Origin of the sequence: Acinetobacter nosocomialis (assembly GCF_041021905.1) — a bacterium.
GTDB lineage: Bacteria > Pseudomonadota > Gammaproteobacteria > Pseudomonadales > Moraxellaceae > Acinetobacter > Acinetobacter nosocomialis.
Genome location: NZ_CP157432.1, coordinates 2593757 through 2650975, shown reverse-complemented (window position 1 = coordinate 2650975; position 57219 = coordinate 2593757). Strand labels below are relative to the sequence as shown.

At 35.8% G+C, this 57219-nt stretch carries 59 protein-coding genes and 3 pseudogenes (1 of these 62 running past the window's edge); 45 read left to right on the top strand and 17 right to left on the bottom strand.

Going from position 1 to position 57219, the window contains the following annotated elements; genetic code table 11:
* Nucleotides 1–29 precede the first annotated feature (29 nt).
* The 5 genes from ABLC00_RS12405 (at nt 30) to ABLC00_RS12385 (ending at nt 3753) form a co-directional block, all read left to right on the top strand.
* Complete coding sequence (locus ABLC00_RS12405) at nt 30–509, top strand: contact-dependent growth inhibition system immunity protein (protein ID WP_004886299.1); 480 nt, start codon at nt 30–32, stop codon at nt 507–509.
* A gap of 835 nt (nt 510–1344) precedes the next feature.
* Nucleotides 1345–1740 (top strand): hypothetical protein, encoded by a 396-nt coding sequence (locus ABLC00_RS12400; protein WP_004886303.1) that lies wholly within the window; start codon nt 1345–1347, stop codon nt 1738–1740.
* Nucleotides 1741–1988: 248 nt separating this feature from the next.
* Nucleotides 1989–2375 carry a hypothetical protein gene (locus ABLC00_RS12395; protein WP_348941019.1) on the top strand — a complete coding sequence of 129 codons (387 nt, stop codon included), beginning with the start codon at nt 1989–1991 and terminating at the stop codon, nt 2373–2375.
* A gap of 180 nt (nt 2376–2555) precedes the next feature.
* A complete protein-coding gene (locus tag ABLC00_RS12390) occupies nt 2556–3170 on the top strand; it encodes a hypothetical protein (RefSeq protein WP_033846048.1) in 615 nt (204 codons plus the stop codon).
* Nucleotides 3171–3426: 256 nt separating this feature from the next.
* Nucleotides 3427–3753, top strand: a complete 327-nt coding sequence (locus tag ABLC00_RS12385; protein WP_033846047.1) for a hypothetical protein — start codon at nt 3427–3429, stop codon at nt 3751–3753.
* Nucleotides 3754–3839: 86 nt separating this feature from the next.
* Here ABLC00_RS12385 and ABLC00_RS12380 read toward each other — a convergent pair whose 3' ends face one another.
* On the bottom strand, nt 3840–4382 hold the full coding sequence (locus ABLC00_RS12380; RefSeq protein ID WP_004886307.1) for an RNA 2'-phosphotransferase: 543 nt from the start codon (nt 4380–4382) through the stop codon (nt 3840–3842).
* A 130-nt stretch (nt 4383–4512) separates the two neighbouring features.
* Here ABLC00_RS12380 and ABLC00_RS12375 point away from each other — a divergent pair, with 130 nt between their 5' ends.
* The 7 genes from ABLC00_RS12375 (at nt 4513) to ABLC00_RS12345 (ending at nt 9602) form a co-directional block, all read left to right on the top strand.
* Nucleotides 4513–4845 carry a hypothetical protein gene (locus ABLC00_RS12375; RefSeq protein ID WP_004886308.1) on the top strand — a complete coding sequence of 111 codons (333 nt, stop codon included), beginning with the start codon at nt 4513–4515 and terminating at the stop codon, nt 4843–4845.
* Between the two features lie 519 nt (nt 4846–5364).
* Nucleotides 5365–5739: a hypothetical protein gene (locus ABLC00_RS12370; RefSeq protein ID WP_004886310.1), complete on the top strand. Its 375-nt coding sequence runs from the start codon at nt 5365–5367 to the stop codon at nt 5737–5739.
* Nucleotides 5740–5809: 70 nt separating this feature from the next.
* The gene (locus ABLC00_RS12365) at nt 5810–6184 is read left to right on the top strand and encodes a hypothetical protein (RefSeq protein WP_004886311.1); all 375 of its coding nucleotides are present in this window, start codon (nt 5810–5812) and stop codon (nt 6182–6184) included.
* A gap of 235 nt (nt 6185–6419) precedes the next feature.
* Nucleotides 6420–6824, top strand: coding sequence for a hypothetical protein (locus ABLC00_RS12360; RefSeq protein ID WP_004886312.1), 405 nt, complete (start codon nt 6420–6422; stop codon nt 6822–6824).
* A gap of 295 nt (nt 6825–7119) precedes the next feature.
* Nucleotides 7120–7548, top strand: coding sequence for a hypothetical protein (locus tag ABLC00_RS12355; protein WP_004886313.1), 429 nt, complete (start codon nt 7120–7122; stop codon nt 7546–7548).
* Between the two features lie 325 nt (nt 7549–7873).
* Nucleotides 7874–8257: a hypothetical protein gene (locus ABLC00_RS12350; RefSeq protein WP_004886314.1), complete on the top strand. Its 384-nt coding sequence runs from the start codon at nt 7874–7876 to the stop codon at nt 8255–8257.
* A 784-nt stretch (nt 8258–9041) separates the two neighbouring features.
* A complete protein-coding gene (locus tag ABLC00_RS12345) occupies nt 9042–9602 on the top strand; it encodes a TetR/AcrR family transcriptional regulator (protein WP_004886317.1) in 561 nt (186 codons plus the stop codon).
* A gap of 85 nt (nt 9603–9687) precedes the next feature.
* On the opposite strand, the gene ABLC00_RS12340 is transcribed toward ABLC00_RS12345, so the two are convergent.
* From ABLC00_RS12340 to ABLC00_RS12330, 3 genes are all read right to left on the bottom strand, one after another.
* A protein-coding gene (locus ABLC00_RS12340; RefSeq protein WP_225367773.1) for an IS3 family transposase occupies nt 9688–10820 on the bottom strand; the annotation gives its coding sequence in 2 pieces (ribosomal slippage) (nt 9688–10568 and nt 10568–10820; 1134 coding nt in all).
* Between the two features lie 122 nt (nt 10821–10942).
* Nucleotides 10943–12064, bottom strand: a complete 1122-nt coding sequence (locus tag ABLC00_RS12335) for a hypothetical protein (RefSeq protein ID WP_006580587.1) — start codon at nt 12062–12064, stop codon at nt 10943–10945.
* 245 nt (nt 12065–12309) lie between these two features.
* Entirely contained in the window at nt 12310–13227 is a 918-nt protein-coding gene (locus ABLC00_RS12330) for a LysR family transcriptional regulator (RefSeq protein WP_004886320.1), read from the bottom strand.
* A 97-nt stretch (nt 13228–13324) separates the two neighbouring features.
* On the opposite strand from ABLC00_RS12330, the gene ABLC00_RS12325 reads away from it, so the two are divergent.
* From ABLC00_RS12325 to ABLC00_RS12315, 3 genes and pseudogenes are all read left to right on the top strand, one after another.
* Nucleotides 13325–14707, top strand: a complete 1383-nt coding sequence (locus ABLC00_RS12325) for an aspartate aminotransferase family protein (RefSeq protein ID WP_006580586.1) — start codon at nt 13325–13327, stop codon at nt 14705–14707.
* Nucleotides 14708–14813: 106 nt separating this feature from the next.
* A pseudogene (locus ABLC00_RS12320) lies at nt 14814–16382 on the top strand (CoA-acylating methylmalonate-semialdehyde dehydrogenase).
* A 104-nt stretch (nt 16383–16486) separates the two neighbouring features.
* Nucleotides 16487–17884, top strand: a complete 1398-nt coding sequence (locus ABLC00_RS12315; RefSeq protein WP_004886325.1) for an amino acid permease — start codon at nt 16487–16489, stop codon at nt 17882–17884.
* A 149-nt stretch (nt 17885–18033) separates the two neighbouring features.
* Here ABLC00_RS12315 and ABLC00_RS12310 read toward each other — a convergent pair whose 3' ends face one another.
* Nucleotides 18034–18267 carry a DUF2171 domain-containing protein gene (locus tag ABLC00_RS12310; protein ID WP_004886326.1) on the bottom strand — a complete coding sequence of 78 codons (234 nt, stop codon included), beginning with the start codon at nt 18265–18267 and terminating at the stop codon, nt 18034–18036.
* A gap of 298 nt (nt 18268–18565) precedes the next feature.
* On the opposite strand from ABLC00_RS12310, the gene ABLC00_RS12305 reads away from it, so the two are divergent.
* From ABLC00_RS12305 to ABLC00_RS12280, 6 genes are all read left to right on the top strand, one after another.
* Entirely contained in the window at nt 18566–19540 is a 975-nt protein-coding gene (locus tag ABLC00_RS12305; RefSeq protein WP_099143697.1) for an acyl-CoA dehydrogenase, read from the top strand.
* A complete protein-coding gene (locus ABLC00_RS12300; protein WP_004886329.1) occupies nt 19528–20322 on the top strand; it encodes a PIG-L deacetylase family protein in 795 nt (264 codons plus the stop codon). The genes ABLC00_RS12305 and ABLC00_RS12300 overlap by 13 nt, the downstream gene beginning before the upstream one ends.
* Nucleotides 20297–20896, top strand: a complete 600-nt coding sequence (locus ABLC00_RS12295) for a bifunctional 2-polyprenyl-6-hydroxyphenol methylase/3-demethylubiquinol 3-O-methyltransferase UbiG (protein ID WP_004886331.1) — start codon at nt 20297–20299, stop codon at nt 20894–20896. Before ABLC00_RS12300 ends, ABLC00_RS12295 begins: the two co-directional genes overlap by 26 nt.
* Nucleotides 20893–21537, top strand: coding sequence for a glycosyltransferase family 2 protein (locus ABLC00_RS12290; protein ID WP_002049169.1), 645 nt, complete (start codon nt 20893–20895; stop codon nt 21535–21537). Before ABLC00_RS12295 ends, ABLC00_RS12290 begins: the two co-directional genes overlap by 4 nt.
* Nucleotides 21538–21819: 282 nt before the next feature.
* The gene (locus ABLC00_RS12285) at nt 21820–22182 is read left to right on the top strand and encodes a NirD/YgiW/YdeI family stress tolerance protein (RefSeq protein ID WP_031983540.1); all 363 of its coding nucleotides are present in this window, start codon (nt 21820–21822) and stop codon (nt 22180–22182) included.
* Between the two features lie 162 nt (nt 22183–22344).
* Nucleotides 22345–22815, top strand: coding sequence for an AnBLUF65 family BLUF photoreceptors (locus ABLC00_RS12280; RefSeq protein ID WP_006580584.1), 471 nt, complete (start codon nt 22345–22347; stop codon nt 22813–22815).
* Here the strand turns inward: ABLC00_RS12280 and ABLC00_RS12275 are convergent.
* On the bottom strand, nt 22812–23138 hold the full coding sequence (locus ABLC00_RS12275; RefSeq protein ID WP_004707954.1) for a hypothetical protein: 327 nt from the start codon (nt 23136–23138) through the stop codon (nt 22812–22814). The two genes, ABLC00_RS12280 and ABLC00_RS12275, sit on opposite strands and share 4 nt — an antisense overlap.
* Nucleotides 23139–23851: 713 nt before the next feature.
* On the bottom strand, nt 23852–25003 hold the full coding sequence (locus ABLC00_RS12270) for an alpha/beta fold hydrolase (RefSeq protein WP_006580583.1): 1152 nt from the start codon (nt 25001–25003) through the stop codon (nt 23852–23854).
* A 362-nt stretch (nt 25004–25365) separates the two neighbouring features.
* On the opposite strand from ABLC00_RS12270, the gene gltS reads away from it, so the two are divergent.
* A complete protein-coding gene (gene gltS / locus ABLC00_RS12265) occupies nt 25366–26601 on the top strand; it encodes a sodium/glutamate symporter (RefSeq protein WP_004886339.1) in 1236 nt (411 codons plus the stop codon).
* Nucleotides 26602–26794: 193 nt separating this feature from the next.
* Complete coding sequence (locus ABLC00_RS12260; protein WP_004707961.1) at nt 26795–28630, top strand: monovalent cation:proton antiporter-2 (CPA2) family protein; 1836 nt, start codon at nt 26795–26797, stop codon at nt 28628–28630.
* A 140-nt stretch (nt 28631–28770) separates the two neighbouring features.
* On the opposite strand, the gene ABLC00_RS12255 is transcribed toward ABLC00_RS12260, so the two are convergent.
* From ABLC00_RS12255 to ABLC00_RS12245, 3 genes are all read right to left on the bottom strand, one after another.
* Nucleotides 28771–29604, bottom strand: a complete 834-nt coding sequence (locus ABLC00_RS12255) for an SDR family oxidoreductase (protein WP_004886341.1) — start codon at nt 29602–29604, stop codon at nt 28771–28773.
* A gap of 46 nt (nt 29605–29650) precedes the next feature.
* Nucleotides 29651–30037 (bottom strand): DoxX-like family protein, encoded by a 387-nt coding sequence (locus ABLC00_RS12250; protein ID WP_006580582.1) that lies wholly within the window; start codon nt 30035–30037, stop codon nt 29651–29653.
* A 208-nt stretch (nt 30038–30245) separates the two neighbouring features.
* Nucleotides 30246–30884, bottom strand: coding sequence for a TetR/AcrR family transcriptional regulator (locus ABLC00_RS12245; protein WP_004707965.1), 639 nt, complete (start codon nt 30882–30884; stop codon nt 30246–30248).
* Between the two features lie 582 nt (nt 30885–31466).
* On the opposite strand from ABLC00_RS12245, the gene csuAB reads away from it, so the two are divergent.
* The 6 genes from csuAB to csuE all read left to right on the top strand — a co-directional run bounded on the left by csuAB (nt 31467) and on the right by csuE (nt 37477).
* A complete protein-coding gene (gene csuAB, locus ABLC00_RS12240; protein ID WP_002049140.1) occupies nt 31467–32003 on the top strand; it encodes a Csu fimbrial major subunit CsuAB in 537 nt (178 codons plus the stop codon).
* A 73-nt stretch (nt 32004–32076) separates the two neighbouring features.
* The gene (locus tag ABLC00_RS12235) at nt 32077–32625 is read left to right on the top strand and encodes a spore coat protein U domain-containing protein (RefSeq protein WP_033846042.1); all 549 of its coding nucleotides are present in this window, start codon (nt 32077–32079) and stop codon (nt 32623–32625) included.
* A gap of 4 nt (nt 32626–32629) precedes the next feature.
* Entirely contained in the window at nt 32630–33148 is a 519-nt protein-coding gene (locus ABLC00_RS12230; protein ID WP_033846041.1) for a spore coat U domain-containing protein, read from the top strand.
* The gene (gene csuC, locus ABLC00_RS12225) at nt 33142–33975 is read left to right on the top strand and encodes a Csu fimbrial biogenesis chaperone CsuC (protein ID WP_004886350.1); all 834 of its coding nucleotides are present in this window, start codon (nt 33142–33144) and stop codon (nt 33973–33975) included. Before ABLC00_RS12230 ends, csuC begins: the two co-directional genes overlap by 7 nt.
* Complete coding sequence (gene csuD, locus ABLC00_RS12220; RefSeq protein ID WP_004886352.1) at nt 33972–36461, top strand: Csu fimbrial usher CsuD; 2490 nt, start codon at nt 33972–33974, stop codon at nt 36459–36461. The genes csuC and csuD overlap by 4 nt, the downstream gene beginning before the upstream one ends.
* Nucleotides 36458–37477, top strand: a complete 1020-nt coding sequence (gene csuE / locus ABLC00_RS12215) for a Csu fimbrial tip adhesin CsuE (RefSeq protein ID WP_004886355.1) — start codon at nt 36458–36460, stop codon at nt 37475–37477. The genes csuD and csuE overlap by 4 nt, the downstream gene beginning before the upstream one ends.
* 76 nt (nt 37478–37553) lie before the next feature.
* Here the strand turns inward: csuE and ABLC00_RS12210 are convergent, their stop codons facing one another.
* Entirely contained in the window at nt 37554–37787 is a 234-nt protein-coding gene (locus ABLC00_RS12210) for a hypothetical protein (RefSeq protein WP_002049282.1), read from the bottom strand.
* Between the two features lie 360 nt (nt 37788–38147).
* Between ABLC00_RS12210 and ABLC00_RS12205 the strand changes: the two are divergent.
* A pseudogene (locus ABLC00_RS12205) lies at nt 38148–38570 on the top strand (DUF6670 family protein); the annotation flags it as partial.
* 88 nt (nt 38571–38658) lie between these two features.
* Here ABLC00_RS12205 and ABLC00_RS12200 read toward each other — a convergent pair.
* Entirely contained in the window at nt 38659–39546 is an 888-nt protein-coding gene (locus ABLC00_RS12200; RefSeq protein ID WP_006580578.1) for a LysR family transcriptional regulator, read from the bottom strand.
* A gap of 100 nt (nt 39547–39646) precedes the next feature.
* On the opposite strand from ABLC00_RS12200, the pseudogene ABLC00_RS12195 reads away from it, so the two are divergent.
* Together ABLC00_RS12195 and ABLC00_RS12190 are read left to right on the top strand one after the other, a co-directional pair.
* Nucleotides 39647–39835 (top strand): annotated as a pseudogene (locus tag ABLC00_RS12195) (alpha/beta hydrolase); the annotation flags it as partial.
* 24 nt (nt 39836–39859) lie between these two features.
* Complete coding sequence (locus ABLC00_RS12190) at nt 39860–40774, top strand: alpha/beta hydrolase (RefSeq protein ID WP_017393539.1); 915 nt, start codon at nt 39860–39862, stop codon at nt 40772–40774.
* A 75-nt stretch (nt 40775–40849) separates the two neighbouring features.
* Here ABLC00_RS12190 and ABLC00_RS12185 read toward each other — a convergent pair whose 3' ends face one another.
* Complete coding sequence (locus ABLC00_RS12185; protein ID WP_016804738.1) at nt 40850–41221, bottom strand: nuclear transport factor 2 family protein; 372 nt, start codon at nt 41219–41221, stop codon at nt 40850–40852.
* Between the two features lie 161 nt (nt 41222–41382).
* Nucleotides 41383–42318, bottom strand: coding sequence for a LysR family transcriptional regulator (locus ABLC00_RS12180; RefSeq protein ID WP_004886364.1), 936 nt, complete (start codon nt 42316–42318; stop codon nt 41383–41385).
* A 106-nt stretch (nt 42319–42424) separates the two neighbouring features.
* Between ABLC00_RS12180 and ABLC00_RS12175 the strand changes: the two genes are divergently transcribed.
* On the top strand, nt 42425–43174 hold the full coding sequence (locus ABLC00_RS12175; RefSeq protein WP_017393541.1) for a 3-oxoacyl-ACP reductase family protein: 750 nt from the start codon (nt 42425–42427) through the stop codon (nt 43172–43174).
* 92 nt (nt 43175–43266) lie between these two features.
* On the opposite strand, the gene ABLC00_RS12170 is transcribed toward ABLC00_RS12175, so the two are convergent.
* The gene (locus ABLC00_RS12170; protein ID WP_032041467.1) at nt 43267–44157 is read right to left on the bottom strand and encodes an AraC family transcriptional regulator; all 891 of its coding nucleotides are present in this window, start codon (nt 44155–44157) and stop codon (nt 43267–43269) included.
* A 198-nt stretch (nt 44158–44355) separates the two neighbouring features.
* Here ABLC00_RS12170 and ABLC00_RS12165 point away from each other — a divergent pair, with 198 nt between their 5' ends.
* The 6 genes from ABLC00_RS12165 (at nt 44356) to ABLC00_RS12140 (ending at nt 50548) form a co-directional block, all read left to right on the top strand.
* Nucleotides 44356–45048, top strand: a complete 693-nt coding sequence (locus tag ABLC00_RS12165) for an alpha/beta hydrolase (RefSeq protein WP_002049135.1) — start codon at nt 44356–44358, stop codon at nt 45046–45048.
* 836 nt (nt 45049–45884) lie between these two features.
* Entirely contained in the window at nt 45885–46442 is a 558-nt protein-coding gene (locus ABLC00_RS12160) for a TetR/AcrR family transcriptional regulator (protein WP_017393543.1), read from the top strand.
* 319 nt (nt 46443–46761) lie between these two features.
* The gene (locus ABLC00_RS12155) at nt 46762–47370 is read left to right on the top strand and encodes a paraquat-inducible protein A (protein WP_017393544.1); all 609 of its coding nucleotides are present in this window, start codon (nt 46762–46764) and stop codon (nt 47368–47370) included.
* Nucleotides 47367–48176 carry a paraquat-inducible protein A gene (locus ABLC00_RS12150; protein WP_017393545.1) on the top strand — a complete coding sequence of 270 codons (810 nt, stop codon included), beginning with the start codon at nt 47367–47369 and terminating at the stop codon, nt 48174–48176. The genes ABLC00_RS12155 and ABLC00_RS12150 overlap by 4 nt, the downstream gene beginning before the upstream one ends.
* A gap of 7 nt (nt 48177–48183) precedes the next feature.
* Nucleotides 48184–49851 carry an intermembrane transport protein PqiB gene (locus ABLC00_RS12145; protein WP_002049115.1) on the top strand — a complete coding sequence of 556 codons (1668 nt, stop codon included), beginning with the start codon at nt 48184–48186 and terminating at the stop codon, nt 49849–49851.
* The gene (locus tag ABLC00_RS12140; RefSeq protein ID WP_004707996.1) at nt 49841–50548 is read left to right on the top strand and encodes a membrane integrity-associated transporter subunit PqiC; all 708 of its coding nucleotides are present in this window, start codon (nt 49841–49843) and stop codon (nt 50546–50548) included. Before ABLC00_RS12145 ends, ABLC00_RS12140 begins: the two co-directional genes overlap by 11 nt.
* 56 nt (nt 50549–50604) lie before the next feature.
* Here the strand turns inward: ABLC00_RS12140 and uraH are convergent, their stop codons facing one another.
* Together uraH and ABLC00_RS12130 are read right to left on the bottom strand one after the other, a co-directional pair.
* The gene (uraH, locus tag ABLC00_RS12135; protein ID WP_000167348.1) at nt 50605–51006 is read right to left on the bottom strand and encodes a hydroxyisourate hydrolase; all 402 of its coding nucleotides are present in this window, start codon (nt 51004–51006) and stop codon (nt 50605–50607) included.
* Nucleotides 51007–51019: 13 nt separating this feature from the next.
* Nucleotides 51020–51508, bottom strand: coding sequence for a heme-binding protein (locus ABLC00_RS12130; RefSeq protein ID WP_001033800.1), 489 nt, complete (start codon nt 51506–51508; stop codon nt 51020–51022).
* Between the two features lie 104 nt (nt 51509–51612).
* On the opposite strand from ABLC00_RS12130, the gene ABLC00_RS12125 reads away from it, so the two are divergent.
* The 6 genes from ABLC00_RS12125 to ABLC00_RS12100 all read left to right on the top strand — a co-directional run.
* A complete protein-coding gene (locus ABLC00_RS12125) occupies nt 51613–52284 on the top strand; it encodes a heavy metal response regulator transcription factor (RefSeq protein WP_001221367.1) in 672 nt (223 codons plus the stop codon).
* Nucleotides 52281–53672 carry a heavy metal sensor histidine kinase gene (locus ABLC00_RS12120; protein ID WP_033846038.1) on the top strand — a complete coding sequence of 464 codons (1392 nt, stop codon included), beginning with the start codon at nt 52281–52283 and terminating at the stop codon, nt 53670–53672. The genes ABLC00_RS12125 and ABLC00_RS12120 overlap by 4 nt, the downstream gene beginning before the upstream one ends.
* A 107-nt stretch (nt 53673–53779) precedes the next feature.
* A complete protein-coding gene (locus tag ABLC00_RS12115; protein WP_002049130.1) occupies nt 53780–54346 on the top strand; it encodes a lipocalin family protein in 567 nt (188 codons plus the stop codon).
* Between the two features lie 117 nt (nt 54347–54463).
* Nucleotides 54464–55435: an acyl-CoA desaturase gene (locus ABLC00_RS12110; RefSeq protein WP_033846037.1), complete on the top strand. Its 972-nt coding sequence runs from the start codon at nt 54464–54466 to the stop codon at nt 55433–55435.
* Complete coding sequence (locus tag ABLC00_RS12105; protein ID WP_033846036.1) at nt 55432–56694, top strand: NAD(P)/FAD-dependent oxidoreductase; 1263 nt, start codon at nt 55432–55434, stop codon at nt 56692–56694. The genes ABLC00_RS12110 and ABLC00_RS12105 overlap by 4 nt, the downstream gene beginning before the upstream one ends.
* 22 nt (nt 56695–56716) lie before the next feature.
* Nucleotides 56717–57219, top strand: partial view of a DUF1365 domain-containing protein gene (locus ABLC00_RS12100; RefSeq protein WP_022575458.1) — the 5' portion only. The gene runs 289 nt beyond the window's last position; only the first 503 of its 792 coding nucleotides appear in the window; the start codon lies at nt 56717–56719; its stop codon lies beyond the right edge, outside the window.

Here is a 57219-nt window from a genome sequence, read left to right as displayed (position 1 = left end):
CAAAATCAAGGTAACAAAGGTTAAATGATATGAAACGAGCAGCAATATACTTTAATGACAAATATATTGAAATTATTTCATGGAATTATGGTGGAATGTCTGTATTTAATTTAGACTTTATTCCTTTAGTTTTGAAATTCGATATTGATAATTCGACTTTAGGAAAGTCAATTAAAATAGCATTAGATGCAGGGAAAAAGATTCCACCAGAAAGTGTCAAAGATTTTTTGTTTTCTCCTGAATTAGATATATTTATGAAAGAAAGGACTAAGAAATTAATAGCTGAATTTGGATATAAATCAAAAAAAACATTGTTTAAAAATATGAGAAAAGTAGGTGTAGAGTTCAATGAAAATTATACTATTTCTCCCTCTCATCAAGATGGATTAGATTATAGTTTTTCAGGTTTAAGTAAAGCTGATGAAATTATTCTTCCATGTAATGCAACGGATGAAGAACTAGGACAAGCGGTACGCTTAGCCTATGAGAAGTGTACAAGTATTTATTAATTTATAGATTACTTTAGTTACTATTATTAAGAGATGTGGACAAGCTTTGGGTTGTCCACAAATTTGACGAAACACTTTATAAAGATGCTATTCAAAAACCAATTGAATATGCGAATAGTAAAGGTATCAGAATAGACGTAACTAAGGTGAAATTAAATGAAGAGGTTAGCAGTAAATTTTAATGATCAATATATTGAATTTGAATTGTAGTATTATAGTCCAGTGGAATATTATAATCTTAAGAAGTATGAGATTAATAATAAAATTAATAGAAAATATATTGGACTTCTTTATAATTGAAAATAGATGGCTTAATAAGTTTTTGAATAGTGATGGAATGGAAAGCCTATTAAAATGAAGTTAGGTAAATAGCTGAGTATACATATACATGCTTATAGTGCTTTCACTAAAGAAGAAACAGATAAAATTAATCAGATTATAAAGTTTGAATTTCCTAGTTATTTTAATTATGACTTTATAATTTATGAGGCTGATGATTTAAATGGTTATGAAAAAGAAATAGCTGATGAAGATGTTGGAATTCCAGCTTCATTCAAGGCTGATTTTTTAATTTCTTTAAATAATAAAAGCGCAACTTCTAATATTTTTAAGGTTGCGCTAATTATAAAAGAAAGATTTGGTTCTGAAAATATTATTTTAATGCAAAATGGAGATGTAAGAATATAACTATGTTAATGTGTTTGTTAGAAATAATCTGAGAAGTAATGTAATGGAAATTAATGAAATGAAATAAGAAATGATTTTTATTCTTCAGAAGTTTATTAAATTTAACAATAAATTGGTATATAGAAAGCAGGGGATTATAGGGGGTGTGATGCAATATATGATTGAGTGGTTGAGAACGAATCGAAATGAAATCTTAAAAAAATATCCCGAAGCAGACCCTGAATTATCTTTTTTCATGGACTATTTTGTTACATCTACTGGAAGGTATACATTTATTAGCATCCTTAAAGATGCTATACGAGGTGAGGGTTCTAGCCTCCAAGAAACGTCAAGTTATTTACTTATGAATGATGTAACAGATGAGGGACATGTTATTGATGCAGCGGAATTTTATTTTTACGATGAACTTGATGGCAAAGTGCCATTTAAAGTTTTTGCTTCGGTTTTAGAATTAATAGTATTAGCATATGCTGAGCATAATTCAGAGGAAAAGGAACGAATTATTCATTTAATACCGCGCCTTAAAAAAGTTTGTGATATTTGAATAAATATAGTTGTTAAGCTAAGCATCCATCTGTAAATTTCAGATAGGCGCTTAGCTTGAAAAAAAGAGAGATTAAATTTTTATGTTAATTTTTCATACAAAATATTCCTTTATTCACCATAATATTTAATATAAATAGAGAGAAATACTAGAAAATATCAAATGTACTTCCAATTATTCTAAATGCGCCATCACCAGTTATTCCACCAAAATATAAATCTAAAAATATCAAATAGGAGATTTTTTAAATGAATGAATTAATGAGTGATTGGTTGAGTAATAATTGGAGTGTAATTCTAAAAAGCTATCCGGAAGCAGAACCTTTATTATATTATTTTAATACTGTTGCTTGGGTTAATCCTATTATTGATATTATTAAAAGAGCTATTAGAGGTGAAGGGGCTAATATTCAGGAAACTTCAGCTTATTTACTCATGGATGATGTATTTGATGAGGGACATATTATTGATGCGGTAGAGTTTTATTTTAATGGTGAATTTGATGGCAAAGTGCCATTTAAAGTTTTTGCTTCGGTTTTAGAATTAATAGCATTAGCATATGCTGAGCATAATCCAGAGGAAAAGGGACAAATTATTCATTTAATACCGCACCTTAAAAAAGTTTATGATATTTGAATAAATTTAGTTGTTAAGCTAAGCCCCTATCTGAGTCTTGGATAGGGACTTAGCTTATAAAGAGTGTATAACTATTTATTAACTTATAGAAAAGAATCTTCTATCATATATTTATTATTTACAATATTGATTACAGGGGCTAGATGGTATACTACCAAATAGTTTAGGGAGCACTTTTAAATGACTATTAAAAATAATAATCAATATGAATTTTTATTAAATTCTATATTTGAAGGTAGTTGTGAAATAGCTATTATTGTTTCACAAAGAAAGCATTATTTCATTATTGATGATAAAGAAAACTTTGCTATAGATATAAAACCATTTTATGATTCATATTTAGAAAAAGGTATACTTGATGAAAATAGCTATAGTTTTGCTTTAAAGGAATTTAGAGGGGGAGCATCAATTTTAAATAATGAAACTTTACCACTATATTTGTCAAGCTTGTCTGAAATGAATATTAAAACGCTTGATTGGATGAAGAATTTTTTTAAATATAAAACTAATATGGATGAATTGGAAAAATTATATATTTATATGGAAGACTATCTTATGTCTGGGGAAGGAGATATAAAAAATGAATTATGGGCTGTAATGGAATCTCGATTGCCAAAATTTTACTTAAATCTTGATAGGAATTTATTTTTCCATACAGATTGGCAACGTGAGTTTGAAAATCAATTGCCAGACAATTGGAAAGGAAAGGCATCCAGTCAATTTTGGTCATTAATTCCAGATTCATATCAATATTGGATTATTAATGGAATGAATTTTTGGAAATTATATGGTTAGTATTACCATATTTATAGATAAAAGAGTCATGTTATGAATACGGTTGTAATTTCACGTCTAAAACAAATAACTTCCAAAACAGTATAACTCCGGTTTCAATAATATAGATGTACGAATAAAAATTTGCCTGAGCTATTGTAAGTGATGTAATGAAGTTAAGATTTACAGGTATAGAGCTACCAAGTCAATTTTTAGACAGGTTTTATAAAATTAAGAAATCCAAAATGAGAATTATTAATATAGAGGAGATCTTTTGATGAACTCATGGAGAAATGAGCACAATGAGAGACAATATAATCTAATGTTAGATATGATCTTCGAATTTAAAAAGGAGAAGATTGGTATTAAGCAACTTATTTTAAGTTTAAAATCCTTATGTAATGCTCTGGAATCCGTTCCTGAAAGTTGGAAAAATTCTTTTAATGAGGAATGGTTTACACTTGAAACAGTTTATGCCTTAGCTTTAGATAGGCAAGAAGAAAGTTTAGATAAAAAGTTCATTCTCACTAGTGAGGAAATAAATATAATTAATAATACATTAGTAAATTTACAAAACTTAATATCTGAGAGAAAGGCTAAATAAAATGGAAAATTAGATAAAATCCAAACTAATATAGATAGTATTGTTGAAAAATGCTTCCACCTCTGAGTGAAAGCATAATTTTCATTCTACTGAAAAGCAATAAACTCTACTGGTACATGTTTAACCAACCAGACTCCATTTTCAGCTTGGAAAAATTCGAATCCATTCTTATGCATTTCTAAAGCATGTATAGCTAAAATCTGAGGTTTGCCATAACGTGCTCCAACAGATAGAGCGGTGTCTTTGTTTTCTGTTAGATGCACATATTGACGATCTTTTGAGATCAAACCTTGCTCTTTTATTGAGTCTATAAATCTTTGAGCTGTACCATGATAAAGAGAGATTGGTGGCACAAGCTTATTTAGAGTGATATCGACACTTGTGGTTGAGTGGCCCTGTACAGCGCGAATATATTTTCCATCGTCAGAAATTTGGAAGCGCTTTTTATCACTATTACTCACGATACTCTTAATAATTTCTTCGTCTAAAGTTGTATTGTTGACTGGTTGTGACTTGGAAATTAAGTCTTCAATATTTGCCCAACCTTCACGATCTAATGTTAGATCAATTTCTTCTGGTTTGTGTCTTAGAATAAAACTTAAATATTGGCTAATTGCTTTTTCGTTCATAGATATAAAAGTATTAGAGTTTTTTATATTTTAATGATTTTATTAACTTAAGAGTAGTCTTATAGTGAAACTAAAAAATTGACATGAAAATTGTTGGTTCATTGTTAGGTGCTTAATAAAGGAGTTAACTGTGTTAGGTATATCTTTAAGTGAAAACTGGAATGATGACACTATTTATATATACGGCATATACCATAGTAATAACGATATATTGTTTTATGGAATTTCTGGGGAACATGGTAATGAACTAATTGCATTTAAGCAGAGAGAAATAGAAATAAAAGATCCTAAAGTACGGTATGAGATGGTCTATTATGGTAATGATGGTCGTAGTCATTTTATGATGCTTCATTGGGCTTTAGCTGAAGATGGCTTATTAGATAAATTATTAGAACGTGACCCAGATTCTTTAGCACTTTTTTCTAAGTTAAGGTGGCTTGATAGTAAGCAAGATTTTACTTAATTCAATGATCTTTATTGCTTGAAGATTTCTTTAAAGGGTTATTTATCTAGAGAAATAAGCCTATATGGGATGAAAAAAGTATTGCAAAAGTAGTACTAAAATCAACAGTGTGGCAATTACAGGTATTTTGACGGGATTAGAAGTAAATTTCTATTTGGGATATTATTTATGCTTGATGATCTTAGTTTTTTTCAAAAAGTTGGTATTTTCGTACAACCAATTATTTTAGTGATAATGGGAATTTATGGGCCGAAATCATTAAGAAATGTCTCATGGGCAATGTTGTTTTTTACGTTAACTACATATCTTTTTAATTTATTTTGAAGCAGATGGCTGTATACAAGCGTATCAAAACCATAGTGATATAAAAAGTATTCACTATTTGAAGTTAAATCTAGTATTGGTTTTAGTAACTATATTAGCAATACAGGAGCCATACAATACATCATGTTATATTTTGATAGAAAGCTTTAAAAAGGCACTTACTGGCGAAATAGTAATAATTAGGAATTATAAATAGTGTTACAAGTTCATGCTAAATTTGAAGATGATCTTCATACAGAAAATATGCTTAAAACATCACAAATACCGTGTTTATGTAAGATTGCTGAAAAATTTGAAATCGACTTTTTAGTCGCTTATCCTCAGGTTACAGGTTTTGTAACAGGTTGGGAGTATAAAGAAATTGATTTAAGAGTATCCGCAGGTGCTGGTGGGGAATATCTTCATTATAAATATGGATTAATTACTTTATCTAAGCTTGAGAAAGATTTATATATTATTGAAAACTTGTCTATGTTCGAATCAGGAAGTGGATGGCTTCCAGTAGTTGAAAATAGAGAATATAGCCATGTAGCTGAAGTTGAAGAGCCAGATTGGTTGAAAGATTTATGACCTAACTCCAATAGAAGATTTTAATAAATTCTTTACATGTGAAAGTATTATTCTGCGGAATTATAAATAAATGTTTATTTTAGATCTTAAACTTCCAAATAATTTACATTCTGAAATGATGTTGGAGTGTGAAAATATTCCGTGTTTGGTGAGGATAAATAGTATATTTAATATTGATTTTTTTGAGACTGTTCCTCATATATCTGGACAAGTTTTAGAATGGTCATGGAGCGAATTAAATAAAAGAGTGCCTGCTGGCTCTGGAGGTGAATATATGTACTATAAACGTAGTTTAATTACATTAGAAAGAATTGATAAAGATCATTTCAAGATTTTAGATTTAAGTATGTTTTTAAATGGTATAGGCTGGTGTAAAGTTATTGAGAACTCTATATATGCGGAACCAAATCCTAATTTGTGGGATACGGATCCTGATGAATATTAAAGCTATGAATAAAACATGAATTTAATCAATCGCAGTAGTACGTTCTTTCTTGCAGTTTTTCTGATGATGAGTCTTTCAAATACATATGCAACTAGCATACAGGCTTTACATACTGATTGGTAACAGGAAGCAGGGCTTTAGCAAGACTTGCTTCAGCATCTAGACTCGTAGGAGTAAGTGATAAAACTGTAGATAATGTTGAGCAGCGAGCGAAAGTTCAATAGGAGTAATAACTGTGGTTGAATGTATTTCTAATTCCATTGGAAAAGCATTAGTTGAAAAAGGGAGTAGTTTAAATAGTTTTTTCAAGTTATCAGTAAATTATGATTATGGCTATAATTATGATTATGCTTTAATCGTAGGGGAGAAGTATTTTATTTTAGGTGGTTTTGTTAAAAATAATTGCCTATATTACTATATTTATGATGATTATGTGCGGGTAGTGCCTACTATTCTTTTTGATATTGAAAAGTATTGTTTAAATAATGATATGTCTTTTTATATTGATAATAATCAAGGTGGTTGTTTAGGTGTTGTTTTTAATCCTCTTAATAAAATAGATTATTGGTATGAAAAGTATTTGGATGAAGATGTGGATGTGGTGGAAATTGTTAATAATATAATTAATTTAGAGCTGTAAATATTATTTTATAGGTATTAAATATGTTGATTATTTTGTCTATAAGTAAACTATAATATAGCTTGTAATTTAATAATTGTTAGAAATACTTATGCTATTAAAAGTCGGAAGCAAGATTGAAATATGAACTATCAGAGGCTTTTAAAAATAAGCCAGCTAATTTACGTTCACAAGAACGTTTTACTACTACTACACCTTCTGGGGGTAAACGTTAAGTTTGTACCACCAAGCCAAAGTCCTAATTCTACAGTGAATCAATGGCGTGGCGGGCCTTTATAATGAGGAAATAAATGAGATGAAAATTAAATTTCAATATGTTCTAAGAGAAGAATATGAAGGTGATGAAGGAGTATATGTACCAACACTCGGTTGGGAGGTAGCCCCATATAAAAATCAAGCGGAGGGATTTGATGCATATCTTAGAGGGGATGAAGACTTTTTGGATTTTATTTCAAGCATAGATAATTTAGAACTTATATCTGAGGCTTTATTAAAAATTGAGAGTATATTGAGAAATCAAAGAAAAGAAATTATTTTTTCTCCTTACGGTGATATGGGGGGAAGTGTGAAATTTACAAAGGAAATTACGACATTTAAACTTCGTACTAACAAAACTAAAAATTATCGTGGAGAAATCTCTACTGAATTATTTTTAAAAGTATTGATTCAATGGAAAAAGTATTTGGAATCTAATACAAAAGAGTGTGAGGCAGTAGTTATATAATAATTTAATTAGATTAAAGAAACCTATCAATACTAGATCGGCGTTTTATATAATTAGAGAAAATTCTACCTTTAAATCGATTCAGGATGAAAGGGAATTCAAACTATTAGGAAGTGAATTATTCGATCTTTTAAGAGAAGAGTTAACTGGTCAGTATGAAGTTATCTATCAAATTTAAGATAGCTTAAAAAATGCTGCCAAATTAATCTAATTATATGACATTGTATGACTTCTAAAATTTTTTTAATATTTTTGAAAAATAGGAAAATTGAAGCTTTTCCTTCCCAGAATGCACCAATTTCAAATCAATAGCTATGGATAAAACATGAATTCAATAAATCGCAGTAGTAAGTTCTTTCTTGCAGTTTTTCTAATGATGAGTCTTTCAAATACATATGCAGCAAAGACACAGGTTGAAGAGGTTGACGCAATGGAAGCTGCTGGAGCAGAAGTGGCAGAAGCGGGTGGAGCTGATGTTAGTGGAGTAGAGGTTGAATGTGATGCTGATGGAGCTTGTTATGGTGTAACTTCTGTAGCTCCCGTTTCTGATGATGAAAGGTACGGTGGTATTGAACAGGAATATGTTGTAAAAGGCTGTAAAGTAACGGTCTACAATGATGGGCCAGTGAAAATGGTCGATGTAAAGACGGATCAACCATGTGATGCTCCACTTCCTAAAGGTCATAAATTCTCTAAAAAGAACCATTAATTATTTTGTGTAGCATCTTTAAACAGGTGCTATTGAGATGAATTTACCAAGCCTCAAGCCAACTGAGAGTAAGAGGCTTATTTTTCTCATCTATTCTGATTAGGAACTATAAGAATTAGCCCAATCTTTCTTATTGCTGAACTCAATTATTTTTTAAAAAACTATAGAAATAACAACATCTGTTTTTTACCCGTAGATTTTGTAGTACATCTTAAAAACCCACTGATTTATCAAATACTTTGTCTGTTTTATTTTAAAACAGTTGTCACTTTTTGTGCTTGACGATAAATAGAGTGACTATTATTCTTTGCGTGCTGGCCTACATTGCCAGTCGGTTTTAGCAGACCGCATCAAACGTACATTAAAAGTTTCATACTTTTAGTGTTGAGCCCTCGTGCCCCCTCTGCGGCGGAACGGGAGGGGGACACCTTCGGGTGTGCTGGCCACGTTTGACCAGTCTGCTAACCCCTTTTCGTTCTGCCACCATAATTTTAATGTCTGGCAGAACTCCCAATAAAAAGGAGTCGGCTTTGCACATCCATTATTTCTTGGCAGCCTTTGCCAAAAGCTATAACAACACAACTTAGTTTGTTAACAAGTTTGATCGCCATTAGGTTTATCAAGCTTTAAATCGTCACGACCAAAAACTTAGCAACTATAAAACTCGAGATGTGCCAAGCACAGTCTTTATGGGTTTTGCTGCGCCTTTTTTTCTCCCAGAAAGGGCACAGATTTTTTTAACTCATTTATATACAACAAAAATTTATTTTATAACGGTAAAACTATGCCAAATTTAATTCTCCCAACACGTGCTTTAGAAGTTGTAAAAAAAGGAATAAATCTGTTTCACCATGGTGGGTTTCACACTGTGGGCGTCGACAAAATTGTGAAAGAAACTGAAGTGAACAAAATGACGTTTTATAATTATTTTCACTCAAAAGAGCGCTTCATTGATATTTGTCTACTCGTACAAAAAGAACGGCTCCAAGACCAAGTGGTTGCACTGGTGGAGTATGAACATGATACAAATGTCATAGATAAACTCAAGAAACTGTATGTTCTACATACCGACTTAGAGGGACCATATTACTTATTATTTAAGGCTATTTTTGAAACTAAAAATAGCTATCCAAATGCTTACCAAACCGCAGTAAGGTACAGAACATGGCTGACCAATGAAATCTATAGCGTACTTAGAACACTTAAGGCCGATGCAACATTTAATGAAGCGAAACTCTTTTTGTATATGATTGAGGGTGCAATTATTCAGTATTTAGATAAGAACGATACGTATGAAGGAAATAAGGCATTAGATTACTTTTTATTAAGGGTAGGGCTGGTTTAGATAAATATCCCAAAGTACATTGGCAGAGGTGGTCCCACATGTTTGAACAACTAAAAGCTTATTTATAAGTGATACTCTGCTCTAGTTAAGCTACCTTATTTTGTTGTGGTAGCTGGTCATAGTAAAACTCATCTGGAGTCATTTTGTCCAGACTCGAATGAGGTCGTTTCAAATTATAAAATTCAAAATATGCGTTTAATTGCTTCTTCGCATCCAAAACATTGCTGTAGGCTTTGAGATACACCTCTTCATATTTAACGCTCCGCCATAATCGTTCAACCATCACATTATCAACCCATCGACCTTTACCATCCATGCTGATTTGGATGTCATTTGATTTCAATACATCAATAAATGCATCACTGGTAAACTGACTGCCTTGGTCTGTATTAAATATTTCAGGTCGACCATATTTTTCAATAGCTTCATTTAATGTTTCTATGCAAAATGTAACCTCCATACTAATCGATACTCTATGCGCAAGTACCTTGCGGCTATGCCAATCAATCACAGCACATAAATAAACAAAGCCTTTTGCCATAGGGATATACGTTATATCCGTAGACCACACTTGATTACTGCGCTGAATAGCCAATCCTTTGAGCAGATATGGATATTTGCGGTGAGCTTGATTAGCCTGGCTTAAATTTGGTTTGCAATATAACGCATTAATGCCCATTTTCTTCATTAAAGTACGTGTATGACGTCGTCCTATATGATGTCCTTGACGATTCAACAAATCACGCATCATACGGCTACCTGCAAAAGGGTATTGCATATGTAACTCATCCATACAGCGCATCAGCTTCAGATCTGATGCACTCACAGGTTTTGGGCGATAGTAATAACAACCACGGGAGACTTTCAGCAGCTGAGCTTGCTTAGATACTGAAATCTGAAGTGAGTCATCGATTAACTTTTGTGGTTGAAGCGGCCCAGTTTCTTCAACACACCTTCTAAAAAATCAATTTCTAATGCCTGCTCACCGATTTTTGCATGTAGTTTTTTTAGATCGATGGGTGGTTCTGTTGGAGCTTTTGATTGATCGAAAGCTTGCGAGGAAGCTGAAATCAGTTGATTTTTCCAGTCGATAATTTGGTTTTGATGAACATCAAATTCAGCACTCAATTCAGCAAGTGTTTTTTCTGCTTTAATCGCAGCAAGTGCTACCTTAGCTTTAAAATCATTTGAATGATTTCTTCTTGGTCTACGTGCCATAAAATACTCCATATATTGATGTTTATAACATCATTTGGGGAGCAAAATATCACTTATAAGTGTTGTTCAAATTTCCTGATCCACCTCTGGCTAAGTACTTTGGGATATACAGGTTTTAAATTTTACTTATAGTAAGTTTGGATTTGGGCAGCAAGAAAGTCATAACTCGCTTTATTGTATAAAGCAAATTTTCCTTTTGTTTGATAATTAGTGGTCGACATAATTGCTGGTTCACCGTATGTTTCAGAAACAACATTACCTTTAACTTGCCATTCACCATCGTAAATTTTGCCATTCATTTCAATGGCAGGGTCTTTACCACCCGAATAAATTTGATTACCTGCACTGTCTACAGAGTAAGTTACATTGTAGCCAGCCACAGTATCAAATTTATATTTAGCTTTTGGATAAAGAGCTTGTTGCCATTCAACTACAGTTTTGAAATTAGTACTATCGCTATCAAAGAAATAAAATTCGGTATTGTTATAAACAACAGACTTCGGTACATAAATATATGAGCCACTTGGGAAGGTTTCATTACTATTTAATAAGCTCGTAAAAGCTGTTTGATTGTTTTTAAGTGTTCCAGCAAAGTGATTACTCATATATAAGTAGTCTATATTTTCTGGTCGACTTGTTAAAATATTAGATGGGAAAATGTCAGATATTTTTTTACCTGAAACATCTATTTTTTCGTAGTCGTAACTAATGTTATATGAATTTAAACTACAAGTATCATTAAATTGAGCAGTTGTAATTTGTGAACCTTGTGATGCAACGACATAACCTAAAGGCCAACCATTATTCTGCTTTTGGTATGTCTTTTTAGTGAAAAGACCGAAAGAGTTAAGGTCATAACTTTGGACGATATCTTCAGCCAAACTACTTTCAATTTCATCAGCAGTTATATTGTAAAGTGCTTTTGGATAAGCATATAACATTTGATCATTTCTTTTAATTTCATATGCATAAAGTTGTGGAATTGAAGTTGGAGGATTTCCTGAAGAAATTTCCTTAAATCTATAATTTAAAGAATATAGCGTTTCATCAAAAATTGTATTAGTTGAAAGCGTAGAATTTAAGAGAATACCTCTATCACATTTTAGACTATTTACATTTTGAGTAGATTGTTCCTGAGCTTGTGATGATACATTTTCAGTATTATTAGAGCTTGAACTGCCTCCACCGCACCCCGTTAACATAATAAATGAAATAGAAACTGCTAAAGTTGAAATTTTTTTCATGAATAAACCTTAAGTATTTATGTTTACTTTGCGGGCGTGATTATATATTTTTTATTTATTAAAAACAGATCGTTAAGTGATATTTATTAAATATTAAATATATTTAAATATACTGCATAGTCATTTTTACCTAAAAAGCCCCTATGGAGCTTTAATTTTGTAAATTTTTATTGTGAAGTTTTTATAAATAAAAAGGCTTGTTATTTATAAATAATCTATATTCTTACATCTATATATAAATATTTTTAACTACTGCTGATTCTTTTCTCAAGCATATCTACAAATGTTTTTAAAATATTATTGTGGTTCTTACCCTTATGAGTAATTAAACATATAGGGGTGCTGTAGTGCATTTTGTTTTTTAAAACAGGTTGCATCACACCATCTTCAACCCATTTTTTTGCATAATGGTCGGGTAAAAAACCTAAAAATTTGCCAGTTAAAATCAGAAAGGCAATACCTTCACGGTCACTTGCTGTCGCTTTACAGTCTAAAAGCTGATGTAACTTTGCGGCTTCTGAGGTAATAGCATAATTAGGAAGAATGGCTTGCCATTTTTTTAATTCATTTAAATTAATATTGCTACAGTGGTTAAATAAAGGATGATTTTTGCCGCAGTATAAAAATGAACTTTCACTATATAAGTCGAAATAGTCTAAACCAGACAAAGGCGTCACAAGGGGAATAACACCTGCATGCAATCGGTTATCAAGTACACGGCACTCAATATCTGAAAGGGTGCTCATACTAATATTAATAATAACTTCGGCATGCTCTTCGGCAAGTTGAGTCAAGGTGTTGGTAATATAGCCTCTAGGCATAGTCACAAGGTTGTTAATAATGCCGATATTAAACTCCCCCTTAAGGCGGTTATGCATTTGGTTGACTTTAGAGCGGAAGTCTTCAATCGCTGCTGTGAGTACTTCAATATATTCTAAAATTTCCCGCCCTTCATCGGTGAGGGCAAATCCGGCACGGCCACGTTGGCATAGCCGAATGCCTAAACGATTTTCTAAATCACTCATATGCAAACTAATTGCAGAGCGGCTAATACCCAAAATACTTTCGGCAGATGTAAAGCTATGGCAGTCGCAAACCGTTTTAAATATTTTGAGAAGTTTTATATCAAAATCAGTGACTTGATTTAATTTTTTAGGTTTCATTTAGTTTTGTTTTTTTAAATCTAAACTCAAGATAATTTGAATTTATCAAACTTATCTCGCTATGTACACTCAAACCATAATTTGAAAATAAACAGGAATGGTTATGTTTGATACGGATAAATTCAGCGACTCTGAACATACTTTAGATGCGGTTCAAACCAATAATAATATGCATATAAATTATCAGGCACACTGGATGCCTTTCTCTGCAAATCGAAACTTTGCTAAAGACCCACGTATGATTGTCGGCGCAAAAGGGTCATACCTGATTGATGATTCTGGCCGTGAAATATTCGATTCACTTTCAGGCTTATGGACTTGTGGTGCAGGCCATACCTTGCCTGAAATTCAACAAGCGGTAAGCGCCCAATTAGGTCAGCTCGACTACTCACCAGCTTTTCAGTTTGGTCATCCGCTTTCTTTTAAGCTGGCAGATAAAATTGTCCAGCATATGCCTGAAAAACTACAACACGTTTTCTTTACCAACTCAGGGTCAGAGTCGGCAGATACGTCGATCAAAATGGCACGTGCTTATTGGCGTATTAAAGGCAAACCAAGCAAAACCAAATTGATTGGTCGTGCCCGTGGCTACCATGGCGTAAACGTTGCGGGGACAAGCTTAGGTGGAATTGGCGGCAACCGTAAAATGTTTGGTCAGCTTATGGATGTAGACCATTTACCGCATACCTTACAGCCAAATTTAACTTTTACCAAAGGCTGTGCAGAAACAGGCGGGGTAGAACTTGCCAATGAAATGCTTAAATTAATTGAGCTACATGATGCTTCAAATATTGCAGCCGTCATTGTGGAGCCTATTTCCGGTTCTGCGGGTTGTATTGTGCCGCCAACGGGTTATTTACAACGTTTACGAGAAATCTGTGATGAGCATGACATCTTGTTAATTTTTGATGAGGTGATTACAGGTTTTGGGCGTTTAGGAACATGGACTGCGGCGGAATATTTCGGAGTTACGCCAGATATTTTGAACTTTGCGAAACAAGTCACCAATGGTGCCATTCCTTTAGGTGGTGTGGTGGCAAGCCATGAAATTTACTCTGCGTTTATGCAGCAAGACTTACCAGAACACGCCATTGAATTTACCCACGGCTATACCTATTCGGCACATCCGGTTGCTTGCGCTGCCGCTTTAGCTGCGCTTGAAGTTTTAGAAAAGAAAAACTTGTTAGCTCAATCGGCGGCGTTGGCACCAAGTTTTGAAAAAATGCTGCATGGTTTAAAAGGCGCACCGCACATTTTAGATATTCGCAACTGTGGCTTGATTGGTGCGTTGCAGTTAGCTCCGCGTGATGGCGATGCCACCATTCGAGGCTTTGAACTCGGTATGAAACTCTGGAAAGAAGGTTTCTATGTCCGCTTTGGAGGTGACACGCTTCAGTTCGGTCCAATGTTCAACAGCACAGAAGCAGATATTGACCGCTTATTGAATGCCGTGGGCGATGCACTTTATCAAGTGAAATAAGCCTTATAGATATTTATGAGCATCGGTAGTGTCTCTGGATGCTCTTTAAAAACCAAATGAAAAAGCAGTTTGATCTGAAAACTAATTGTAGTAAGGAGTAACAACAATGACAAATGGCCTAGAAGATTTTAGCTATGACGAAGTTTCAACTGAAAATAGTACGCATAGTGAACAAGCCAAAAAAGTGCTAGGGCATTTCATTCAAGGACGAATTGTATCTAAAACGGCAAGAAAACAGCCAGTTTACAATCCTGCGACGGGTGAAATTAGTAAAGAAGTCGAAATTGCAGATGCTCAAACGGTAAATGAAGCAGTTCAGGTCGCCGAGCAAGCATTTCCTGCATGGCGTGATACACCAGTTATTAAACGTGCACGTGTCATGTTCAAGTTCAAACAATTATTAGAGCAAAATGCCGAAAAGATTTGCGCTTTGATTGGGCAAGAGCACGGCAAAATTTCTCATGATGCTCAAGGCGAATTGCAACGCGGTATTGAAAACGTTGAATATGTTTGCGGCGCACCAGAGCTTTTAAAAGGGGAGTTTTCAAAAAATGTTGGTCCAGATATCGACTCATGGAGCGAGTTCCAACCGCTAGGTGTTGTTGCTGGTATCACACCGTTTAACTTCCCGGCCATGGTTGCTTTATGGATGTTCCCAATGGCACTGGTTTGCGGTAACTGCTTTATTTTAAAACCTTCTGAAAAAGCACCTTCTGTGGTTTTATACCTTGCTGAACTTTTAAAACAGGCCGGTTTACCTGATGGCGTGTTTAATGTGGTCAATGGTGACAAAGAAGCGGTAGATGCTTTATTGCATCATCCTCGTATTCAAGCTGTCAGCTTTGTGGGTTCAACCCCAATTGCTGAATATATTTACCGTACAGCGACTTCAACGGGTAAACGTTGCCAAGCATTAGGCGGCGCAAAAAACCACGCGATTATTATGCCTGATGCCGATATTGATAACGTGGTAACTTCATTGTTAGGTGCAGCTTTTGGCTCTTCTGGTGAGCGTTGTATGGCACTTTCGGTTGCGGTTGCTATTGGCGATGAAGTTGCCGATGTCGTGATTGATAAGCTGACTCAAGAAATGAAAAAATTGAAGTTCGGCCACTATGCAGATGCAAACAACGACTTTGGCCCACTGATTACCCAAGCACATAAAGATAAAGTGCAGGCTTATATTCAAAGTGCAGAACAGCAAGGCGCGTAAATTGTGGTAGATGGCCGTGATGCAAAACCGGCAGGCTATGAAAAAGGTTTCTTCGTTGGACCAACTTTAATTGATCAAGTCACACCAAACATGACCAGCTACCAGCAAGAAATTTTTGGTCCTGTGTTGCAAGTTATGCGTGTGAATAGCATGCAAGAAGCGATGCAACTGATTAATGACCATGAGTATGGTAACGGTACTTGTATTTATACCCGTGATGGGGAAGCTGCACGCTATTTTAGCAGTCATATTCAAGTTGGTATGGTCGGTATTAATGTGCCTTTACCAGTACCTGTGGCTTACCATAGCTTTGGTGGCTGGAAGCGTTCACTGTTTGGTGATTTACATGCGTATGGTCCAGATGGTGTCCGTTTTTACACACGCCGTAAAACCATTACACAGCGCTGGCCATCTGCTCAAGTCCGTGAAGCAAAACAGTTCTCAATGCCAACTTTAAATTAATGTCTGCAACAAAGGGAAAACATCAGGTTTTCCCTTTTTCATTAGCTAAGGATTTTTAAACATGTAATAGATTGTTTTATGGATATATTTTTAAGGAATGAAATATGAATAATGATAGAACAAAAAAATTAGGCGAAGGACTTTCAAATCGCCATATCACAATGATTAGTATTGGTGGTGTTATTGGTGCAGGTTTATTTGTCGGTTCATCTTCTGCAATTGCCAAAGCAGGCCCAGCGGTCATTCTTGCATATCTCACTACCAGTATTATGGTCTTTCTGGTCATGCGAATGTTGGGTGAAATGGCCGTTTTAGAGCCGGACACCGGTTCATTTTCTACCTATGCCCGTAAAGCGATTGGCCCGTGGGCAGGCTTCACTATTGGTTGGTTATATTGGTGGTTTTGGGTGCTTGCGATTCCGGTAGAAGCGATTGCTGGCGCAGAAATTTTACATTCGTGGTTTCCGAGCGTATCGGTTTCTATCTATGCATTTTGCTTTATTGTGTTCCTAAGCTTGGCCAACTTTTTTAGTACCAAAAGTTTTGGTGAGTTTGAGTTCTGGTTTTCTTTAGTCAAAGTAGTCGCCATTATTGGATTTATCATAATTGGTATTTTGGCAATTTCGGGTATTTGGCCTTTAGCAAAAAATGTTAGCGGTGTTGCCAATTTATATAACAATGCTGGCTTTATGCCGCATGGTATGGGAGGTATTTTATCTGCCATTTTAATTACGGCGTTTTCATTTTTTGGGGTAGAAATTGTCTCGATTGCCGCGGCAGAGTCATCCAACCCTAAACAGAAAATTAGACGTGCCACCAATTTGGTGCTGTACCGTATTATTCTTTTCTTTGTGGTTTCGATGTTTATTGCCGTTTCACTTGTCGATTGGCGTTCACCAGACTTACAAAAGTACGGGACATTCCAATACGTTTTAATGAGCTTAAATGTACCAGGTACTAAACTTATTATTGATACGGTTGTGTTTATCGCCGTGGCAAGCTGTATGAATGCCGCAATTTATACATCTTCTCGTATGTTATTCCGTTTAGGAACACGCAATGAAGCACCGCAGGCAGTCACTAAAGTGAATTATGCGGGGGTACCGGCAATTGCGGTGTTCTCCTCAACTTTTATTGGTTTAGTGTGCTGTGTCATTAACTATGTATTTCCAGGAAAAGTGTTTGGCCTATTGCTTTCAAGCACAGGTTCGATTGCTTTGCTGGTGTACTTGGTTATTGCGTTTTCACAGTTACGTTTAAGACATAAGTTAGAAGCAGCTGGAGCAGAAATTCCCTTTAAAATGTGGTTGTTTCCATGGCTGACTTGGTTTGTGATTATCATTATTTTAAGTGTATTGGCTTATATGTTCTTCTCACCAGCCTATAGTTATGAAACGACTCTATCTTTAGGGGTAACGTTAGGTGTGGTGGTGTGCGGTTTATTTGTAACCCGAAAGCGTAAAGCAACCCGTTCGGTTGCAATGAATCAGAGTAATTTATAAAAATATTGAATTAAAATTTTTATGATAGAAATAAAAAGCTCCTTAATAAAAAGGAGCTTTTTACTTTTTTCATTATCGTTATTTTATTTTAATTGTTGTTTATATTTTTAAATAAGATGCACAGTTATAAACTAACTGTGCAAAGAAATTTAAATGGCTTGCCAATTTTCTTTAACTTCTTGAGAGTTTTTATTTAAGATGACTTGATCGTCTTTTACTTCACCAATCCAAGAAATCGGAATAAGGTGATGTTGATCATTTTCGTCTTTAGTAAGTTTTAACTGATTTTCACCTTCAAGGTGATCAACAGTTCCTACTTTGGTACCACAAGAAGCAATAACGTCTGCATGTTTTTTAATATCATTAATATTTAAAGTACTCATTTTTGACCTCTTCTTTGGAAATAGAAAAATCGTAGAAACTAAATTACTGGATAAAATCGGAGAAATCTTTATTTTTTAATAAACCTTACATGATTATTTTATATTTTCACTTAAGCGATATAGTTAAATAACAATGAAATAAAACGAAATATTCATTTAATAAAGTTATAGAAAATATCTTTTTATTACATTTTATATCTTTAATTAAACAGAATTATTTCGATATGTTTAAGTTAATACTTTTGAATAATTATTTGTAATGAATATTAAAATATCTATAAATATGAAAATCTTGAGTATGTTGAATGAATTCGAACATGCTGAAGCTGAAAACAAAAGTCAGCTACGCCAAGACTTGCTTCAAGAATTAGTAAGTTTAGCTAAAAATTTACCTTATCCAGCATCAGGTCAAACCTACCAAAGGTGGCAAATGTTCGCTCAAATTGCAGGGAGTGACTTAAGTCTAGCTAAATTATTTGAGTCACATTGTGATGCTTTAAGTATTTTAAAAGAACTGGGTTATCAAGCTGAAATAGATGAGCAAACGTGGGCGGTATGGGCAGCAGAGGGCGGGCCTGCACCTCTACAAGTCGAGAACAATCATTGTAGCGGTATCAAAACTTGGTGTTCTGGCGCTGAGTTTATTCACAAGGCTTTAATAAGCTATAAGGACAAGCAAGGCCAAGCACAGCTTTGTATTGTTGAATTAAGTGATTCTTCGGTTCATGTTGACCTAAATCATTGGCAAGCCGTTGGTATGCAAGGCACTCAAACAGCCCAAGTACATTTTGACAATACTCCCGTTACGGTTATAGGTCAGCCAAATCGCTATTTGGAGCGTCCCGGATTTTGGCATGGTGCGGCTGGTGTTGCCGCTTGTTGGTATGGTGCAGCGGTACGTTTAGTTAGCTTCCTACATGAAAGTTGCAAACTCAGCCCAAACGCATTTAAAAAAATGTATTTAGGGGAATTAGCTCAACAGCTTTCTGTAACAAAACAGTATTTTCAATATATTGCCAAGCTTATTGATGAAGAGCCTATGCTCAGTCATGAGCGAGAAATCCGTATATTGCGTGCTCAAACAGAACAATGCTGCCAGAGTGTTATTCAACTTGTTGGTAAAGCTTTAGGCGCACGTCCTTATTGTGAAGAAGCTATATTTTCACAGCTCATTGCTGATTTGCCTGTCTTTATTCGTCAGAGCCATGCGGCTTTTGATTATGAGTCTATTGCAGAGCTCTGTTTGCCGGAGAAAAGCTTATGGGAACTTTAACTCATCCCTTAGTCGAAGATCGTGTAATTTCAGGTGAAGGAACACCGAAGTTTAAGTGGCTAGAGGCATTTAAAACGCATCCTTTAGATGGACTGAATTTACAATTGTTGCGTTCGAAAAGAGTGGTGATTGTCGCTCCGCATCCTGATGACGAAGTGCTTGGCTGTGGTGGTTTAATGCAGCAGCTAGTCAAAGAAAATTGTCATCTTGTTATTGTAGCGGTCAGTAATGGCACGCAAAGCCATCCCCATTCAACAAAATACAGCCCAGACCAATTAAACGAATTACGTCCGCAAGAGACTTTTGCTGCTTTGAATAGTTTAGGTGTCTCAGATCATTCTGAACGAATTGCTTTAAACCTTACGGATGGTCAGATTCACTCACAGACTCATCTATTAAATCAAGCGCTCAGCCAAATCGTTCAACCTGAAGATATTTTAATTTGTAGTTATGCATTTGATGGGCATCCAGATCATGAGGCCGTCGGGAAAACAGTGCAGGCCTTTGCAAAAGTGCATCAATTAGTATGTGTGCATGTACTGATTTGGGCATGGCATTGGGCAGAGCCTTTAGACCCACGTATTGATTGGTCCAAAGCACAAGCTTATGCCTTAACTGAAAACCAATTAAATAAAAAAGTTCAAGCAGTTATGCAATTTAAAACACAAATTGAAGCCGATGAAAGTACAGGCAATTCCGCCGTTTTGTCTTCTAGTGCCATTAGCCGTCTTTTAATGCCTTATGAGGTATATCTGAGTGACTCATTCTCGTATGTATTTTGAGGAGTTGTATCGTAGTAATAATGATCCATGGGGCTATGATTATCACTGGTACGAAGCCCGTAAAAGACAAATCTGCCTTGCATTATTAACACGACCTCATTATGAAAAAGTTTTAGAAATTGGCTGTTCAAATGGGCATTTAAGCGTTTATTTAGCTCAGCGTGCTGCGAGTCTATTGTGTATAGATGTCTCTGAGCAGGCCGTTCAACTCGCATCCCAAAGGTTAGAAGCATTTGAACATGTGACTGTTGAAAATAGAAAAATACCTGAAGATTTTTATGAACAAAAATTTGACCTAATTGTGATTAGCGAAGTGGCGTATTACCTCACATGCGATGAGTTAGATGAGTTTATTGAAAAATTAAAGCAGGCCTTAAACCCGGAAGGGGAAATTTTGTGTTGCCATTGGCGACATGATATTCAGGATTTTGAATTGAATGCCAAGCAAGTACACCAAAGCTTTCAGCAATATTTTCCATTTCATCACTATTTAAGTCTAAATGATCCGGACTTTATGGTTGATATTTGGACTGTTAATTCTTCGTCAATAGCTCAGCGGGAACAATTACGATGAAAATAGGTGTTGTGATTCCAGCGCATAATGAAGAACAGCATTTGCCAGCCTGTTTGCAGTCAATTCAAGATGCGATAGAAAAAGTACCGGATGAACAGGTTGAGGTCATGGTTGTGCTTGATAGCTGTACAGACCAGTCGCGCTCAATTGTACAAAGTTATGGAGTAAGCTGGATTGAATGTAATTATGCGTGTGTTGGAAAGGCCCGAGACTTAGGTATTCGTCAAGTTATTCAAAATGGAGCAACTTGGCTTGCCTGTACCGATGCCGATAGTATCGTCAGTCCCGACTGGTTGCGTTGCCAAATTTTGCATCAGCCTACAGATGCAATTTGCGGTATTGTGACTTTAGATGACTTGAGCCGGTTATCTGTTATAAAACAAAAAAAGTATTTGTCACATTATCAAGACTGTATGGATCATCATCATATTCATGGTGCAAATTTAAGTTTTAGTGCTGCTGTTTATATGCAAGTTGGTGGTTTTGAACCAGTTCCTTGTCATGAAGATGTTTCCCTCATTAATAAATTGATAAGACAGTGTTGTAATATTACATGGAGCAATTTAGTTCGAGTAACCACCAGTAGTCGATTAGAAGGAAGGGCACCAGAAGGTTTATCTAAATTTTTAGAAAATCTTTAATTAATATTTTTTTCTTAAGTTTATTTTAATAATTAATATCTATTCTAGACTTATATCCTCTGTTATACGTTATTTTTTTGGTTCAGTAAGCTACATCTTTTTGCCACATCACCCGATGTGGTTTTTTTTTATTTTAATGATTAAAAAAAGAGCCAGTCTAAAAGCTTCTCCAACAATAATATTGTACATCTGACATGATGACACAAAAAATCACAAAAGCTAAAACTCACATTTTTAAGAAATTGTTAGATAACTATGAATAAAAGAATAGGAGAAATTTTAATGAAAAAAATAGTGTTAACCACAATTACCAGTCTGGTTTTATTCGTTAGCAGTGCAACCTTTGCAAGAACTGATCCGGCTATACTCAATCAAGCCGCAAAAAATGTAGTCACTGTTTCAAAAGCAAAAACATTAGCTGATGAAACAGGTGTAACCCTCACTGGAACTATCGTAAAGCATATTGCTGGCGACCATTATGAGCTTAAAGACAAAACGGGTTCCATCGTGATTGATGTTGATGATGACTTAGCAAACGGTTGGCAATTAAAAGTGGGAGATAAAGTACGTATTGTAGGTGAAGTTGACACACATCGTATTAAGCCCACCGAAATTGAAGTTTTACAAATTGAACGTGTTAAATAATGTGGTTATAAATACCATGGCCCGAACTAGTTTCGGGCTTTTTTATTGAAATTCGGTAAGGTTACGATTTTTTATAATAATGAAATGTAAAGTATTTCTGTTAAAGGTGTGTTAAGTTGAAAATTCCATTAATAATGAAATTTTATATTTCACGGAAGTCTTATGAACGTTCGACTGTGTTATGCCAGCCAACGAAATGAAAATAATGAAGATTTGCTACAAGATTTGCGTGATATCCTAACAGAAGCTCGTGATTTCAATGATTTGAACGAGATTTGTGGAGTACTTTATTATGCCGATAATGCATTTTTTCAATGTTTAGAAGGCGAAAAAGAGGTAGTAGAAAGATTATTTGAGAAAATTCAAAAAGATCAAAGGCACCACAATGTTAAATGGTTATGCACATATTCCATTGAAGAAAACTCTTTTCAACGTTGGTCAATGAAATATGTGCAACGCAATACAAATATCGAGGCTTTCTTTCTCAAGATGGGAGAAAGTACTTTTAACCCAATTTTGCTTAATCAGCAAAATCTCAAATTTTTCTTAAATGAACTATTAATTGCAGAGCAAACTAAAGTTGATACGGTTAAGAAAGTTGGAATGGTTAATCGGGGAGTAAATCCATTCTAACTATTTGACGTTATACCGATATGGATGTGCTTGAGTTTAGGTACAATTTTAGTCATCACTAAATATACAATCAGTGAAACCGAAAGCATCCATATCACTTCTAAACTTTGACTAATCACGAACATTGCCCAGTAAAAAAAACTAAAAAGAGCAATACATAGTCCACTACCTTTATAGTACCACGTAATAAATATTCCAAAGAGTGCCGAAGAAATTAAGAGATTAGTCGTCTCATTCATTCCTAGGTAATTAAAAAAAATAATCATTAAGCATAGAGCTAACATTGATAGTAAATATACAAATATATTTTTTGCGATAAACATTTTCTATACCCTATCTGAAGATTATAAAAAGGTATCTTTCCTCTGTTTCCAGAGGAAAGATAGTACATATTAATTTTTTGAGATTCTTTTTCTATTATTAAGAGTTTTTATATTAATAAAGATGACTTTATCATTTTCTCCAGATCTCTTTATTAATATTCAGCTTTCTATTTAATAGTAAAGAGTGCTTATATGTACTGAAATTAATTATAGAAAAAACAATCATTTGTGTTGTAAGCTTTGGCTTACATGATTGTGAGATATTGCCTACAATTGTTCAAATAATATACATATTTTACAATGAATAATAAATTAAAATTATTTTATTTCAAATATTTGAGTAAAATCCCTGTTGAGTTGAGCTTTACACAAATAACAAAAAGTAACATCGACTTTAGGTAGATAATCTTAAAAGTCAAAAATATTATTTAAATAAAATGGATATGTTTTAATAAAAATTTAACGTTTGATAAAATTTTTTATTTTAAAAATGGTTTTGTGATAAATAAAATTTATGTTTTTATGACTAAATTAATATATTGGTTAACTATAAAGTGGCAATTTTTTATTATCTTTGTGTTTTATAAAATCGTACTTATAACGTGTGATAAGCAATTACATGCATATGGATTAATCAAATAAAAAGCTTTTGCATAGTTTGAATTTTAAGCAGCGTAGAACTGGCTACGCTGGCTTTCGTGCTTTTAAAAGTATTAGTCTGAACGGGTCGCTAACCAATTACTTATTTCAGGCCAAACAAAACTAGGAGCTTGGCTACCTGAAACCACCCCCATATGGCCGCCTGGTACGGTTTTGAATGTTTTATCTTTACTACCAATTAAGGTCATAAGGGGTTTAACGGCATCGGCGGTCACAATAATGTCTGTATCGCCACCCACGGCTAACACTGAACAATCAATATCTTTTAGATGAGCTGTAAGTTCGCCAAACTTAACGACACCTGTTGATAGCTCATTATCAATCCAGAAACGTAAAATAATATCACGCATAACGCCGCCTGGATAAGCCAGCATATTGTCTATAAATGAACTAGAGGTGGCGTGGTCAACAATAAATTCTCGGTTATCAAGATTTTTTAAAAGCTGCCAATAGGTTTTTAAATTGCCAATTGGGTCCGTTAATTTAAAACCGAGTGTGTTTTGCCAACCATGAATATGAAACACTTCACTTGGTACATGTTGGCGAATACGAAAAGGGGTGTGCTTACGAACCCACTGTGCAGGTTTGGTCAAGCTTCCATAAAGTTTACCCATATAACCCGCTTTATGGGTGTCGATAGGTGAAGCAAGAATAATCAAATTTTTAATATCTTTATCTTTAAATAACGCGGTATAGCAGAGTGAAAGAGCACCACCTAAACTCCAGCCATGTAAAGAGAGCTGTTGTTGTCCACTATATATACGAACCTGTTTTAACATTTCAGGCATAAAGACTTTTATATAGGTGCCAAAATTGTATTTTGCCTGATGTCGGGTTGGTACACCCCAGTCGATTAAATAGACATCAAAACCTTGAGCTAAAAAGTAACGTATAAGGCTGCGTGTAGGGAACAAATCGTAAATAAGCATGTTGACTGCTAATGGTGGAACGATGACTAACGGTACGCGGTGTTTAGCTATAGGAGCTTCAGCCTCATTTTTATAGTGACGTAAACTCATAATTTCATGCTTATAAATCACATCAAAAGGTGTTTTTCCTGACAAGGCAATTTGAGGGCCTCTAAAAAACAGATCTGATGCATTGGTCAGCATGTGAGGTATTTTCTGACCAGCACGCTTTTTAAGTGACGTTTTAATCGACTTCACTTGTGGAACATTCTGTCGAACTTTAAGCAATAAACTCATTGAATATAAAACCTGTAAATATTTTGCCCAGAGCAAATAACGAGCTGGTCTTCGAGGAATATTAACGGGAATAGCAGATGAGTTCAGTGACTTAAAAGACAGGATTTTCTGTTTAAGGTATCAAACCCTAAATATCTTTAAATTTTGAATTATTTTGTTTAAGTATTTGATATTAATAGTTAAATAAGAATTTATGAACAATTATGTATAAAATATTTAAAAATTTAAGCTATTTTTAAGAATAGTAAAAAATGTATTGCTAGGGTAATTTTGTAAAGTTTATTTGTGTTTTTTTTACATATGAAAAAATAAAATATAATTATTTTACAATCGATTAGAAATGTAATTAGAAAGTAGTATATATGGAATTTGTTTTTAATGGTTTTTATACACTAATTTCGGCGGTCATCGTTTTATTGTTGGGCCGCTTTCTTGTTAATCGGATTGATTTTTTAAAACGTTACAATATCCCTGAACCTGTAGCCGGTGGTTTGGTTGCTGCGGTAGTTTCTTTGCTTGTCCACAGTTTATGGGGGTACAGCATTGTTTTTAGTAGTGAATTACAAACCAGCTTTATGCTCGTGTTCTTTGCTTCAATTGGTTTAAGTGCCAATTTTATGAAGCTTAAAGAAGGTGGTAGTGCTTTAGTCATCTTCTTAATTTGTGTAGCCTCATTTATTGTTGTGCAAAATGCTGTTGGTATGAGCCTTGCGACATTATTGGGTCTAGACCCACTTATTGGTTTAATTGCAGGTTCAATTACTTTAACTGGTGGTCATGGTACAGCAGGTGCGTGGGGTGAAATCTTAGAAAGTCAGCATGGCATTCAAGGTGCTTTAGCCCTAGGTATGGCGAGTGCGACTTTTGGTTTGATTATTGGCGGTGTGATTGGTGGCCCTTTAGCCAAATTACTTATTAACCGTTATAGTCTTGCTCAACCAAAAACTAATGCGGAAATTCACCATCGCGATACGCATCTTGAACAAAATTCAGATGATCTCGCGCCGTTTGAAAACCCGCATCAAGTTCGTTTAATTACTGCCGATAATGCAATTACCACACTTGGTATGTTTGCAGCGTGTTTAGCGTTTGCTGAATTTATGACGGGCTTTAGTAAGGGAACATGGTTTGAGTTACCAACTTTCGTTTGGGCACTTGGTGGCGGTGTAATCTTAAGAAATATTTTAGAAAGCGTATTGAAAATTGATATTTTCGACCGCGCGATTGATGTGTTTGGTAATGCATCTTTATCACTTTATTTAGCAATGGCATTGCTTTCATTAAAGCTTTGGCAACTTGCCGACCTAGCTGGCCCGCTTGTAGTTATTTTAGGTGCTCAAACACTCACCATGGCTTTATATGCTGCATTTGTGACTTTCCGCGTCATGGGGAAAAACTACGATGCGGCAGTATTAGCAGCAGGTCACTGTGGTTTCGGGATGGGGGCTACACCAACTGCCGTTGCAAATATGCAAGCCATTACCAATATGTATGGTCCATCGCATAAGGCGTTTTTGATTGTTCCACTTTGTGGCGCATTCTTTGTCGACTTGATTAATGCGACGGTCATTCAGCTCATGTTGAAATTTATTGCTTAAATTTAAAAAAGCCCGTTAGGGCTTTTTTTATGGGTGTTTGTTTATGAATATTTCTTTCCCTGTATAGGCTCAATTTTTATTTCCCGATGATTTAAGCCATTTTATTTTTAGGATGCTTTTTCTCAAAACTAGTAATCGCCCTTACACCAAGTTTCACATAGAATAAATTGCAGATAAATAAAATGAGAAATGTATGAGCTCAGAAGCACATTCAATAAGCTTAGTTGCTCCAGTAGTGTTATTGGCAGCTGCTGTCATTGCAGTCCCTATTTTTAAACGCATTGGTTTGGGTTCAGTATTAGGTTATTTAATCGCAGGACTGATTATTGGCCCATTTGGTTTTGCATTTTTTCAAGATTCCACAGCAATTTTACATATTGCCGAGTTGGGAATAGTGATGTACCTCTTTGTGATTGGTTTGGAAATGCAACCATCACATTTGTGGAGCCTTAGACGTGAAATTTTTGGTCTTGGTACGCTGCAGATCATTATTTGTGCGTTAGCTTTGACTGGCGTAGGGCTATTGTTTGGTTTCACATGGCAAGTCGCTTTTATTGGCGCGGCAGGGTTTGTATTAACCTCGACTGCAATTGTGATGCAGTTATTGGGCGATCGGGGTGACTTGACTCAACCACGTGGGCAAAAAATTGTAGCCATCTTACTTTTTGAAGATTTATTAATTGTGCCACTACTGGCTATTGTTGCTTTTATGGCACCAAATCATGTAGTCGAAAGCACATCTGTACGCCTGGAAAACATTGGAATTGGTTTACTGGCAATTGCAGGTCTCATTGCGGCAGGCTATTGGTTACTTAATCCGTTATTTAGACTCTTGGCTGCTGCTAAAGCGCGAGAAGTCATGACGGCCGCAGCTTTACTGGTTGTGTTGGGTGCGGCGTTGCTCATGCAAGTCAGTGGTTTGACTATGGCAATGGGAGCTTTCTTGGCGGGTGTACTTTTATCTGAATCAACGTTTAGACATCAAATTGAAGCCGATATTGAACCATTCCGAGGAATTTTACTGGGTCTCTTTTTCCTTGGTGTTGGCATGTCACTGGACTTATCAGTGGTTGCTCAAAACTGGCAACTCATTGTAAGTGGCGTAGTGGCCCTGATGTTTGTTAAGGCGCTCATGATTTATATTGTCGCTCGAGTAACCAAAAGTCCTCATACAGAAGCATTAGATCGCGCTTTACTGATGGCTCAAGGGGGAGAGTTTGCGTTTGTACTTTTCTCTGCTGCATTAAGTGCCCAAGTTATTGATAGTACTGTCAAATCTAACTTAACTGCGATTGTTGTACTTTCAATGGTGTTGACTCCAATTGTCGGTATTATTTTTAAACGATTTACTCAAGCTAAAGCAAAGGTTTCATTGGAAGACATCAATATTGCTGATGGACTAAGCGGTAGTGTTTTAATGATTGGCTTCGGGCGCTTTGGGCAGGTCACCAGTCAATTACTGTTGGCAAGAGGCGTAGATGTCACCATTATTGATAATAATACCGACATGATTCGAAACGCTGAAAAGTTTGGTTTTAAAATTTATTATGGGGATGGCTGTCGCCTAGATATTTTACATGCTTCCGGTGCTGCAACAGCACAGGCGATTGTGGTGTGTGTAGATAGTAAGGAAACGACTAATCGAATTGTTGAATTGGTTACTCACGAATTTCCTTTGGCAAAATTATTAGTCCGTTCATATGACCGTGAGCATTCACTGCATTTAGTCAAACAAAAAGTAGACTTTATGATCCGTGAAACGTTTGAATCTGCGATTAAGTTTGGTGGAGTGATTTTACAAGAACTTGGTGTAGATGAAGACGAAGTAGAAAGAATTACCGAGGAAATACGCGATCTTGATAATGAACGCTTTGAGACTGAAATCGCAGCAGATGACGTAAATGCAGGAGTAGGTATGCAATATACCCATACTTATCATCCAAGACCAACTGCACCATTGATTCGACCAAAGCGGGAAGGACGTATTCTAAATAAAGATAATGCCTCAGAAAATGAGGGAACTGATTAGTTATAACGCTCAGTAATGGCTTTAAAAGAACTTTTACTGAGCTTTTCTATAGGAGGAAGTATCTAACAACGAACTCCCTCCATTTACCAATTAAACCGTCTTACTTTAGTAAGTTAAATGGCTAATCATATTAAGTTAACCTAGAGATGCTCTAAGGCTGTGCCTTTAACAGGATTTCTGCGCCAGTAGTAAGGTTGTAAAAATCTAAGGAAAAGTTTCCAAGGTGTTATCCATACGATACGACGGTTAGCTTTTTTATTTTGAATAATTTGTTTTGCTAAATACGCACAAACAACTTCAGGTGGGTCAATTACAAAGAAGAATAAGCGTTTCATCTTTTTCCAGTTTTGTATATTGCCATGGGTCCAAGATGAAACTAACAAGTCGGTTGCTACCATACCCGGGCTGAGAGTACCAGTTAAGATAGGAGTCGACTTAGTCTCTTTATAAAGCGCTTTACTAAAATAACTTACCGCCCGTTTAGTTGTCGCGTAGGCAGTCATTCCAGCACTCCATTCGCCATTGCTTCCCCAACCTTCCATGTTAAAGATTTGGCCATAACCTTGTTTGAGCATGCCTTTTAGAGCCACTTGCGAGCCGAGCATTGTGCCTAAAATATTAGTCGATATGGTCGTTTTCAATTCATCTGGTTGAAGGTCAATGAACTCTTTTGTAGGGTGACAGCTACCTGCATTATTAATCCATACATTGATTTGCCCAAAATGCTGAATTGCTCGATCCCACAGTGTTTGTACATCAGCAATTTGTGTCACATTGCAGCATAAACCAATAAATTTCTCTTTATTGAAATGAGTTTCTAAATAGGATAGGGCATGGTTAAGATGCTCAACATTTCGTCCCGCTATTACAACGGAACAACCAAGATCTAAAAAAGCATGGGCAAGTGCTAAACCAATACCCTTTGTACTTCCAGTGATGACTACACAACCAGCTTCACAGTTAGATAAACTCATTGAAATCTCTATAAATTTTTAAAACTCAAAGCTATTGAGCAATTTTTCATAAATGAGCGGTTTGCTCTTTTAATAAAAGCAGATAAATAATCGATAAACTTATCATCGAAATATTCATTACGATAGGGTTATAAGGTGAAATAAGTGTAGAGGGTATTAAAAAACCAATTAACAGCAGTAAATCCAATAATCCTAAAATACTTAAATAATGAATATATTTGTGAGGAGAAAAAAGAAATAATAAACCAAAAATCACTTCAGCTATACCACTGCCACGACCTGCAAGTTTTGCATAATCAAAAGAAAGTCCTATCATTTGCCAGACAAAAATTTCATCAGAGTTAATAAAAATGATTTTAGGAACGACGCCTTGATAAATCCATAAGAAAGCGAGTACAAAGTTTATAAATTTTAATGCTTTAGCATTACCCATTGAGACTCTCTAAAAGTTCAAAATTCTATTTTCATCATAGTAACTATTATGTTTCGATTTAAATTTTTCTTCAATAAAAATGAAATTTGGTTTGTTTTTTTAATCATTTTTTGATTGTTATTTTTTAAGAATATTATTGTATAGAATACGACTAATCTATTTATGTTTTTTATTAAAACATAGGAGAAGTGCTCCTATGTTTCTAAATTTATGGTTCACTCACTAATCTTGATATATTTTTTAAAATTATATTTCTTAGAAATTCTTTATAATATTCATCTGTGTTTTTATTTGAATGTTGAACTAAATATCCATTAAGTTGGGTAATTATAATAATAGCTCTTTCTTTATATTCTTCTGAAGATATTTCACTATGAATGGGAAGTATAATTTTATATATCAGTTCGAAATTATACTTTTGTATCATTGACAAAAAATCGTAAACATAGGGGAGATGGTCTGAAATAGAAAACACCTCTTTAAATGTATGAGTAATGATCGGTTGTTCTATTTCATACATTATATTGGTGATAATATTCATAAACCGATGTAAAGGAGGTTCATTCACATTTAAATTAATTAAAATTTCAATCCGCTGTATGTAGTCACAAATTAATTTATTAAGTAAAGCTTTTAATAAAAGATCTTTGTTTTTAAAATAATGCTGTAGGGTACTTAAACTAATATTAGATTGTGTGGCAACTCCTCTCATACTAAAACCAGAATAACCTTTCGTAAGAAAAACTATTTCAGCATTTTTTAAGATTTGCTTTATTCTTTCTTGCCCTTTTAGTGTAGTAAAGGACTTCTTTATTTGTATAGTATCAAAGGTATCAATTTTGATCATTATCCAGCCTGTAAGTACTATTTAAAAAAGGCATTCTAAACCATGAAATTAGAAAAATATAAATAAAATATTTAAATTCTATTAAACTAAATATAGGTCATATGACCTATATTTTTATAATTTAGGTCAGGCGACCCAATCTAAAATTAAAAAATAGGTCGAGCGACTTAATTCCTTTTCTTTAGAAATAGTTTAAATAGGTCATTTGACCTATTTAAATAAGAATAAATAGTGTTCAATTTTACATAGTCTATAAATGGTTGTATTTGAATAAATATTGACTAATTTTTATTTAAAGAGTGATATTTGTTTTTTTTGATTTTTAGTCATTTTTATAAAGTAGGGGTGGGTATTTAATCTTGTTTTTTAATGGTCTTTAGAAAAAGAATTTTAAATAAGTAAACATAGTCTTTTTGTAATGTATGTATACAAGTTAAATAATTGTTATTAAATTGTGAAAAGAATCACACAATAGTAAAAGATAGTTTGTTTTATATATAAAACAAATTAGCCGTATTTTATTTATCAAGTTTGATTCATTTTGTTCTACAAATCTAATCATTATATATGTAGGTTATGAATATGAAAAACATTCAGAAATCACTTCTTGCAGCATTAATAGTTGCTGGTTATGCGGTAAATACTCAAGCAGCTGTTACTGGACAGGTTGACGTTAAATTAAATATCTCGACAGGCTGTACTGTAGGTGGTAGTCAAACTGAAGGAAATATGAACAAGTTTGGTACTTTAGATTTTGGTAAAACTTCCGGTACTTGGAACAACGTATTAACGGCTGAAGTTGCTTCAGCTGCAACAGGTGGCAATATTTCTGTAACTTGTGACGGCACAGATCCTGTTGATTTTACAGTCGCAATTGATGGTGGTGAACGTACAGACCGTACTTTAAAAAATACTGCTTCTGCTGATGTAGTTGCATATAACGTTTACCGTGATGCTGCACGTACAAACCTCTATGTTGTGAACCAACCACAACAGTTCACTACAGTGAGTGGACAAGCTACAGCGGTGCCAATTTTCGGTGCAATTGCACCAAATACAGGTACAGCAAAAGCACAAGGTGATTATAAAGATACTCTATTAGTCACTGTAAATTTCTAAATATAAAAAGAAATAATTAATTGAGTGACAGGTTTACTCAGAGACGAGTGAACCTGTTTTAAATGGAGGGAAGATGATATTAAATCGCGGTTCAGTATTTATATTTTCATATTTTTTAATTACTTCATTAAATGCGGGTGAAATTGGAGCTAAATTAACGAGTCAAATTGAATTATTACCTTCTTGTTCTATCAATAATAAAATTGTAGAAAATAATACAGCAAATTTAAATTTTGGATCTTTAGATTTTGGAGAAGCTACAACTGCTTTTAATGGGGTGTTGGAAGCAAGTTTAATAAATAACGGAAATTCCGGCTTACAAATACAATGTGCTGGTATTTCAACTGTAAAAATAATATTTGGATCTGGAAATAATGATAGTAAAGTTCCTGTTTCATTCTCACAAAATTATTATCATGCATTAAGTAATGGTAAAGATTTTATCGCTTATAATTTGCTCTATGGTTTAAATAAACAAGTCATTAGAGCAAATGATGTTTTTATACTTAATGATATGAATACTAAAAAGAATATCGATATTTTTGGTCAAGCTGTACATGATGGTAGTGGTATATCTAAGGGTGAATATAAAGATATAGTACCAATTACAATTGAGTTTTAAGAAAATGAAATTTTTTTATTTTAAGGCAATATTGTTGCTATCTATGAGTCAACTTATATATGCAGCTGATCCTCAATTAAATTCGAGTTTTAAAGTTCAAGCTAAAATTGAAAATGGTTGTTCGATAGATAATATCGAACAAAAGATTGATTTTGGTCAATACTCGGCTTTATCAAAAGATAAAGTGGTTGCTAGTATTATAAATAGTAAAAGTTCTTGGAATATACGCTGTACAGAAAGTTTACCTGTAAGTATTTCTATAGATGGTGGTGAAAATCTACAAAATAATATAAGGCGAATGAGAAATAGCTCATCTTCTAATTATCTACCTTATAAATTATATAATTCGAGTAGTTTGGCTAGTGAATATGTAATTGGTAATAAATATTTATTGCCTGCTAAAACACCTACAAACCGTCTAGCAAATTTTGAAATATATGGTGTCGTTGATTTAGAAAATAATAATGAATCACATGCGGCTGGAATTTATAAAGATACTGTTTCAATAATGATTACATGGTGATTTGTATGAACAATTCTGCATTTATTAAAAATGGCATTTTAAAATCTTTTTTATTTGCAAGTACATTATCACTTGTTACACCTGTGATGGCACAAGCAACTTTTCTAATTTGGCCAATTTATCCAAAAATAGAAGCCAATGAAAAAGCAACCGCGGTTTGGCTCCAAAATACCGGCAAGACCGATGCGATGGTGCAAATTCGGGTGTTTAAATGGAGCCAAAATGGTTTAAAAGATGACTATAGCGAGCAATCAGAAATTATACCAAGCCCACCTGTAGCTAAAATTAAAGCAGGCGAGAAGCATATGCTTCGTTTAACCAAAAGTTCCAATTTGCCAGATGGTAAAGAGCAGTCATATCGTTTGATTGTAGATGAGTTACCGATTCGCCTTTCTGATGGAAATGAACAAGATGCTTCTAAAGTAAGTTTCCAAATGCGTTATTCAATTCCGTTGTTTGCCTATGGAAAAGGTATAGGCAGTGGCTTAACTGAAGAGAGCCAAAAAGCGAATGCAAAAAATCCTTTAGCCAAACCTGTTTTACAGTGGTCAGTCCGCAACAATGACAAAGGCCAGTCTGAGCTATATTTAAAAAATAATGGACAGAAATTTGCTCGTCTTTCTGCGCTTAAAACATCAAAAACTGGTCATGATATTTCTTTAGGAAAAGCTGCTTTCGGCTATGTGTTATCGAATAGTACTGTGAAGTTTGCCATTGATAAGTCGACTGCAAATGAGTTGTCAAAAACCTCTAAAATTTACGGTGTTGATAGCTCTGGCATAAAACAAGAGTTGATTGAAATCAGCAAAATGGAGGATCCAACATGATCCTTCGGCATAATAATTTATGCAAAAGTATTTTGCTAATTTTGTTGTCGGGTGGTTGCTTAAATATTGCTCTCGCTGGAGATTTACCTCCACCACCAAAAAATATTAATGAGATTAATCAACTTTTTAAATTGTATCTGGATTTAGTCGTAAATCAATATTCAATTCAGCAAGTCGTACCTGTTATTGTTAAAAATGATGAGTATTTTATACAAAAGAAGAAGTTGATTGATGAGTTGGAAATTCAAATCCCTCAAGAGTTATTGGCCAACAACCAGACTACTTTAACCAATCAAGATGTTTTAACTTTAGGATTTAGTGGCGATGCGAGTGACTGGATATCTTTAGATAAATTAAAAGATGTGAGCTATGAGTATCAATCATCAAATCAATATTTTAAGCTTAATTTTCCACCCGCTTGGATGCCGACCCAAGTTTTAGGTAAAGACTCATGGTATAAGCCTGTCGTTGCTCAGTCGGGTATAGGGCTGCTCAATAACTATGATTTTTATACTTATAGACCACATCAGGGTGGTTCAACCAGCAGTTTATTTACAGAGCAGCGCTTTTTCTCACCGCTCGGTGTAATTAAAAATTCTGGGGTCTATGTTAAAAATCAATTTAAAAATGAAGGTAATGCCGAGTCTTTAGACAATGACGGCTATCGTCGTTATGACACCTCTTGGCAATTCGATAATCAAAAGAACGCTACATCTTTTGTGCTTGGTGACATTATTACGGGTAGTAAAACGACTTGGGGAAGTTCTGTTCGTCTGGGCGGTTTTCAGGTACAAAGAAACTATTCAACCCGACCAGATTTAATTACCTATCCATTACCGCAGTTTATTGGGCAAGCCGCGTTACCCAGCACAGTCGATTTAATTATTAACGGGCAAAAGACCAGCTCAACAGAAGTACAGTCTGGGCCGTTTATTTTAAATAATGTTCCTTTTATTAACGGTAAAGGGGAAGCCGTAGTGGTCACGACCGATGCAGTCGGACGTCAGGTCACAACAGCAGTCCCGTTTTATATTTCTAATACTTTGCTAAAGCCTGGCTTATTTGACTACTCATTGTCTTTAGGGAAAATCCGTGAAGACTACGGACTTAAGAATTTTTCTTATGGAAAATTTGCAAGTGCAGCCGATGCCCGTTATGGGGTAAATGACTGGTTTACGGTAGAAGGGCGTACCGAGCTTTCTTCAGACTTACAGTTATTGGGTGCAGGTTCGGTACTCAAACTTGCAAACTTAGGTGTACTGAGTGCTTCTTTTAGCCAAAGTAAAGCCGATAAATCTATGTCTGAAGATCGGACGAAAGACTTGGAAGGGAAACAATATACGGTTGGGTACAGCTATAACCGTAATCGGTTTGGTTTTAGTATTAACCATAACCAGCGTGATGATGAATATACCGACCTTTCACGGCTGCAATATAGCAACTTAATTTCGGTTAATAGCAATAAAAGCCTAACCGCTAATACTTACTTTGCCACTAAAAACTCAGGCACCTTTGGTGTTGGTTATATCAATACTAAAGCAAATGACTTTAAAAACCGCTTCTTAAACTTGTCATGGGCACCTGTTTTACCGACTTATATGAATGGTGTGACTGTTTCTTTAAGTGCTAACCGTGATTTTATCGAAAAAGAGTGGAGTGCCGCATTTCAACTTTCGATACCACTGTTCCAACGAAACGCAACTGTAAACTCGGGTTATGCATTTAATAAACAAGGCGATACCGGCTACATTAACTTTAACCGTTCTGTGCCATCCGAAGGTGGTTTCGGTGTTGATTTAACCCGACGTTATAATGAAAATAGTGAAGATTTAAATCAGGCACGAGTCAATTACCGCAACGGTTATATCAATACCGACTTTGGTATGTCTGGAAACCATGACTATAACTATTGGTTTGGTCTATCCGGATCTCTCATTTATATGGCAGGAGAAGTATTTGCTTCAAACCGTTTAGGCGATTCTTTTGCATTGATTGATACCAACCAAGTACCGGATGTTTTGGTCAGATACGAAAACAGCCTAGTTGGTCGTAGCAATAAAAAAGGCCACATTTTTGTGCCATCCGTTACGCCTTACTATTCGGGTAAATACACCGTCGACCCAATCGACTTACCTTCAAACTTTACAATCACACAAGTTGAACAGCGTATTGCTGCCAAACGCGGTTCTGGCGTTGTGATTAAGTTCCCAGTTCATCAGTCTATTGCTGCTAACGTTTATTTAACTCAAGCAGACGGCAAACCGATGCCTGTAGGTTCTGTCGTGCATAGAGCTGACCAAGAGTCGTCTTATGTGGGAATGGATGGCATTGTCTATTTAGAAAATTTAAAACCGAACAATACCGTAACTGTTCAACGTTCGGATCAGAGTATTTGTAAGGCAGTTTTTTCTGTAGATGTAGAGCAAGCCAAGCAACAAATTGTGGTGGTTAAGCCTGTTACGTGTCATGAGGTATCTTTACCATGAATATAAAAACAAAAAAATTACTTAGCCATTTATGTATATTTTCTGGACTAATGCTAGCTGGAAATTTGGCTCATGCTGCATGTAATGTGAGTGCTTCTGGTTCATCTTCTATTTCGGTTCCGTCTATCTATTTAACAGAAAACGGTGAAAACTCTTCACAGTTTAATTCAGGTTTGTCATGCACGGGTTTTAGCTTGGCTTTGGCGAACATGACCTACCTAAAATATCGGGTTGAGCAAATGTCGAATTCATTTACAAATGCTCAAACCGGAGAAAAGCTCAATGCTGTTATTTTAGACAGTAACAATGAAATCATAAGCTTAGGCCAAGAAAAAGACATGAGTAGCTTTACGCTGGTCAATCTTTTTAGCGGGCCTGATGGCAATTTACCTTTCTACATACGGCTTCCGGCTGGGCAAAGTGTATCACCTGGTGTATATCAGGCTGATTCACCTTTAAAAGTAAAATGGTTTTATTCGGTACCGGGTGTTGCTATTGCTGGCATCGGGATCTTTTTTGAAAGCCCGGGGTTTAAACGTGGGGTATTAGGTATTGGTTTTAACTGGGGAACTGGCGCGGACTCCCTTGGTTCACTCTCAATTACTGTACTTCCAGACTGCCGAATTTTAGCTCAAGACGTAAACTTTGGTACGGCGGCGTTTGCTTCCAAGCTTGAACCTGTTCAGTCGTCTATGGGAATACGTTGCTCGGTAAATACACCATATTATGTCAGTTTAAATAATGGACTTTCCCCTCAAAACGGTAACCAGCGTGCCATGAAGTCACAAACGGGAAATACGTATTTAAAATACGATATTTTTAAAAATTCATCGAATGACCGATGGGGCAGTGGTAACGAACGTTGGTCGAGTTTAAACGCAACGGTTAATCCGGGCGTGCATAACGGAGTAACCCAGCAGAGTTATGTGTTTACCACAAAAATTGTTGATGAAAATGCAGACACTGTACCAGCGGGAACTTATCAAGATACGGTTACGGTACAAGTCGAGTTTTAAAAGTTGTGTTATATGAAAGATAAAAGCTCAGTTCATGGGCTTTTTGTCTTTAAATCAAGTCATTAGTTTTAAAAATTTACTCAAGCTCTAATTGGTCATCATCTTTAGTAATTTTAATCTTTATCTTTTTATATTTCCGTTTATTTGGATCGAGCGCCGAGTTCATTACTTCATCCGCAAAAGGTGGGCACTGCATCAGTTTGGCATAAGCTCTATAGCCGATGCGTATACGAGTAGGTGGGCAATCGGTTCTTTTTGAATAGTATTCAATGAGAGAGTTCAGTTCTTGTAATAAAGTTTGCTGGTCCATCATACATACTTAACAATTAGATAACTCAAGCATAATAGACTTAAGCGCTTAGTGGAATATGTATTTAAAATATCCAATTTGCTTAATTTGTGATCTAGTTCTCTAAAAACACTATTTTGTGTATCAAGTTTGTTTTTATATATAAGGTTGGTGTTTTTTTAACCGAATTGTCATAATGAAAAGCTAAGTTAAGCCTATAACAAGAAAAGATGAAGATTGTTGCGAACAATAAAAGCAAGAAGCAATTTTCAAGTAAAGCTGGTCTGTTGTAATTAAGCTAATTCGAAAGAATTGGCTTTTTTGTTTTAATACATTCTATTTAAAGAGTTTTTTTGGAAATATTATTTTTAATAAAAATTGCTAGTTGAGAATATACAAGTTCCCGTGAAAGTTTTTAGTTATCAAGTCATCAATATTGATCATGAACAGCAGTTATTGCTGGCTTTTATTTGCTATGAAGATCAGCCGATTATGACTTCTGTTTACTACCGCCATATAGATGGAACGTCAATTCAATACAACGGAGATATACTTTTTGAAGTAACCAGCCTTCAAGAAGAACCACTGATTACACCTGATAATTTTTCAATGAATGTACCAAATACTTTTCGCTGGGCTGCTTATCACAATAATCAAAAAGTTTTAGATATTTCAGCTCAAGTCGACACTCCATATTGTTTTGGATTGGCTGCTGGTTTTGTTTCTTCCTATGCGTGGCAAGGTGAATTCTATGATCAGCCATTAGTGGGAAGGGGGTATCTCGAATATATAGATCGCCGATAAATTTTATTATTTAAGAAAGTAAGGTGAACACTGCATAATTAAATGCAGTGTTGGTACTTCATGGGTATTTTAGATTTCAGAACTTTCTTTATATTTCACTCAACGTATCTTTAACAATTTTAAAGGCTGGAGACATTAACCGACGACTTGTATAGAACAAATAAAAAGGCGGTAAGGTGACTGCGTGTTGTTCCAATAAACTGACCAACTTTTTATCTTCTAAAGCTGGTTTAACTAAAAAATATGGCAAATAAGCTATAGCACAACCATCGAGTACAGCATCAAACATTTCATCTAAACTGGTCATAACCAGTTGAACAGGGCCTCTAAAAAATACACTTTTATTTTTATCTTTAAATTCCCACGCCATTAGAGAGTTATCGGTTAAAAGTCGTATATAGATGCCTTTGTGTTTTTTAAGGTCATCTATAGATTTCGGTGTTCCATACTTGTCTAAATATTCAGGTGAGGCAACTAAGCGAAAAGGAATTTCTTTACTAATCGGAACTGCAATTAAATCTTTTTCGACCAAGTTTCCGACACGTACTCCGGCGTCATATCCTTCTTTTGCTATATCAATTCGTCTGTTTTCAGAAGTCAGTTCCAAAGATATATCGGGATACTGTTTTACAAGCTTTTTAAGCTTTGGCCATAAATAATATTTAATGGTAAATGCATCGGCAGAAATACGTACATGACCACTGGGTAGGTCTTTCATAGAGCTGATTTGTTCTACGCCTAAGTCAATATTTTCAATGTTTTGACCGACGAGCTCAATAAGCCGCGAGCCTGCTTCTGTAAGGGTGAGGCTACGGGTAGAACGGTTTAATAATTTTATACCTAACTGTGCTTCAAGATTATTAATACTCTGGCTTACAGCAGACTGGGTAACGCCCATATATGCGGCGGCTTTTGTAAAATTTTTAGTTTTTACTACTTCAGAAAATGTTTTTAAATCATTCAGATTAATTTTCATGATTCATAAGTTTTGCTAATAGCTACGATCGAATTATAGCATCTAATCACGCTAATCATTGCTTGTTAATATGCCTTTAACAAAGTTCAACACAGATGAGTTGATTATTGCAGGTGATAAGGTCGGTGGGTTTGGTTCATATCGAGATAGTTTGGAAATTTATGGACGAGCACGTTCAGAAAATAAAGAGCTTGTGATTGTAGAAGGTTAGTCTCTCTACGACTTATATGAAAAACCTGAACCTGTCGCACAAGCAAAGATCATCCCATTTTTTCAAAAAAATATCTGAGTTAAGCTTATAAAGGAGCTAACAATGAATACTGTTAAATTTCAAAATTCGAATAGCCAAGATATTACCATGGCAGCAAATATTCACTATCCATCAAACTTTGATGAAACACAAAAGTATGCAGCTATTGTTGTGACTCATCCGGGCGGTGGAGTGAAAGAGCAGACCGCAGGCTTATATGCATCAAAACTAGCTGAACAAGGTTTTATTGCGATTGCATTTGATGCGTCTTATCAAGGTGAAAGTACAGGTTTATCTCGTCAGTTAGAAAACCCTTACATCCGTACCGAAGACATTAGTGCAGTGATTGATTATCTAACAACCTTGAACTATGTCGACCACAACCGTATTGGTGCAATGGGTATTTGTGCGGGCGGTGGTTATACCGCAAATGCAGCAATCAATGATCGCCGTATTAAAGCAGTAGGTACGGTAAGCGCCGTCAATATTGGTTCAATGTTTAGAAATGGTTGGGAAAACACGGTTAAAGATGCAGATGCCTTGCCATACATTCAAGCAGGTTCAGATGCACGCACAGCCGAGGCAACGAGTGGAAATATTGCAACCATTCCGCTTGCACCTTTAAAAGAAGAAGATGCACCGAATGAAGAGCTTCGTCAGGCATGGGAATACTATCATACGCCAAGAGCCGCTCACCCTAACTCACCGAGTTTTGCCACAGCGCGTAGCTTGACTCAGCTTATTACTTACGATGCGTACAATAAAGCCGAAGCTTTCTTAACTCAACCGTTGGTTGCGATTGCCGGAAGTGTGGCAGGAAGTAAGTGGATGAGTGAAGATTTAATTCAACGTGCTGCAAGTCAGGACAAAACCTTACATATTGTTGAAGGTGCAAACCATATGGAATTATATGATATTCCTCAATATGTAAATGAAGCGTCAAACGTACTTGCTGATTTCTTTAAAATGAAATTATAAGGCAATCAAAATGTAGAGAACAAAAGCCCTCTTAAGCAGGGCTTTTGTCTTATTTACTTTTGATGGGTTAAGTTTTTAAAAATATGCCGCAAAAGTTTGCGCGACAATTTTGCCATTGCGAACAATGATTGTATCGGTTGCTAATTTTGCATTTGGTGCGCGCCAACGAATATAAGCAACTTCACCACAAATGGTTTTTTCATCAATTTCAATATCTCGTGTACCTTCTGGGAAGTAATCACGATAAACTGAAATAAATGTCTCATGAATTTGAGAAGTTCCACGGACTATTTCTCCTGTTCCATTAATGATAATGGCATCAGCAGCATAATCTTGAAGAGTTAAATCTACATCACCTAATCGAAACGCAGTTAAGTGTCTTTCCAGAACATTTAGTGTCTCGATAGATTGTTGATTTTCTGTTTTTGGATTATTTAAACTCATCATTTTGATTACTCCTATATTGCTTAATTGACAATCGTAGATGACGATTTATGAAGTTATTATTGGTTTCTCTAAGCAATATTTGTAGATAGTGAAGAGTTGAAACATTTTCTACTATTCATTGAAAATCTATGAGTAAAAATGATTTTTAGTTGAAAGTGTTTTTACTTTCCAAGCTTATGAGCTGATAATTGCTCATTAATTTTTAGCTGTTCAAATTTCGATACGATAAAGTCAATAAAACAGCGTGTCTTGGCCGGCATATGCTTTTTACTTGAAAAATAAAGATTAGTTTCGCCTAGATCTGCATACCACTCGGGTAAGATCCGAATTAAAGTTCCATTTTCTATATAACTTTTAGCATGTGCAGTAGAGATTGCTGCAATTCCCATTCCTAAAACTGCACCTTGATGTAAAGCACTTGGATCATCCGCAATTAGTTTTTCATTAAGATTTAGATAAGCTTCCCCCTGATCGGGTCCTATAAATTTGTATTCATGCAGCTTACCAGTTTGGGGAGACCTCATTATGATTCCATCCCAGTTAGATATATCTTCTGGATGACTAGGTAAAATTTTATTTTTTAAAAAATTTGGTGAAGCGACAATAATCATGTGAAGAGGAGAGAGTGATCTTTTAATAATTCCCTGACCTAATTTAAATCCACTTCCGATCGCGGCATCAAAGTTATCAGTAATTAAGTTCACTTGTTTATTAGATAAATGCCATTCGAGCTTAATATCCGGATATTTATTCATAAAGTCTGGCATGAGTGGAAGTATATATTCGACACCAAAGCCCGCACTTAAGCTAATTTTTAAAGTTCCTTTAGGGTGACTTGAGTCTGTATTAAATTCTGAAATGGTGGTTTGAATATTATTTAAATTATCGCGGATGCTTGTAAAAAAATGCTCGCCAGCTTCGGTCAAGGTAAGATTTCTTGTACTTCTATGAAAGAGTCGCACTCCTAAATTTTGTTCGAGCTGTGCCACATTTCTAGAGACAGCAGCAGGAGTTAAGGCTAAATGTCGTGCGGCTGCTGAAAAACTACCATGTTCAGCACTTCTTATAAATGATTCCAGATTAGACAAGGTTTCCATATTTTATTTTCAATTTTTAATTGAAAATAATTATAGCAAACGCAGGCTACTTAACAATTAACCCCGATTTTATAGTTTAGATAGTTAAATAAACGGGTCATCTAAAATGTTAAATAAACTATCACTTACGGGAAAAGTTGCACTTGTAACTGGAGGGGCCAGAAGTATAGGTGCTGAAATTGTTAAAAAGTTAGCTTCTCACGGGGCTACAGTTGCATTTACTTATCATACCTCTCAAAAGCAAGCTGAAGAGCTAGTTAAAGAAATTGAATTTTATGGAGGTCATGGTTTAGCAGTACAAGCAGACGCCGGCAATCCTGAAATGGTTATTCAAGCTGTGGCTGAAGTTGCAAGAAGATTTAATCGGATTGACATATTGGTAAATAACGCAGGTATCAGTCATTTAGGCAGTTTAGAAGCTGTAACTATTGCTGACTTTGAAAGAATAATAGCCGTAAATGTTACAGGGGTGTTTTTGACGACTCGCGAGAGTTTAAAGCATATGAGAAAAGGCGGAAGAATCATAAATATCGGAAGTACCATGGTGAATTATTCAGGATTTAGTGGAGCATCAATTTATATTCTCACCAAAGGAGCTATTACTGGTTTTTCTAAGGGACTGGTGCGCGAACTTGGTTCTAAAGGCATAACAATTAACACGATTCATCCTGGCCCTATCAATAGTGATATGAACCCGTCAGACGGTCCAATAGCAAATTTACTGCTACCGAATATTGCTGTAGGGCGATATGGTGAAGGAATAGATATTGCAAATTCTGTTCTATTTTTAGCAAGCGAAGACGCCAGTTATATCAGCGGGGCAGAATTAAGCGTTGATGGTGGATTTATTGCCTAGTAGTTTTATAAATCAAAATTAACAATAAAATTTAATTGTTTATCCTTAGTTTTTAAGATTTTATTGTTTTAGGTTAGAAACTTTTCTTTCCATTATTTAGTTTTGGTTTCTGAAATCTCTCTAAATTTTCTTGGGCTATAACCAAATGTTTGAATAAAAGATCTGGTGAAAGCTGCGGGTGAAGAATAACCAACTAAATCAGAAATTTGTGAAATACTTTTATTCGTTTCAAGTAAATACTGATTAGCTAACTTCATTCGCCAATGCTTGAGATAATTAATCGGAGTAGTACCGACCAATTCTATGAAACTTTTTGAAAATTTTGATTTAGATTGATTAGTTTCTTTGGCAAGAGTTTCTACGGTCCACTCTTTAGCAGGGTTAGAATGCATTAAGAATAACGCCTTGCTAATAGTAGGATTCTGCAAAGCTGATATCCAACTTTTATGATTTAGTGTTTCTTTGTTTAGCCAGAATCTTATTGACCATACCAACAGCAAATCGATAACACTTGAAAGCATAACTTGACTACCTAAAGATGGCTGATCAAGTTCTAATTTTATTGCAGCTACTGTCATGGGTATCCATTCTGCAACTTTACCATTTTGGTGTGAGGGAACTAATATGTAATTGGGCAATCCTTCAGCAATTGTTTGACCATATACGCCGTCTAATTGAAAAACACATGTAATAACAACGGGTTCTACAGCTTTATCTTCTATAATTTCGATAGAATGCTTAAACCTCGATGGAATAACAATAACATCTCCCTCATGTACGGTTTCATTTAGTTTTTGTTCGTTACTTTTTATTTTAAAGCTACCACCTTGAAATATATGAATATACGAATAATTATTATCCAGAAAAACAATATTTTTATTTTTATAATTTTCAACTTGATAAATTTTTCCCGATATTTTTGCATTCTTATAAATATCAAAAAATATATCAGTTAATTTATTTACCTCATGCTCATTTTCCATCTCACTACATCTCATCAAAAAAAATGTTTCTGCAAAAAAATATGCTGTTTTGGTAATTGTGGAAAGTAGTTTTATAACAAATAATCATTTTACAAAGTTTTGTAGTTTGATATTTGATCAAATTATTAAACCATTATGTATGAATATTCTTAATTTAATTTATTAAATTCAATACTATAGTTTAAGGTGGAGTACGTTATGAGTAATAAACCAACAATTATATTAGTACATGGTTTTTGGGGAGGTGCAGCCCATTGGAGTAAAGTTATTATTGAACTTTCTCATAGAGGCTTTACCTCATTACAAGCAGTTGAATTGCCTTTAACCTCACTCGCTGATGATGTAGAACGGACTAAAAAAATGATAGCGCAGGTTGATGGAGATGTAATTTTAGTTGGGCACTCTTATGGAGGTGCGGTTATTACTGAAGCCGGTAATCTTCCAAACGTTATTGGTCTTGTCTATATTGCAGCATTTGCTCCTGATACAAATGAAAGCCCAGGTGAGATTACGCAAAAGCATCTGCCAGTAGCTGCACCTAATTTATCGCCAGATAGTGATGGTTATCTATGGCTTAAAGCAGATAAATTTCATGAAAGTTTCTGCCAAGATTTAACAGAAGATGAAGGGTTAGTTATGGGTATAACCCAAAAGGCTCCGTTAGCAAGTACCTTTGGTGACACGATTTCATCACCCGCTTGGAAAACTAAACCTTCTTGGTATCAGATTTCTACCCAAGATCGAATGATTAGTCCAGAAAATCAAGCATTTATGTCTTCTAGATTAAATGCAAAAAAAGTCATTTCTTTAGATGCGAGTCATGCTTCTTTAGCTTCCAAGCCAGTTGAAGTTGCGGATTTAATAGAGGAAGCTGTTTCTTTCTTTAATTAAAGTTATTTAACGAGTTAAACAAATTAAGAAGTTAAGAAAATAATAATTTTTTTAACTTCTATTTCATTATAGGTATGAATTCAACTTGTCTAGATGGCCTATGGCTGAATTGATGCCATAACATAGACCAGTTTTCACAAATCATTTCATAAAAATCGTCAATAGCAATGTGTCTTATTGCTAATGAAAATTTAATCATAATCTTTTTGAATTCACTCCTTATAAACACCACTTAACAATAACCAACTCATTATTTATCCTTACTTTTTAATGCTCTAATTTAAAGCATATGTCATTTCATATGCTTGACTGTAATAGGGTTGAGCACTATCCTTTGCCTGCTGGCCACATTGCCAGTCAGCTTTTGACAGAGCTGGTACAAAAGGCGCACAACAACGTATTATTTCGTTTTGTGCGTTCTCCTAAGTCACGCCTTTATGGTGAGGCTAGGAGGGGCACGCTTGCGTGCGCTGGTTTCCTTTTGTACCAGTCTGTCAACCCTTCTAGTCTTGCCACCATTATTTGACAGTAATCGGTAAGACTCTTTTAAATCAAAAGGAGTCCGCACATGCGTACTAATTCTTCTTTATTGGCTTTCGCCAAATTCTCTCTGCCCATACCGCTTAAAAAGTCTATAAAACGGTTCAATCGACTCTAGGTTTTCTACGCCTTAAAAAATCGTTACGACGCAAAATCATAGCAACAATAAACCTGAGATAGGCGAGCACACCATTATTGTGCGGCTTTTGCATGTCTGTATTTAGCACTCAATTTAAGAGTGACGGCATTTCTATCTCTTTTATATACAACAAAAAATTACTTTAATTGGTAAAACTATGCCACGTTATTTAGAAACGCCTTCCAAAAAATTACACATTATTCGAACGGCTATACGTCTATTTACAACCTATGGATTTCATACCGCAGGCGTAGACCTGATTGCCAAAGAGTCCAACATTCCGAAAGCTACGCTTTACAATTACTTTCGCTCAAAAGCAGGCCTCATTGAAATATGTCTTTTACTTCAAAAAGACACACTCATGGAAAAAGTAAGAGAGGTGATAGAAACAACCCAATATTCCACGTTAACCGATAAACTCAGACAAATTTATCTTTTACATGCCGACTTAAATAGCGCTTATTACCTACTGTTTAAAGCAATTTTTGAAACTAAATCACTTTATCCTTATGCTTACCAAAGTGCCGTGCGTTATAGGCGTTGGCTAAAAAATGAGATTTTCTGCCTCATGGTAGAAACTAAGAAAATGACTTCTTATGCAGAAGCAGAGATTTTGGTATTTATGATAGATGGGGCAATTTTAGGGCTTTTGACCTCAGACAGAGTTGAAGAACAAACCAAGTTGTTAGATTACTTTTTGGTGAGGGTTAATTAAATTTATTCATCTAAAGAATTACTATTTAGAATGAATAAACTTATTTTGTTATGCTGGGCGTAAAGTTGCACTGGAATGTTTTTGCGTTGAAGAGAGCGTAATTTTATTTAAGCTAAATATTCTTTTAGATTTAGTATCTTAAAAGCTCCTTGAAGAAAAGGAGCTTTTTAGTTCTTTTTGTTTTATTTAATAAAATAATTCATCCATATGGTCACTAATTTTTTCTTGAAGAAATGAGATTAGTTTGGCACATTGCTCATAAGTATTATTTTCGGCAAGCGTTATAGCACAGTAAAACGATAAACCTTAGAGTATAACTATGAAGCTTAAAGAATTAGCAGGTTGTGAGGAGTGCGATACCGTCTATCGTAGAGTCCCGCTTGCTTACGGAAAAAGAGCTTATTGTGTCTGCTGTGGTGCGGAACTTTATCGGCATACCAAACCGTTTACCACGTTGTTAGCTTTAATTTTAACGGCCTTAATTGTATTTGTGATTGCCAATAGCTTTCCGATTGTAAAAATTGAGTTGCAAGGCAATATATCCGAAACCACTTTACTTGGTGCCGTATGGGTGATGTTTCATTATGATCGGGCCTTCGTTGGTGTTCTCATTTTAATCACTACGTTTATAGTGCCGCTTTCATATTTATTATTAATGGCTTATGTCCTTGGTACGGTGAGTGTATTAAAAAGACGCCCCAAGTTTTTAGTCGGTGCCTTACGTACACTTTATTTTATGAGAGTATGGGGAATGGTTGAGGTGTTCCTAATTGGAATTTTGGTCACTCTCGTAAAGTTAATGGGTATGGTGCTGGTTATTCCCGAAATTGCCTTGTGGGCATTTGCGGTCTTAAGCCTATTAATGGTTTATATTACATCCATAAAAGTCAGTGACATATGGAACGAAATTGATAGGTCACAATTATGAAAACAATAAAAAATGTGACTACAGCGAAAACCGAAAATACCGATACTGTTCTAAAGCAATATCCAAGAGCCAAAGATCTTTCACTTATATTGTGTCACTGCTGCGGGTTATTAAACTCATCAAAAGTAGATAAAACGGTCGCTGGTAAAAAACATCAAGTTTTACGCTGTGTGAGATGTCACAGTGTGCTGCACCAACGTAAACCGGGAAGTTTAAACCGTACCTTTGCTTTAGTGGTTGCTGCAACTATTCTTTATATACCGGCAAATGTGCTACCCATGACGGTGACTGACTCTCTTTTAGGAAGTCAGCAAGATACCATTATGAGTGGCGTGATTTACTTTTGGCAAAATGGAGACTATTTGGTGTCGGTGGTCATTTTTATGGCCAGTATTTTTATTCCGATGCTTAAGCTATTTATTTTGTATTTCCTGTTATTGGTTGTATATATACAGTCATCGGCAGCTTGGAAATTTGCGCCTGAGCAATGTATTAAACTTTATCGAATTGTAGAATTTGTCGGGCGTTGGTCTATGATTGACGTGTTTGTGGTCGCTTTATTGACTGCTCTCATTCAAATTCAATCGCTTGCCACTATTTTAGCAGGGCCGGGTTCTATCGCCTTTGGTGCAGTTGTGGTTTTGACCATGTTTGCATCTTTAAGTTTTGACCCACGTATTATTTGGGATAATTTTTATGCATCTCAAAATACAAATAAACCCAATCAGTTTTCCTCGGAAAAAACCACAATTATTCAGGCAGAGCACTCGTCCTTGAATAATGATTCCATTAATCCCAGTCAATAAAAGAAAAATGAGTATGTCTGAAAACAAAACAACCAGCGGTACCTCAGATCATCATGAGACAGATGTTGAACTGGAAAACATGAATGATTTACCAGAACCTCAAGAAAAGAAAAATCGGTGGAAACCTTTACTCATCTGGATTGTCCCACTGGTTGCACTTTTAATTGCACTTTCACTCGCGGTGAAAGCGTTACTGTCTAATGGGCCCACGATTGAAGTGTCTTTTCGTACAGCCGAAGGTTTAGTCGCAGGTAAAACAACTGTTCGCTATAAGCAAGTGGATATTGGGGTGGTACGGCAGATTGCTCTTGCAGAAGATCGTTCGCGCGTTATTGCACGTATTGATTTGCGTAAAGATGCAAGCAACTTTGCTGCCCAAGATTCACGGTTTTGGGTAGTGCGACCACGCATTGGGACGAGTGGAGTTTCAGGCATAGATACTTTATTGTCGGGTTCATATATTGAAGTGGATGGCGGGAAATCGCCCGAGAAAAAACTTGAATTTACGGGGTTAGAAATACCACCCGTTATTACCTCAGATGTACCGGGCAAAGTATTTTTCCTAAAAGCCGATGATTTAGGATCTTTAGATATCGGTTCACCGATTTATTATCGTCGAATTAACGTTGGACAAATTACCGCCTATAACTTAGCCGATGACGGTAAAAGCGTAGAGCTTCAGACTTTTATTCGTGCGCCGTATGATAAGTTTGTAACAACAGACGCTCGTTTTTGGCAGGCAAGTGGTATAGACGTCACCTTAAATGCTTCAGGCTTTAATTTAGATACTCAGTCGCTTGCAAGTATTGTCGCTGGGGGTATTGCGTTTGGTTTCCCTGAAAACTCAAATGCAACTGTAGCAGCCAATAAGAGTCACTTTAATCTTTGGGACTCAAAAGCTGAGGCATTAAAAGAACCAGATGGACAACCACGTGGTGTGATTATGTACTTCGATCATTCATTACGCGGGTTAGCAGTTGGTGCACCAATCGACTTCATGGGTATTGAAATTGGTAGTGTTAAATCAATTAATGCAGAGTTTTATAACAACTATAAACAGATTCGTATGCGTGTTGAGGCGGTAATTTATCCGTCACGCGTTGAAAATGGCTTGGCACTCAATCCAAATAGTGAAATTTTCAAAGATTTTGTTGAGCATGGATGGCGTGCACAAATGAGAACGGGCAATCTCTTAACAGGCCAAAACTATATTGCGTTAGACAAGTTCCCTAAAGCTAAACCGGCAACTTTACAAACGCTAAATGATGGTCGTGTAGTGATTCCAACCACTGCAACAGAGCTAAGTGGTTTGCAGGCGCAGGTTTCTCAAATTGCTGACAAGTTAACCAAATTCCCGTTAGTAGAAATTGGGCAGGATGTTCGTAAAACGCTTAAGAACATGAATACAGCTATTGAGTCTACTGACAAGCTGGTTAAACAGTTAGACGGTAAAGTCGCACCTGGTTTACAGGCAACCTTAGACGATGTTCGTAAAACTGTAAGATCGTCCGAGTCTATCTTGTCGAGTGATGCGCCGTTACAACAAGACGTACGTAAAGCACTGCAACAGATGACTCGTGCGGCTGCTTCTTTACAGCTCATGTCAGATTATATTGAGCAACATCCTGAATCTATTATTCGTGGTAAGAGACCAGAGGCCAACGATGAAAAATAAAAAGAACCAATCATTTCAACACTCTCAAGTAGCCAAATGGCTGCTTGGGAGTGGGGTACTTTTAACAGCGGTTGCTATGACAGCCTGTTCTAGTTCGCCAACGCCAAACTACTATACGATTAGCCCTAAAGTAACTCCGGCAGTTAACTCAAGTATTCGAGTTATTGAAGTTCTACCGGTTGGTCTTCCAGACCGTTTAGATCGTGCACCACTGGTGCTACAAGACAGTAATGGCAAGTCAACAGTATTGGATAATGAGCGTTGGACTTCGACTATGAGTACGCAATTACGTGATACCTTGTCGGCGGGTTTACAGCAAAAGTTAGGCGCTATTGATAGCTATAGCAGTGGGCTTGCTGGAAATAATCAACCTTTATACCGAGTTTCTACAGACTTTTCTCATTTCGATATTGTAGATAACAGCAATATCAATGTTGCGGTGTCTTGGGTGGTGAAGCGTCAAATACCGCCTACTCAATTAGAATCATCTAATCCAAAAGTCATCACGAATGCGGGTTCGCAGCTCAATTGTCGAATTGCTTTTAAACAGCCGATTGATCAAAAAGCTAAAAAACTTGAAGCAATTGTTAGTGCTTCAAGTGAGGCAATGAGCCAAATTATTAATACGGTTTCTTCTTCTATTTTGGCGCTAGATTCAAATAAAAAAGTAGTCGTCAACAATGGTATTTGTTCGTAGCAAGGTGTTTTAACAAAACCCTTTATCTGCCTAAAACAGATAAAGGGTTTTTTATTTTAGTTGCCTCTATAGGTTGAGTAACCGTAAGGGCTGAGCAGTAACGGAATATGGTAGTGATTTACACTGCCGTCCACTTTAAAAATCACGGGTACTTCGCTAAAGAACGTTTGCTGTTTGTTCTTTTTAAACCATTCTTCAGTTTTAAACGTAACTTTATAAACACCTTGTTCTAGTTTTTTATTTTCCGGATAGAGCGCAGTTATACGGCCATTTGAGTCTGTCACTTGTTGGTTGAGTTTCACCCACTGGTTATTGGTGTTTTTCTCCAAAACCACTTCAACCTGAGAAGAGGGTAAACCTGTCTCTAGGTTTAACACATGCACACTAAGCGGATTGGTTTGTGCAAATGTAGCTGAGGCTATAAATAAAGAAGATAAAGCAATAAATGATTTAGTCATGTGATGTAGCTCCTTATGAGTTAAAAACGGTTTCAATGGCTTTGCTTGCACACTGATTGTCATTTTGCGCGCCGCCAGCACCCGCAACCCCAATCGCGCCGATCACTTGGTTCTCAAAACGGACAGGTATGCCACCGCCTAACAAAAGTAAATTTGCTACGGTGGTTAAATTTTTTGCATCGGGGTTTTGGTTACTGTTTTGGCTTAAAACTAAGGTCGATGTTTTGGTCGATAACGCGGTATATGCTTTTTTCTCGGCAGCCATTAAATTATGCGGGCCTACCAACTCATGCCGCTCGGCAGTTAAAGTATTACCGCCACGATCTACCACAACGACCGCAATATTTTGATTTAGTTGTTTACATGCCTGTTTAGCACTGTCAGCTAGCAGATGGGCGGTTTTAAGATCTAACGAATAAACTTGATTCAAAGCAGGGGGCTGTGCAAAAGTACTATTTGCAAATAGCACTGTTGTGAGTAGCAGCCAGTTTATTTTGTTCATAATGATTGCCTCTATGTCGCTTTGAAAATCTTAAACAAATTGCCTAATTTCAAGCATGACAATCACATTACAAAGTTGTCATTTTTCTAATGAGTCTCTACAAAATGCGTATTCTTATTATTGAAGACGAGATCAAAATCGCCACTTATTTGGTCAAAGGGTTAAAAGAATCCGGATACCAAGCCGAGTGCGTACATTTAGGGCTTCAAGGTTTGGAAATGCTAAAAAGAGATCAATATGACTTGCTTATTCTTGATGTGATGTTGCCGGACATAGAGGGTTGGAGCGTACTACAGGTACTACGCCAGTTTTCAAAAATTCCGGTGATTTTCTTAACGGCAAAAGATCAGGTCATGGATAGAGTGAAAGGGTTAGAGTTAGGTGCAGATGACTACTTGGCTAAACCCTTTTCCTATATTGAACTCTTGGCACGCATTAAAAGTTTGTTAAGACGACAGCAGTATTTGCAAGAAAATGAGTTGTCTATAAGTGATCTAAAAATGGATTTGGTGGGGCATAAAGTATGGCGTAATGGCAACTTAATCGAACTGAGTAAAACCGAATTTAACTTATTACGTTATTTATTGGTCAATAAAGAACAAATCGTGACGCGTAGACAAATCGGTTCTGAGGTTTGGAATATTAACTTTGACACCGATACTAACTTTATTGACGTTGCAGTACGCCGTTTAAGAAGCAAAATTGATGAAGGATATGAACCAAAACTTATTCATACCATCCGTGGCTTGGGCTATAAAATTTCGGTTAGCTTATGAACTTTAAATTTCTGCGTTCGCTTGAAGTCCGTATTACCATACTGGTCACGCTTTGTTCGGCTCTCATTTTATGTTCAGTCGGCTTTATGACCTATTTAGGCATTAACCAAATTTTATTAAAGCAGCAAGATAAAGCTTTAGTAGACCGAATTAATCGTTTGGAAATTTTGCTACAAGACAGTGAAAATGTTGAGCAAATTATTGCGCGTCCTAAGCTGTATCAAAACATGCTTGGCAACCAAGACAACTTATTTTTACTCATTCATAAAGACAAAGCTTTAATTAATATCAATCCACTCCATATTCAGCTACCTCAGCTTGCAGAGCGAACAAATCTTCAATTTCAGGACTTGGCTAACAACTCATATCCAACGCGAATTGCGTGGAAAACCATCACTATTAATCAGGAACCTTATCTGCTTATTGCAGGTAAACAGTGGTCTGAGCGCATCAATATACTTTTACCATTTCAAAAGAATCTTTTGATGTATGTGGTAGGAGGAGTTCTTGCAATTTTTGCTCTTTGTATTTTGGTATGTCATTTAGGGTTGCGTTCGCTACAACGGCTTCGCAAGCAAACTCACTCAATTAACGTAAATCAGCTACAAAAACGTTTAAATCTATCAAATACATCTTTAGAAGTTGAGCTGCTTTCTAAAGATATAAACCATATGCTTGAACGTATTGAAAAGGGCTATACGCAGCTCAATCGTTTTTCTGAAGATATCGCACATGAGTTCCGTACGCCGTTAAATAACTTGATAGGGCAAACCGAGATTGCTTTAACAGATGAGCGTTCAGTAGAGCAATATCAAGATTTGTTAGTGTCTCATTTAGAGGATTATCACAAATTAAAACGTATGATTGATAGCATGTTGTTCTTGGCAAGAGCCGATCAAAAAATGGTACTTGTTAACAAACAGCAAATCAATATTCAAGAAGTTTTAGATGGGCTATGCCAGATTTTTGAATATCAGTTTGAGGAACAAGACTGCCACATTAGTTTTAATCTAGAAGTTCCAATGTTATTTGCAGATCCAGAGTTATTTCAACGAGCGGTTTACAACCTTGTTTTAAATGCGCTGGTTCATGGGGGCTGTAACAGAACTATCTTGGTTACAAGTAAATATAAGACACTTGATCACAAGAATATGGTGAGCCTAAGTGTGATAACCAGTGGTATTTCAATCGCTGAACATCAACTTGAACATCTTTTTGAAAGATTCTACCAATGTCATTCAAGCCGAACTGATGAGAGTCAGACAGGAGGTTTAGGTCTATCTATTGTGGCTTCTATTATGGATTTACATCATGGCTCATACCGTGCTTATAACACGGCTGTAGGAGTATGTTTTGAGCTTGATTTCCCAATTGCAGTTACTCCATAGAAATAAAATTAACTACCTATTAATGTTGCTTAATTCTAAATTTCACACTTTGTTCACAACCCTCTGAAGTATGTTTAAACACATGAAATAAATATAGGAGGATCATGATGAAATTATTATTTAAATCAATTGTGATGAGTAGCAGTCTGGCCGCGGTTAGTTTATTGGCCCCTTTAAGTACCTATGCAGAAACTACCACTAAACCCGTAGCTGTTGACGCTATCGATATTAATAAATATGTAGGTAAGTGGTATGAGATTGCGCATTTGCCTATGTTTTTTCAGCGTAATTGTATAGCCAATACAACAGCAACCTATTCGATTAACGCAGATAAAACCGTGGGCGTTTTAAATAGTTGTACGAATAAAAAAGGCGAAGTGATTTCATCTGAAGGTGTCGCTTATCCGCAAAATGAAGGTAATAGTAAACTAGAGGTAAGCTTCTTACCTTCCGGTTTAAGATGGATTCCTTTTACTAAAGGTGACTATTGGGTGCTCAGAGTTGACCCAGATTATCAAGTCGCTTTGGTGGGTGGACCAAGTACAGAATATTTGTGGATTCTCTCTCGTAGCCCTCAAATTGATCAAGCAACATATAACTCTTATTTGCAAACGGCAAAACATTATGGCTATGATGTTTCCAAACTCATTAAAACAACACAAACAAATTATTGAAATCGCTGATTATGTTGGCTTTTAAATTTGGCTCATAAATCTGTGAACTTCACATAAAATTCATTGCGCATTTTCTAAATTAGAACCAAAAGAAATGCTTTAGATCAGGAAGAATCAATGTCTAAATTTTTTCTACGCTGGATCGATAGCTGGTCAGATTCAGAAAATGCGCAAATGGATGCTTCTAGCGAATATGTCATTGAAAAGAAAATTCAATGGTTAAGAATCATACCTTTTATTCTATTACATATCGCTTGTTTAGCTGCTTTTTGGGTAGGGGTGTCTTGGTTTGCTGTGATTTTCATGCTTGGCTTTTACCTAATACGCATGTTTGCAATTACCGCTTTTTTTCACCGTTATCTTTCCCATAAAACCTTTCAAACCTCCCGTGTTGTCCAATTTATTTTTATCTTGATTGGAACCATGAGTGCACAGCGCGGACCATTATGGTGGGCAGCACACCACCGTTATCACCATCATTTTACCGACACCGAACAAGATCCGCATTCAGCGAAAGCAGGTTTTTGGTATTCGCATGTAGGCTGGTTTTTAAATGAGCAGAATTTTGCCACTCGAAAAAAAGTCATTAAAGACTGGTTGAAGTATCCGGAACTGATTTGGCTTGACCGATTTAGCTTACCTATTGTGATTTTGACGGCTTTGGCAATTTACGGTTTAGGTTCATGGCTGGCGCAGCGTTTTCCTGAGTTAGGTACCAATGGCTTACAGCTTTTGATATGGGGTTTTGTGATTTCTACTGTGCTGTTAACACATGCGACTTTATGTATTAATTCACTTGCGCATCGTTATGGTTCACGAGAGTTTAATACGGCTGACGATAGCCGTAATAACTTTTTCCTCTCTTTAATTACCTTAGGTGAAGGATGGCACAACAACCATCATTTTTATGCGGGTAGTGTGCGTCAAGGTTTTTATTGGTGGCAGATCGATATTACCTTTTATGTGTTAAAAGTCATGTCTTTATTTGGTTTGGTATGGGGATTAAAACCAGTACCAGAGAAGGTTTATCAATATAAAAAAATTAAAAATCTACCGATAGAAAAAATTGAAAATGGGGAAGTGTTATGAAAATTGCCATTATTGGTTCAGGTATATCGGGGCTTTATGCGGCTTGGAAATTGTCAAAACAACATCAGGTTACGATATATGAAAAAAATAACTATTTTGGCGGTCATACAGATACGCATGAGCTTGATATAGACGGCGCTAAGGTTGCGGTAGATAGCGGTTTTATTGTGTTTAACGACTATAACTACCCGTTATTTACTGACATGCTTAAAAATTTGGGAGTTGAAACCCAATATAGTGATATGAGCTTTTCGGTAAATAATTTGGTGAGTGGGCTTCAATATAATCCTTCAAAAAAATGGTCGCTCTTTGCTCGTCCGCAGAACTTTTTAAACCGTAAATTTCTACAAATGCTCTCAGACTTGCTGCGTTTTTACGATGACAATAAAGACATAGACGTGACAGATCTAGATCCTAATTTAGCGATTGAAGACTATTTAGATCAACATAAATACAGTGCCGAGTTCCGTTATGAGCATCTTTATCCGATGTGCGGTGCATTATGGTCGGCTCCGGTTGAGCAGGTAGGCCAAATTCCATATCGATTTGTGGTAAGTTTTTTTCAGCATCATCGCATGTTGCAGCTAAAAGAGCGGCCACAATGGCAAACGGTTAAACACGGTTCGGCAAGTTATATTCGTGCTATTCAAAAGAGTTGCCCATCGCTTGAATGGAAGTTTGCAGAAGTAAAAGGTGTGAGCCGTTCCCCTGAAACCGTGTGGATCGAAACTTCAGAAGGGCAAGCACAATATGACTGGGTGATTTTTGCAAGCCATGCTGATGATAGTCTAGCTTTAATAAAAGATGCTTCATCGCTTGAACAAGAAATATTAAGTCAGTTTGCTTATCAAGATAATCACATGGTGGTACACCGTGATCTTTCAATTATGCCTAAAAGCCGTTTGCAGTGGGCAAGCTGGCATGTACATGTAACTCCTACATCGCAAGTTCAAAACAGTGACTCTGCCATACATTATGGTTTTACCTATTGGATGAACAATTTACAAAACTTACCCTGCAAAACTCAGATTTTCTGTACTTTAAATCCCAACATGGAAATTAAAGCCGAAGATATTTTGGTTGAACGTCATTATCGACATCCGGTATTTGATGCAAAAGCGATTCAAGCTCAATCTCGTTGGCAAGAAATTAGTGGGCAAAATCGTACTTCATTTTGTGGAGCATATTGGGGATGGGGTTTTCATGAAGATGGCGCTCGCAGTGCAGCGCGTGTTGTTGAGCAACTCTTAGCGTTATAAAAATAAAACGGGAGCTTATCAAATGTTATTAACTAAACTGGCTATCGCTCCCGCACTTATTCGTCATAGACGTTATAGTCCCAAAACTCACCAATTTACATCGACCTTAAATTATTTATGGTTTGACCCAGATCAATTAAATGAAATTACACAAGATTGTTTATTTTGGTCGACTGATCATTGGAATGTATTAAAACTATCCGAAAGTGATTTTTTAAATATGTATAGCGGTTCGGTAAGGGATCGGGTAGGAAAAGCGCTACTGCAAAATAACAACTTATATATGGGTTCAGATTGGCAAATCAGAGTATTGGCTTTGCCTCGTTGTTTGGGTTTTCGGTTTAATTCAGTCGTATTTTATTTTGTTTTAAGTCAAACAGGCCAACCGCTATTTATTCTTAGTGAAATTACCAATACCCCGTGGAATGAGCGAAAAGTCTATACACACGACTGTATAAAACAACAAGGTCAGGTGGGTGATTATCAGAGTTTCGATTTTAACTTTGAAAAATCATTTCATGTTTC

Excerpts from the sequence above, each read along its gene's own strand:
- ABLC00_RS12325 (WP_006580586.1), top strand. The coding sequence starts at position 13,325 with ATGGTTATGTTTGATACGGATAAATTCAGCGACTCTGAACATACTTTA.
- csuC (WP_004886350.1), top strand. The coding sequence starts at position 33,142 with ATGGTGATTTGTATGAACAATTCTGCATTTATTAAAAATGGCATTTTA.
- ABLC00_RS12280 (WP_006580584.1), top strand. The coding sequence starts at position 22,345 with ATGAACGTTCGACTGTGTTATGCCAGCCAACGAAATGAAAATAATGAA.
- ABLC00_RS12180 (WP_004886364.1), bottom strand. The coding sequence starts at position 42,318 with ATGGAAACCTTGTCTAATCTGGAATCATTTATAAGAAGTGCTGAACAT.
- ABLC00_RS12140 (WP_004707996.1), top strand. The coding sequence starts at position 49,841 with ATGAAAAATAAAAAGAACCAATCATTTCAACACTCTCAAGTAGCCAAA.
- csuE (WP_004886355.1), top strand. The coding sequence starts at position 36,458 with ATGAATATAAAAACAAAAAAATTACTTAGCCATTTATGTATATTTTCT.
- ABLC00_RS12105 (WP_033846036.1), top strand. The coding sequence starts at position 55,432 with ATGAAAATTGCCATTATTGGTTCAGGTATATCGGGGCTTTATGCGGCT.
- ABLC00_RS12365 (WP_004886311.1), top strand. The coding sequence starts at position 5,810 with ATGTTTATTTTAGATCTTAAACTTCCAAATAATTTACATTCTGAAATG.
- ABLC00_RS12315 (WP_004886325.1), top strand. The coding sequence starts at position 16,487 with ATGAATAATGATAGAACAAAAAAATTAGGCGAAGGACTTTCAAATCGC.
- gltS (WP_004886339.1), top strand. The coding sequence starts at position 25,366 with ATGGAATTTGTTTTTAATGGTTTTTATACACTAATTTCGGCGGTCATC.
- ABLC00_RS12400 (WP_004886303.1), top strand. The coding sequence starts at position 1,345 with ATGCAATATATGATTGAGTGGTTGAGAACGAATCGAAATGAAATCTTA.
- ABLC00_RS12300 (WP_004886329.1), top strand. The coding sequence starts at position 19,528 with ATGGGAACTTTAACTCATCCCTTAGTCGAAGATCGTGTAATTTCAGGT.
- ABLC00_RS12120 (WP_033846038.1), top strand. The coding sequence starts at position 52,281 with ATGAACTTTAAATTTCTGCGTTCGCTTGAAGTCCGTATTACCATACTG.
- ABLC00_RS12165 (WP_002049135.1), top strand. The coding sequence starts at position 44,356 with ATGAGTAATAAACCAACAATTATATTAGTACATGGTTTTTGGGGAGGT.
- ABLC00_RS12310 (WP_004886326.1), bottom strand. The coding sequence starts at position 18,267 with ATGAGTACTTTAAATATTAATGATATTAAAAAACATGCAGACGTTATT.
- ABLC00_RS12285 (WP_031983540.1), top strand. The coding sequence starts at position 21,820 with ATGAAAAAAATAGTGTTAACCACAATTACCAGTCTGGTTTTATTCGTT.
- ABLC00_RS12290 (WP_002049169.1), top strand. The coding sequence starts at position 20,893 with ATGAAAATAGGTGTTGTGATTCCAGCGCATAATGAAGAACAGCATTTG.
- ABLC00_RS12130 (WP_001033800.1), bottom strand. The coding sequence starts at position 51,508 with ATGAACAAAATAAACTGGCTGCTACTCACAACAGTGCTATTTGCAAAT.
- ABLC00_RS12200 (WP_006580578.1), bottom strand. The coding sequence starts at position 39,546 with ATGAAAATTAATCTGAATGATTTAAAAACATTTTCTGAAGTAGTAAAA.
- ABLC00_RS12260 (WP_004707961.1), top strand. The coding sequence starts at position 26,795 with ATGAGCTCAGAAGCACATTCAATAAGCTTAGTTGCTCCAGTAGTGTTA.
- ABLC00_RS12345 (WP_004886317.1), top strand. The coding sequence starts at position 9,042 with ATGCCAAATTTAATTCTCCCAACACGTGCTTTAGAAGTTGTAAAAAAA.
- ABLC00_RS12150 (WP_017393545.1), top strand. The coding sequence starts at position 47,367 with ATGAAAACAATAAAAAATGTGACTACAGCGAAAACCGAAAATACCGAT.
- ABLC00_RS12405 (WP_004886299.1), top strand. The coding sequence starts at position 30 with ATGAAACGAGCAGCAATATACTTTAATGACAAATATATTGAAATTATT.
- ABLC00_RS12190 (WP_017393539.1), top strand. The coding sequence starts at position 39,860 with ATGAATACTGTTAAATTTCAAAATTCGAATAGCCAAGATATTACCATG.
- ABLC00_RS12270 (WP_006580583.1), bottom strand. The coding sequence starts at position 25,003 with ATGAGTTTATTGCTTAAAGTTCGACAGAATGTTCCACAAGTGAAGTCG.
- ABLC00_RS12390 (WP_033846048.1), top strand. The coding sequence starts at position 2,556 with ATGACTATTAAAAATAATAATCAATATGAATTTTTATTAAATTCTATA.
- ABLC00_RS12250 (WP_006580582.1), bottom strand. The coding sequence starts at position 30,037 with ATGGGTAATGCTAAAGCATTAAAATTTATAAACTTTGTACTCGCTTTC.
- ABLC00_RS12335 (WP_006580587.1), bottom strand. The coding sequence starts at position 12,064 with ATGAAAAAAATTTCAACTTTAGCAGTTTCTATTTCATTTATTATGTTA.
- ABLC00_RS12110 (WP_033846037.1), top strand. The coding sequence starts at position 54,464 with ATGTCTAAATTTTTTCTACGCTGGATCGATAGCTGGTCAGATTCAGAA.
- ABLC00_RS12380 (WP_004886307.1), bottom strand. The coding sequence starts at position 4,382 with ATGAACGAAAAAGCAATTAGCCAATATTTAAGTTTTATTCTAAGACAC.
- ABLC00_RS12235 (WP_033846042.1), top strand. The coding sequence starts at position 32,077 with ATGATATTAAATCGCGGTTCAGTATTTATATTTTCATATTTTTTAATT.
- ABLC00_RS12125 (WP_001221367.1), top strand. The coding sequence starts at position 51,613 with ATGCGTATTCTTATTATTGAAGACGAGATCAAAATCGCCACTTATTTG.
- ABLC00_RS12395 (WP_348941019.1), top strand. The coding sequence starts at position 1,989 with ATGAATGAATTAATGAGTGATTGGTTGAGTAATAATTGGAGTGTAATT.
- csuAB (WP_002049140.1), top strand. The coding sequence starts at position 31,467 with ATGAAAAACATTCAGAAATCACTTCTTGCAGCATTAATAGTTGCTGGT.
- ABLC00_RS12210 (WP_002049282.1), bottom strand. The coding sequence starts at position 37,787 with ATGGACCAGCAAACTTTATTACAAGAACTGAACTCTCTCATTGAATAC.
- csuD (WP_004886352.1), top strand. The coding sequence starts at position 33,972 with ATGATCCTTCGGCATAATAATTTATGCAAAAGTATTTTGCTAATTTTG.
- uraH (WP_000167348.1), bottom strand. The coding sequence starts at position 51,006 with ATGACTAAATCATTTATTGCTTTATCTTCTTTATTTATAGCCTCAGCT.
- ABLC00_RS12255 (WP_004886341.1), bottom strand. The coding sequence starts at position 29,604 with ATGAGTTTATCTAACTGTGAAGCTGGTTGTGTAGTCATCACTGGAAGT.
- ABLC00_RS12355 (WP_004886313.1), top strand. The coding sequence starts at position 7,120 with ATGAAAATTAAATTTCAATATGTTCTAAGAGAAGAATATGAAGGTGAT.
- ABLC00_RS12185 (WP_016804738.1), bottom strand. The coding sequence starts at position 41,221 with ATGATGAGTTTAAATAATCCAAAAACAGAAAATCAACAATCTATCGAG.
- ABLC00_RS12115 (WP_002049130.1), top strand. The coding sequence starts at position 53,780 with ATGAAATTATTATTTAAATCAATTGTGATGAGTAGCAGTCTGGCCGCG.
- ABLC00_RS12245 (WP_004707965.1), bottom strand. The coding sequence starts at position 30,884 with ATGATCAAAATTGATACCTTTGATACTATACAAATAAAGAAGTCCTTT.
- ABLC00_RS12175 (WP_017393541.1), top strand. The coding sequence starts at position 42,425 with ATGTTAAATAAACTATCACTTACGGGAAAAGTTGCACTTGTAACTGGA.
- ABLC00_RS12145 (WP_002049115.1), top strand. The coding sequence starts at position 48,184 with ATGAGTATGTCTGAAAACAAAACAACCAGCGGTACCTCAGATCATCAT.
- ABLC00_RS12305 (WP_099143697.1), top strand. The coding sequence starts at position 18,566 with ATGTTGAATGAATTCGAACATGCTGAAGCTGAAAACAAAAGTCAGCTA.
- ABLC00_RS12155 (WP_017393544.1), top strand. The coding sequence starts at position 46,762 with ATGAAGCTTAAAGAATTAGCAGGTTGTGAGGAGTGCGATACCGTCTAT.
- ABLC00_RS12385 (WP_033846047.1), top strand. The coding sequence starts at position 3,427 with ATGAACTCATGGAGAAATGAGCACAATGAGAGACAATATAATCTAATG.
- ABLC00_RS12350 (WP_004886314.1), top strand. The coding sequence starts at position 7,874 with ATGAATTCAATAAATCGCAGTAGTAAGTTCTTTCTTGCAGTTTTTCTA.
- ABLC00_RS12170 (WP_032041467.1), bottom strand. The coding sequence starts at position 44,157 with ATGGAAAATGAGCATGAGGTAAATAAATTAACTGATATATTTTTTGAT.
- ABLC00_RS12275 (WP_004707954.1), bottom strand. The coding sequence starts at position 23,138 with ATGTTTATCGCAAAAAATATATTTGTATATTTACTATCAATGTTAGCT.
- ABLC00_RS12160 (WP_017393543.1), top strand. The coding sequence starts at position 45,885 with ATGCCACGTTATTTAGAAACGCCTTCCAAAAAATTACACATTATTCGA.
- ABLC00_RS12330 (WP_004886320.1), bottom strand. The coding sequence starts at position 13,227 with ATGAAACCTAAAAAATTAAATCAAGTCACTGATTTTGATATAAAACTT.
- ABLC00_RS12230 (WP_033846041.1), top strand. The coding sequence starts at position 32,630 with ATGAAATTTTTTTATTTTAAGGCAATATTGTTGCTATCTATGAGTCAA.